Raw genomic sequence first — 55,018 nt, 5'->3', positions numbered from 1 at the left:
CGTACGCCCCGCTGTTCCGCAAGCTCCTCAAGGGCACCCGGCTACGGATCGACGTCGCCCAGCTCCGGTTTCTCACACCCGACGTGGCGCTGATTCACGCGAACGCGACGGTGGTGAGGCGGCGACGCAACCGGCGCAATGCCCGGGTGAACACGAGTGTCGCGGTGCGGACCGACGGGCGCTGGTTGCTCGCGTCTTCGCAAAACACCACGCATCGCCCGTTCACAGAAGCCCTTATGGCCAGGTTCTTTTCCTGAAGGCCGCGACCATCGGCCGTCGTGCGGCTAGCCTTCTGTGGTCGTGAGGCTAAGAATGGCCACACCCGAGGACGCGGGCGCCATCGTGGACATCTATCTGCCGTATGTGCGGGACACCCCAGTGTCCTTCGAGACGGTCGCCCCGAGCGTTCAGGAGATGCGGTCGAGGATGACCACCACGCTGGCAACGCTGCCCTGGCTGGTCGTCGCGGACAGTCGAGGCCCCAAGGGATACGCCTACGCAAGCCCACACCGGGCACGGGACGCCTACCGTTGGTGCGTCGATGTTTCAGTGTACCTCGACACATCCGTTCAGGGCCGGGGACATGGCCGCCGAATTTACACGGCGCTGCTGAATGTGCTTGTCGCACAGGGGTACATCAATGCCTATGCCGGCATCACGCTTCCCAACGCTGCCAGTGTCGGTCTGCACGAAGCCTTGGGCTTCACCCCGGTCGGCGTCTTTCGCGACGTGGGCTTCAAGCGACAAAGATGGTGGGATGTCGGCTGGTGGCATCGTCGCTTGGCCGACCCGCCCGCGTCCCCGCGCGAACCGAGGCCCTGGCCCGAACTCGCCGATCGGACCGTAGACTCCGCGCTCGAGGGTAACGGCTCGCCTCAGGAGAGTTCACCACCATGACCGCCCTGTTGTGGGACCAGCACACGTGCCTGCCGCTCGCCACCGACGCCGACATCGGGCCGCTGACTCGTTACCAATACCCCGGTGGCACGGTGCTTTCGGTCAACGCGGGATATTCACCACACAGCTTCAGCGACGCCGTGGCGCTGCTGGATCACTATCGTGCCGCGATCGACGACCACCCCGGCCTGGAATTGGCGGCCACCCTCGGTGAGGTAGACGCGGCGACCCAAGCCGGGCGCATCGCGGTCGTCTTCGACCTGGAAGATTCACGCCCGCTTGACGACGACCTGGAGAATCTGCGGAGGCTGGCGAACCTGGGAGTGCGCACCCTGTTGCCGACCTATAACAACGCCAACCGCGCGGGCAGCGGCTGCCTCGACCGCACCGACGGCGGCCTCACCGCCTGGGGCCGTGCGATCGTCGCGGAACTGAACACGGTCGGCATCGTTCCCGACGGGTCTCACTGCAGTGCGCGCACCGGTCTCGACATGTGCGAGGTATCGACCGGCCCGGTCATTTACAGCCACTCATGCATGCGCGCGTTGTGGGACCATCCCCGCAACATCACCGACGATCAGGCCCGGGCCTGCGCGCAGACGGGCGGTGTCATCGGCATCACCGGCGTCGGCATCTTCCTCGGACCCAACACGCCCACGCTGGAAGCGATGACACGGCACCTCGAATACGCCGTCGACCTCGTCGGCATCGAGCACGTCGGTATCAGCACCGACTTCTGTTTCGACGCCGCCGATTTCGCCAACGAGCTGCGCCGCAATCCCCACCTGTTCGACGCCAGCTACACCCGCTGGGGCCCGATCCAGTGGGTGCCGCCGGAAACCTTTGTGACACTCGGTGAGCACCTGCGGGGAAGGGGATGGAACGGTCGTGACATCCACGCGGTCCTCGGTGGCAACTTCTATCGGGTGGCCAAACAAGCCTGGCGCGCCTGAACAGGCCACCGGCGCATCACTTCACGGCAGTTCGACCTTGCTGGCCAGCCATCGGCCGTCCACCTTTTCCATCGTCATCTTTACCCTGCTGCGGTCCAGCTGAGGTGCCGGCGCCGCACCGTTGCTCACCGACTGATCCACGAACAGCACGACGTCCACCTTGTCCTCGGTCGCCGACTGGACCGCCGCGTCGACGACGTTGCCGTGCGCCGCCGCCTTGTTGTCGATGAGCGTTTGGCGCAGCTGGGCGCTGGATTTCGTGTACATGTCCTTGAACTCGCCGGTCGAGCCGTCGAGGACTTCGGCGAAGTTCTTGTCGATCGCGTTGGTGTCCACGCTGGTCAGCGCGAGGATGTATTTCTTTGCCGCAGTGAGTGCTTGGGCCGCCGCCACGTCCTTCTGGTGATGCTGGAACAGCAACCAGCCCTCGTATCCGGCGCCGGCGAGTACGACCGCCAGAATCAGAGCGGCCGCCCAACGAGCGACGTTGACCCGCCGGCCCTTTCGCTTGCTCGGACGCTGATCGTCTTCCCCGTCGGCAGAGCCCTCACCGGGGTCCGTGTCCGGGGAGGCGTCGGCCGGTGGACGGCTGACGTCGTCGTCCTCGGCCTCCGCCGCTTTCGTGTCTTCGGCAACTTCTGTGCCTTCTGCGGCGATTCGGAAGCGACTCACCAACCACGTCCGTGGGTTGCCGACTGTTCGTAGCGATGGGCGATGGTTCATCAGTTACATGCGCCGGAGTCACGCAGCGCGTTCGCCCAGCCGATGGCCGAGACGATATTCGCGTGGGTGACGCCCGACGGATCCTTTCTCTTGATGCTGTCGCTGATCCGGGACAACTGAAATGCCAAGTGGACCATGGATTCCCCGCCGTATAACGGCGAATAGGGGCCGAAGTTGTCGGGTTCGTTGGTGATGATCAGCGGCTTCACCCGCGGGCCCAGAAAGGCCGTCGACCGATCGATGTTGGCGACAACGGCATCGGCGTTCCGCTGCACGCCGCCGGCCGTGTAGTCGTCATGGTGGTCACCGAGGTGGCGATTGAAGTCGTTGATCTGGCCCATCAACGGATCGAATTGGGACTTGAACCATTGGCAGGAGTCGGACATTCCGCCGATCATCTCGGGGGTCACCCGAGAGGTGAACGTGTTGTAGGGCCAGACGTCGAAGTTTGGTGACCAATCGCTGGGCGCGGGCGTGAACGCCGGCTGCGGTGGGGGAGGTTCACCCGGATCGGCGTAGGCGGTGCCGGAAAGCACGACGGCGGTCGCGAGCAGCGCCTGGCCGGCACACACGATGCCTCCGCCCGCCTGTCGCAACATCGCCAGAATCATCCGCGCCTTCCCCGAGAACACGATAACTCGCGACCGCTCTAACCAACCATTTAGTCGACAAATGTCCAGTAACATCTGTGGCCTGGAACGGGATCTTCTCGCGAAGTCGGCGTCGCGTCAAGGACCCGCTGGCAGGCGAAGATGCAAAGTGACCACGGGTCATAGCGGCACCAGGCGGGGCCATTGAGCGCCAAATCTGCACAAAGTGCAAAGTGAGATCTTTCGCATAGCCTGAATAGCGGTTAACATAGCCGCCCGTGGGGGCACAGCAAAGGTTCACCGATGAACAGCCGTACCGGCGAGTGACCGCGCCGAGGCGCATCCGGCGATGACCGCCCAGGACGATCGCCCGCTCACCGAGGATCGGGCGCCCGACAGTGTGGCCACCATCCAGGAGTGGTCCGCGGGCTATGTGGTGCGGCACCCCCTCGCCTCGCTGAACACACTGGGCGAGCAGTACATCCTCGCGGTCCGCACGGTCGAGTACTGCATGGTCGACCTGTTCACCGGCCGCTTCCAGTGGGCGGAGTTCGTGCGGCAGGGGGCCTTCATGGCGGCGACCGCCGTGCTGCCCACGGTCCTGGTGGCGCTGCCCATCGGGGTGACGCTGTCCATCCAGTTCGCCCTGTTGGCCAACCAGGTCGGCGCGACCTCGCTGGCGGGCGCCGCCAGTGGGCTCGCCGTGATCCGTCAGGCCGCCTCGCTGGTGGCCGCGGTGCTGATGGCATCGGCCGTCGGGTCCGCCATCACCGCGGACCTCGGGTCTCGGACCATGCGCGAAGAAACCGACGCCATGGAGGTCATGGGGGTCTCGGTAATCCGCCGCCTGGTCGTCCCTCGCTTCGCCGCCGCCATCATGGTCGGCGTGGCGCTGACCGGAATCACCTGCTTCGTCGGCTTTTTGGCCAGTTATCTGTTCAACGTCTACTTCCAACGCGGCGCACCGGGAAGTTTCGTGGCGACGTTTTCGTCGTTCGCCACCACGGAGGACATGATCGTCGCGCTGCTCAAGGCCGTGATCTACGGAGCCATCGTGGCGGTAATCGCCTGCCAAAAAGGGCTTTTCACCAAGGGCGGGCCGGCGGGCGTGGCCAACTCGGTGAACGCGGCCGTGGTGGAGTCGATTTTGGTGCTGATGATCGTCAACGTCGGGATCAGCCAGTTGTACAACACGCTGTTCCCCAGGACGGGACTGTGAAATGACGGCCTCCGCATACGTTCCCGGACTCGCACGACCGTTCATCGGCGCGTACCGGGTCGCGGCCGCACCTACCATGCGGCTGGGACACATGCTGGTCTTCTTCGTCCGTGCCGTGCTCGCGGTGCCGATCGTGCTTCGGCAATACCGCACGGAATTCCTACGATTGCTGTCGAACATCGCATGGGGCAACGGCTCGATCGTGGTCGGCGGCGGCACCGCCGGCGTCGCGGTGGTCCTCGGCTTCACCGCCGGCGCACTGGTGGCCGTGGAGGGATACAACTTTCTCAACCTGCTCGGCCTCGGCCCCGCCACCGGGATCATCTCGTCACTGGTCAACACCCGCGAACTGGCGCCCATCATGGCCTCCCTGGCGTTCGCGATGCAGGCCGGCTGCCGGTTCACCGCCCAACTCGGCGCCATGCGCATCGCCGAAGAGATCGACGCCCTGGAATCCCTGGCGATACGCCCCATCCCGTTCCTGGTCACGACGAGGTTGATGGCCTCCGTCATCGCCGTCATCCCGCTCTACATCGCCTGCCTCGCCGTCACCTACCTCACGTGCCAGGTGGTCGCCAACATCATCAGCGGCGGATCGATCGGCCCGTACCTGCACTACTTCACCATGATGCTCAGCGCCAAGGACATCGCCTACTCGGTACTCAAATGCGTTGTCTTCGTGTGGCTTTCCTCCACTGTGCAGTGTTACTACGGGTTCTACGCCGCGGGCGGACCCGAGGGCGTGGGCGTCGCGGCCGGCCATGCCATGCGGGCGAGCATCACCGTCGTGATCATGGTCAACATGTTGCTCACGATGGCGCTGTGGAGCATCGACGCCGGCGCGAGATTCGGTGGCTGAATGGCCAATTCGCTAGATTTCGACGGGCGGGGCCCCACCGACCAACAGCTGGTGGCCCTGGGCGCGGCGGTGCTGCTGATCGCGGGGCTGATCACGGGAAGCCTGCTGCTGAAGTCCACCGGCCGGCTCAACGACTACATCCGCGTGGTCGCCGAGCTGACGAACGTGGGCGATGGGCTGCCGGCGCGGTCCGATGTCAAATACCACGGGCTGCTCGTCGGCGCCGTCGACAACGTCGTCCCGGCGGCCTACGGCAAGCCGAACTGCGTGCACATCAACCTCAAACCCGAATACGCCAAGGACATCCCGAGCGCGGTGACCGCGCGCGTGGTGCCCAGCAACGTGTTCGCGGTCTCGTCGGTGCAACTCGTCGACGGCGCCCCGAGCCCGAGCATCCGCAACGGGACGCGCATCCCCGAGGACCTGCAGCTGTCGACGGTGATCTTCCAGACCACGATCAGCAAGCTACGCGACATCCTGGCCGCGACCGGCCGGGGCCGCGAAGACCACAGTGTCGGCATCCTGGCCGCCGTCGCGGCCGCCACCAACAACCGGCGCGGCACCTTGCTCAACGCCGGCGCGCAGCTGACCCGGGTGCTCGACGAGCTCAATGCCATCGTGACCACCGACCCCGGCCCGTCCACGGTCTCCGCGCTGCTGGACGCCACCCGCGGCCTGCAGGCCACCGCGCCCGACCTCGTCGACGTCTTGCACGACGCGGTCAAACCGATGCAAACCCTGGCCGAAAAGCGCGAGCAATTCCGGTCTCTGGTCACCGGCTCGCGCCACACCTTCGGCGTGAACCGGCAAGCGTTCGACAACCACACCGACCAGCTGATCGAGATGAGCCAGAACCTCACGCCCGCCCTCGGCGTGTTCGCCCTGAACAGCGACAAATTCGTCCCCATCTTCACTCGGCTGAACCGGCTGTCCGACAAGTTCTTCGAAGAGGTGTGGGACCCGGAAATGGACACCGGGAACATGCGAGTCAATCTGGCGCTCACCCCGACCTACACCTACACCCGCGCCGATTGCCCGCGGTATGGTCAGTTGCTCGGGCCGAGCTGCTACACCGCCCCGACCATCGCGGTGCGCCCGGACCTGCCCGAGGTGTTGTTGCCGCAGAACTACCACGCGCCAGCGGATTTGGCGCCGCCCCCGGGCACGCAGATCGGACCCGATGGCAACCTCACCGCGGTGGGCCCGCCCCTGTTCAACCCGAATCCCAGCCTGGAAGACCCCAACCCGCCGTTGCCGTGGTGGCCGTGGCAGATCGGCCCGACACCCCGCGTCCCGGGGACCGCCGACCCCGACGACGCGCCGCCGGCACCGGCGCCGGGACCGCCTCCCCCGAGTCCGGGCCCGCCCGACGCGGCCGCGCCGGCGGCCTACGGCGGCAACGTCGGCCCGGTGGGCAGCCAACACGAACGTGACCAACTCGGCGCGATCACCGGCCAGGGTCGTCCGGCGTCGGTGGCGACGCAACTGCTGCTGGGCCCGGTGGCGCGCGGCGCCACGGTCTCCCTGAAACCACGGCAACCGCAGCCGGCGCCGGGTGGTGAGCCGAAATGAAGGTACGCGGACCGCTGATCGGGCTGTCGCTGTTCATGGCGATCGCCATCGCCGTGACGTGGATGGTGTACGCCACCCTGCGGCGCGACGTGGCTGGGCCGACCACGCGGTACGCGGCGATGTTCACCGACGTGTATGGACTACGCATCGGTGACGACGTCCGCATGGCCGGCGTGCGGGTGGGCCGCGTCGAAAACATCGAACTGGCCGGCAAATTGGCGAAGGTCTCGTTCATCGTCGAGAACGACCAGCACCTGTACGGCAACACGGTCGCATCGGTGACCTACCAGAACATCATCGGGCAGCGGTATCTGGGGTTGTCGCTCGGGGAAACCGGCAGCAGGGGAACGCTTTCGGCGGGCAGCGTGATACCGGTGCAGCAGACCGACCCCTCCTTTGACGTCGGCAAGCTGCTCAACGGTTTCGAGCCGCTGTTCACCCTGCTCAACCCCAAAGACGCCGACGACCTGACCAAGGGGGTCCTGCAGTCGCTGCAAGGCGACCAGGCGTCCATTCCGCTGCTGGTGCAGCAGACCTCGACGATCACGCGGACGCTGTCGGCGCGCGACCAGTCGTTGGGCGACCTCATCAGCAATCTCACCAAGGTCACCGACACCGTCGCGCGGCAAAACGACGACCTCGACCACGCCCTCGATCAAACCCGCTCCGCGGTAGCCAATTTCGATGCCCGCCGCCCGGCGCTGCAGGACTCGGTGGGTTCGATCGCCCGGGTTACCCGCCGCCTCGCGGCGATCGCCGATGACGTCGACCCGTCATTGAACCAGCTGATCACCCGGGAGCCGGGATTCAGCAAGCACCTGGCCGGAATCGAGCCCCAGCTGGCGTTCACCGGTGACAACCTCCCCCTATTGCTCAAGGGTTTCGCGCGGGCGCTCAGCGAGGGTTCCTACGGCAACGCCTACGCGTGTGACCTGAACGCGACGGGCTTCTTCCCCGGGCTCAACGACATCACCACGTTCATCGTCAACGCGGCCACGCCCGGAAACGCGTATCCGATCACCACGAAGAACATGGGGTGGCACACCCCGCGATGCAGGAACATGGCCAATGGCTGACGCACTGAGAACCCGATGGCTGCGCTGGCGACCGCTCGAGTCCTACAACAGGACCTGGCTCGGGCTGGGCGGGCTGGCGGTGGTCGCGGTCCTCGTCGCGGTGTCGCTGGGGATCAAGCTTCTCGGCGTCGGTTACACCCATTACACCGCCGAATTCCTGCAAGCCGCCACGCTGCGGCCCGGAAACCCCATCACAATCGCCGGGATCGAGGTCGGGCACGTCACCAGCATGAAACTCGACGGCGATCACGTCGAAGCGGGCTTAAGCGTGCGGGACAACGTCGCGCTGGGCAAGGACACCCGGGCGGTCATCAAGGTGATGACCATCCTCGGGTCGCGCTATCTGGAGCTGGTGCCCGACGGCCCGGGATCGATTCCGGGCAAGACGATCACCCTGTCCCACACGGCGGTGCCCTACGACCTGCAGTCTCTGCTCGAAGACGCCACCACCACATTCGAGCAGGTCGATTCCGACCAGTTCGCGCAGTCGCTCGCCGTGCTGGGCAAGCAACTGGGCGGGGTGCCCCCGCTGGTTCCGCAGGCGGTCGCGAACCTGCAGACGTTGTCGACGATCACCGCCGACCGCCGGGGACAGCTCGGCACGCTGCTGAAAAGCACTCAGCGAGTGGTCAATACGCTGCGGCGCCAGCAGACCAACATCGGGCATCTGATGGATCAAGGGCAGGACCTGCTCGGCCACCTGGTGGCCCGCCAGGCCACCTTCCACGCCATGTTCGCGGCGCTGACCGAGCTTGTCGATCAGCTCGACAAGGTCGTCGTCACCAACCGCCCCATGCTCGACGAACTGTTCGTCAACCTGCATGACCTGACGAACATGATCGGCCAGCACGACGACTTGGTGCGCAACACGCTGCAGGTCGCCCCGGTGGCGCTGCGGGGCTTGACGAACGCCACCGGCTACGGTCCGGTCGTCGAATTCAACCTGCCCAACGGGCTCGCCATCGATTCGTGGATGTGCGCCATCAGTGGCCGCGCGAAGGAATTCAAGATGATCCAGTACTTCAAGGACTGCAAATGATTCCCGGTCGGCGCAGGCTCATCGCCGTCGCGGCCGTGGCAGCCGCGGCGGCGGCCGTCGCCATCGGCGTGGTAGGGCACTATGTCAAATCCCGACTAGACACGATGACCGTGATCGCTCAATTCGACAGCGCCGCAGGCCTTTACGAGGGGAACGTGGTCGCGGTGCTCGGCATGCCGGTGGGGAAGGTCAGCAAGGTCACGTCCAAAGGCAGCTACGTCGAGGCCGAGCTGACGGTGGACAAGAAGGTCAAGATCCCCGCTGCGGTCCGTGCCGTCACGATCACCACCTCGATACTCACCGACCGCCAGGTTGAATTGACCCCGCCATACCGGAGCGGACCGGTGCTCAAGAACCACGACACCATCGGACTGACCAGGACGAAGACGCCCGTGGCGTTCGACCGCGTGCTCGACATGCTCGACAAAGTCTCCAAATCGCTCAAGGGCGACGGGAAAGGCGGCGGCCCGGTCGCCGACCTGAGCGACGCGGCGGTCGCCATCACCGATGGGAACGGCAAGAAGATCCTGGCCGCCCTCGACGAGCTTTCCAAAGCGCTGCGCCTCAGCTCCGAGCGTGGCGTCACCACCCGCGAGCAACTGACCACCATCGTCACCGACCTCAGCTCGATCACCGAGGCGGCCGCGCGCAACGACGCCAAGGTACGCGAGTTCGGTTCCACCACACGGCAGCTCAGCCAGATCCTGGCGGACGAGAAGTTCGGCACCGGCGCCACCGGGCGGACCATCAACCGGATACTCGAAGAAGTCACCACGCTGATCGAGAACAATCGCGACAACCTCAAGCAGGCCGTCCGCAACGGGGACACGGTCGCCAAGACGGTTGTCGCGGATCAGCGCGTCGTGGCCGAGATGCTGGACGTGCTCCCGCTGACACTGGAAAACCTGTACAACACCGTCGACCGCACCAATGGCGCGATCCGTGTGCACGGCCTGCTCGACAAGGCGCTCACCGACAGCCAGTCGGCCAAGGAGCTGTGCAATCTGATGCACTTGCGCCAATTGGGCTGCAGCACAGGGACGCTCCAGGATTACGGCCCGGACTTCGGGCTGACCTATATCCTGGACGGCCTCTCGGCGATGGGGCAGTAGCGATGACCTGGGGCAAGCACAAGGCAGCGGCGGCGGCGCTGAGCGCGGTGATGGTCAGTGCGGGCTGTGCCACCAACGGCCTGGCCAGTTTGCCGCTGCCGGCACCGGGAATCGGCGGCGGTGGATATTTGCTCAACGCCGTGTTCTCCAACGCCCTCAATCTGCCCGCCCATGCCAAGGTCAAACTCGCCGGAGCCGACGTCGGGCAACTCGAGAAGATGGTCGCGCGCAACTACACCGCGGTGACCACCCTGCGCATCATGGACGGCGTGCGCATCCCCGTCGGCAGCACCGCGGAGCTGCGATCCGCGACACCGCTCGGCGACGTGTTCGTCGCCATCAAGCCACCGACCCCGGTGGACCCGAATGCGCCGCTGCTCAAGGGCGGCGAAACCATCGGGCTGCCGGCCACCCGCGCCGCCGCCACCGTCGAGAGCGTGCTCAGCTCGGCCGCGCTGCTCGTCAACGGCGGTGCGGTTCGCAACTTCACCAACATCGTCAACGGCGCCGGGAAGGCGACAGGCGACCAGGGACGCGCGTTCGGCGACCTGATCAACCGGACCAATCTATTGCTGGGCAAGCTCAACGCCCGATCGGAGCAGATCGACGCGGCGGTGACCGAGACGGCGGGCCTGGCCGATCGCCTGGATGAGAAGAACCAGGCGATCACCGAGGTCTTGCAGGCCGTCGGCCCGGCCACGAACGTGTTGTCCAGCAACGCCGATGAAATCGCCGACGTGGTCGACGAACTCGGCGCCACGACCCGGCAGCTCTCCAAATTCCCCTCCATCGCCGGCACCGACAAGACAGGCCGCAGCGTCATCAAGGACGCCAACACCATCGCCGCCGCCTGGAACGACGTGGTGCTGAGCCCCGATACCAGCCTCGCCGCGCTGAACCGGCTGATCCCGCCGTTCGTGAAAACCACGTCCAGCGACGCCATTTCGGTACGCGGAAGCTTCGACCGGCTGGTCATGGGATCGCGACCCGGTACCGGGGCGGAGACCGGGGGGTTCAAGGGCGACCCGGCATTTCACGGACCCATGCGCCGCGACTGGAACTACATGATCGGCTCGATCAAGTACGTGCTGTGGCGCCTGCAGGAACGCGTCGTGGGTCGCGGGCCGCAAACGCCGATGGGCCAGACCCCGTGGACGCCGAGCGGTCCGCCCCTCCCCCCAGCGCCCGGGGGAGAAGCGCCGCCCGATCCCATCAACCCGGAGCCACCGCGATGATCGACACCCTCGCTCGAATCATCGTCGCCGCGGTCCGAGCCGGCCACCGCCAGCGCGCCTGGCTGTCCGGCCTCGCCCTGGTGCTCACCCTCGTGGTCGGCCTGGCCTACCTGGCGATCGGTGCCCTGCGCATCAATCCGCTGGACTCCACCTTCCAGGTCACGATCCGGCTGCCCGAATCCGGCGGGTTGCTGGCCAACCAAGACGTCTCCGTCCGCGGGATCCGGGTCGGGCGGATCCAGTCGCTGCGACCCACACCCACCGGTGTCGAGGTGATCGCAAACATCAACGCGAACACCAAGATTCCCGCCGCCAGCCCGGTGCGGGTGTCCGGACTCTCGCCCGCCGGCGAACAGTACATCGATTTCGAGCCCGCCTCCAACAGCGGACCGTTCCTGTCGAACGGCAGCGTGATCGGCCCACAGCGGACCACGACTCCCATCCCGCTGTCCCAGGTGCTGGCCGACGCCGATGGGATGCTCGCCCAAGCCGACCCGAAGAAGCTCGAAATCGTGAAGCGCGAACTGAGTTTGAGCAAGGAGGGCCCGCAAAAGCTCACCGACATCATCGACGGTTCGACGTTCCTGCTCTCGACGATGGACCCGGTGCTGCCGCAGACCGTCAGCATGCTCAAGACCAGTCGCGTCGTCCTGACCACCCTCTCCGACAAGAATGCCGGGCTCGCGGTCGCCGCACGCAATGTCGGCGACCTCATGACCGGTGTGAACAAAATGGACCGCGGCTATCGCAAATTCGTCGACCAGACACCGCACGCGATGTCGTCGGTGGACAACCTGTTCGACGACAACTCCGACACCATGGTCGGGCTGCTGGCCAACCTGGTGACCACCGCGCGGATCATCTATGTCCGGGTTCCTGCCTTGAACGCGGTCTTCCCGAACTACCGGGGGTCCACGCTCGAGGCCCTGATGACGACCATGCACGAGCACGGGCTGTGGGCGACCGCCGACATCTACCCGCGCTACACCTGTGACTACGGCACCCCGCGCCGGCCGTCGTCGTCGGCGGACTACCCCGAACCGTTCCTGTACACCTATTGCCGCGACGACGACCCCCAGGTGTTGATCCGCGGCGCCAAGAACGCCCCCCGGCCGGGCGGCGACGACACCGCGGGCCCCCCGGCCGGCGCCGACCTCGGCCAAACCGCGGATCCAACGCCCAAGGGCCGGTTCACCATTCCCACGCCGTACGGCGGACCGGTGCTGCCGATCGAACCACCCCACTGACCTACCGATGCCCAGACCTCGAGGAGACACCGTGACCGTGACCGCCGACCAAGAATGCGACACCACCGAGGACATCGAGAAGCCGCCCGACGATGGCGAAGACGCGTCGGATGCCGGGGAGAAGGACCCGAAAACCGCGGCGCGCCAGCGGAAAAGGTACGCCCGCGTCGCCGTGGTGGCCGCCGTCTACCTGGGCGCATTCGGCCTTGCGGGCGGGCTGGGCTGGAAGCTGTGGGATGAGCACACGGTGACTCAGGCCGGGCAGGCGGCCCAGCGAACCGCGATCGATTACGCCCAGGTGCTGACCAGCATCGACTCCAACCAGGTCGACCAGAACTTCTCCGCCGTACTCGACGGCGCCACTGGGGAATTCAAGGACACCTACACCAAGGCCAGCGTGCAGCTTCGGCAGCTGTTGGTTGACAACAAGGCCACCGCGCACGGCACGGTCGTCGACTCCGCGATCGAATCCCTGAGCAAAACCAGGGTGGTGGTGTTGTTGATGGTCGACCAGACGGTCAGCAATGCCGTGCGTCCCGACGGCCGCGTCGACCGGAGTCGGATGAAGATCACGATGGACAATGTCGGCGGCCATTGGCTGGCCAGCAAAGTCGAACTCCCCTAGGACGTTTCGGTCATGCGGATTATCCGGCTCTCGGCCAGTGTCGCGGCGGTGGCCGCGGCGGTGGCCACGGCGGTGTTGACCGCGCCGCCGGCGTCGGCGTCGGCGCAGTCGTTTTGCGGCGACCTCGGCGGCGACTGGGACGGACAGTACTGCCACGCCTCGGTGACATCCGAGCGAAAAGCCGTGCGCGACATCAAGATGGCCCTGCCGGGCGATCTGGTCGAAAACCCGACCAGCGGCCCCGCGATTCGCGAGTACCTGCACACCCTGATGAACAACTGGCGCGCGAAGGGCGCCTCGATGGTCCAAGACAGCTGGGGCGAGGAGAACTTCCAAGTCTTCTCGCATGGGCGCGCGCTCAGCGTCGCCTTCCACGAGGACTACCACGCCGACGGGCCGTCGTTCAACAACGCCTATCGCACGTTCACCTTCGACATGGCGTCCGGACGGCGGCTGCAGCTGGCTGACATCACCAAACCCGGTGTCGACCCGCTGACCGCTATCCCTCCGTTGGCCGAACCCTTCATTCAGGAGGCGCTCGACCGCGCCGCGTGGCAACACACCCCGGGGACATATCCGTTCACCGTCGACCGCTGGACACCGGAAAACGTGTTCTCCGGGGGCTACAAGGCGTGGGCGCTCACGCCCGACGAGCTGATTCTCTACATGCCGGACTACCCGGTCGGGCACGACTCCCCGATCCAGTACGGGCAGTCCCAGCAATGGTTTATGGACGGAGGCACCGTTGAGCCACACATCCCGCTCAGCGCGCTCAGCCCGGTGCTGCGGCCGGAATTCGGCGGGGCGTAACGGGGTTAGACGTCCAATGACCTCGCGTACGACGCTGCGCCCGGCCGGGCGGCCCCACCTTGCCGTCCCCACAAAACCGGCGGTCCACCGATCGCCCGATCAGCCGCCGCTGCGGCTACGGTGATCTGTATGCCATCGGCTAGCCGCTCGTCTGCGGATCACGTCAAGCGGCGCCCGAAGGACCGCAAGATCCAGATCGCCCGCGCCGCCACCGATGCCTTCAGCGAGCTGGGCTACCACGCCGTCAGCATGGAGAACATCGCGGCGAGGGTCGGGATTTCCGCGGCCGCGCTGTACCGGCATTCGCAAGGCAAATACGACCTGTTCCGCGATGTCGTCTTGGCGCTGGGCCAGCAACTGGTCGACGCGACGGCGTTCGCCGACGACGTGCCCGCCGACGCCGATCCCGAAAAGGTCCTCAGCGCGCTCACCCGTGCGCTGATCGACACCACCATCGTCAACCGCACCACCGGCGGGCTGTATCGGTGGGAAGGCCGCTATCTGCGCGGGGACGACCAACGCGCTTCGGCGGAGCAGATCAAGCTGATCAACCGGCGCCTGCAGCGGCCGTTGGTCAGGCTGCGCCCCAAACTCACATCGCGGCAACGCTGGTTGCTGTCGGCGGCCACGTTGAGCGTCATCGGCAGCATCACCGACCATCGGTCCCGCCTCGGCAACGCGGAGATCCGGGCGGCGCTCACCGATATCGCGACCGCGGTGTTGCACGCCGAGTTGCCGGCGCAGCACCCACGCGGCTCCGAACCGCTGCGGACGTCGACCCTGACCAGCGCCGCGGGTAGCTACGAGCTGCTGCTCCACGAGTCGATGCGCCTGTTCAACGAGCGCGGTTACCGCGAGACCGGGATGGAGGACATCGCCGCCGCGGTGGGCATACCGGTTGCCAGCATCTACCAATACTTTCCGGGGAAGGCCGCCATCTTGGCGGTCTACTACCGGCGCGCCGCCGACCAACTCTCCGGCGACCTGTCCAGCATCCTGGCCACCAGCGACGATCCGGAGCAGGCACTCGCCCGGCTCATCGACGCCTATGTGACCCGGTCCTTCGCCAACCCCGAGCTCGCGTGCGTCTATTACACCGAGCGTCACAACCTGCCCGAGTCAGATGCGGTGCTGCTCTACAACATTCAGCGCTCGACCGTCGAATCCTGGGCCCGGTTGGCCGTCGCGGCAAGACCGGAACTCACCCTGGGACGCGCGCGGTACGCCGTGCACGCCGCGTTCGCGCTCGCGGTGGACATCGGGCGACTCGTGTACCCCGACACCAGTCAGTCCGCCACACTCACGGTTCGTCGCCTGATGGAAGTGACGGTGCTGGGGCGGCCGGCCGCATCGCCCGACACGGTCGGCGAGATCCGACAACGTCGCTGAAAGACAATTCACTCCGAAGAACCGCGCTGCACTTGCTGTGATGCGTGCGCAGCGACCGACGAGTCGGTGGTACTGAACGTGCTGTTGCAGCAGCATATCTCCGCGTGAAGTCGTCATGCCGATCACCGCCGGCCGGTCCCCTGCACTACCAAAACGTGCGAATCGGGATTAACATATTCAGCGTCTAGTCCGCGCGCCGGAATGTGGTGGTCCTCATCGCTTGGTGTGGGCCGGCGGCAATTCCGGCGGCGCCCGCGCGAAAGGGACGCTCATGCTCGCCAGACTCCGCAAGCTCCTCGAGTATCAGTTGAGCATCGCCGAACTGCTGGGACTGGGCATCCTGCTGGGTACGCCGTACCTGATCGTCGGCGTGATCTGGTCGAGCACCCACACGGCGCATCTGCACGACATGCACGGCGTCGATTTGGTGGTGTCGTTCCTCGGCTCGATCGTGTCCTGGCCGGTGCTGCTTTTCGCCAACGTGTGCATGACCTAGGGGCTCAGGGGGATGGTCACCCGCGGACCGCTCATTGTCTTCGCGGCGGTGGTGTTCTTGGCCGGCGGACTTTTCGCGCTCCGGTTCCCGGTTTTCATCGAGGCCTACGACCAGTTCGGTTGGCAAGTCAAATGCGGCAGCGGTTTTACCACCGATCTGACCCAGGCCTCCAATGCGGAGAAGAAGCCGCCCGGCCAAAAGGCAAGCGCCGGTGCGCCGCACGCGGCGGGCAACAACTACGTGCGCCAGTGCAATAACGCGCTGATGGCCCGGCGCGCGTGGGCGATCCCCGCGGCCGCCCTCGGGGGCCTGACCCTGACCTGGGTGGCGGCCGCGGCGCTCGCCCACGATCGCCGAGCCCGCATCGAGCACAGCGAAGGCTGATCGACAATAATCGGGATCCGAAAACGCTTGGTAATCAACAGTTGTCGGTGAGCCTATCGCGTGCTCTCGTCGGGGGTGTCATGCCGCGACTGGTGCAAACCCGGCGCGTTGGGGTCTTCGTGCTGGTGCTCGAGCTGTTCCTGCAGTTTGCGTTGTTCCTCGGTTGTCTTCCGCGCGTCCTGGGGCGCAGCGGGCGAGTCGGCGTTGACTTCCTGATCCACCGGGATCTCCTCCGAACGTCTGCGATGGCTCCTGTCAGGGTCGCCCGAATCGCACGCGTCGAAACACTCAATACCGTTTGACCACGGCGCGCGGGGCGGTTCGCCAGGCTCTGCCGCCCCCGTCCCGACCGCGCGGCGGCTCGAGAAGCAGGACGGCCAGTCCGTCGAGCAGCACCGGGCGCACCCAGTCGCCCAGTTCGATCACCTCGCCGGGTGTCGGCTGGCGGTGCAGGTCGTCGCGGGCGAGATCGATCGGTGTCAGGGTGCGGACGGTGTCGAGCGTGGCGTGATGGGGCAGCTTGCGGATGCCGGGCAGGGTGATGAACAGGCCGTCGTTGCCGGACAGGTGCAGTCCGATCGCCGCCAGCGCGCCGGTCATGCCCTCATGGGTGCCGCCGTGTCCCGACAGATGCACCCCGAGCGCCGCCCCGAGTTCGCGGGCTTCGCTGGGATGCAACACCTCTCGTTTGGCGCGGCGACCGAACTCGATGAGTGGCGCTGCGTCGTCGAGATCCCCCGGAATGACGACGGCGAGGCCGGGGTCGGCGTCGGGTGGGCAGACCCGTTCCAGGAATCGCCCGGCGAGTTCGATGATTTCGCCTCGTGCCCCGTGGGGGTCGCCGTCGGCGCTGCGCCAGGCCAGGCAGGCGCTCGAGTTGTGGGACGTATAGGGGATCCGGTCGTCGACGAGCAGCTGGTGACGGGTGGCGCCGGCGGGGGCGCCGAGGCCCGCCGCCGCCAACTCGCGAAGCAGCGCGCGGGCGCGCCGACCGGTGCCGGGTGTGTAGGCGTTGTCGGTGTCGTCGATGCCGACGAGCAGGTCCACACCGGCGAGCGCGACAGCTTCGGTCATGGGTTGACCACCAGGGCGGTGACATCGCGAACCCATTGATCGCGGCTGAGCCGCGCGCCCGTCAGCTTGAGCGTGTTGCGTTTGGTGAAGCTGAGGATGGTCTGATCGTCGAGCGCGGCGGCGATCAGCGTCTGGGCCGGGTCACGCCCCTCGACCCGGACCCGGGTGGCGTCGGCCGCGCCCGCCGCGTTGAGAATCGAGCGCACGCTGGGCCCCTTCTGGGCCTGTGCTCCGTGCGATTGCGGCGTGGTGATCTCCACCTGGGGGAGCTGCTGCAGCTGCGCGATGGTGAACTGGTCGAGGACGCGGTGGTTGTCCTGGACGACGAGCCGGTTGTCGGTCCCGGAGGGGCCGCACGCCGCGATCCCAGCGCTGACGGCCAGGACCGCGACTGCCCGAAGCGACGGCGTATAGCTGCGCATTTTCGGATCCTATCCTGTGAATACGCCGCAAATGAGGGTCAGGGTAGCTGCTCGCAATTTATGCTTTCCGGATGACCGTGATGCAACGCCCCGCGGCCGGCTTCATGGCCGCCCGCGAGGCGGTGTTCCCCCTGCTTGCCGCCGCCACGATCGTCGCCTCCACCGATGTCCGGATCCCGCTGGGCCTGCCCGGGCACCGTGGATTGGTCTGGCTGACCCTCTTGGTGGCGGTGGCGCTGGTAACCGTCCGGCGCGAGACGGTACTCGTGGTCGGGGCGGCCTCCACGGTGGCGACGTTGCCGATGCACGGGTGGGGCGACCCGTTGTGGAGTAGTCGCTATGTGGCCGCGGCGGCGTTGCTGTACACCGCCGCCGCGCTGCCGGCGGTGCGGGTGCGGCGATGGTTGTTGGCGCCAGCCGCCGCCCCGATTCATCTTGTCGCACTGGCCAGTTCGGTGTTCGGCCTGCGCGCCGGCGGTCATGTGTCGACCTGGGTGTCGAGCGGGCTGCTCGAAAAGGCCGGCTGGCATCTGGTTTTCGGATTGTCAGCCGGTCTGCTCGCCTGGGTGGCGGCGATGTTCATGGGCAGAAACCGATGTGAGGAGTGGCCGCTATGACGCTACGAGTCCTTCCCGAGGGCCTGGCCGCGACGAGCGCGGCGGTGGAGGCCATCACCGCCCAGCTCGCGGCCGCACACGCGGCCGCCGCCCCGGTGGTCTCGGCGGTGGTTCCACCGGCGGCCGATCCGGTATCGCTCGGAGCCGCCGCGGTTTTCAGCGGCAGGGGCAGCCAGCATACGGCCGCGGCGGCCAAGGGCGTCGAGGTGTTGGGCCGGGCCGGGCTGGGTGTGAGCCTCGCGGGCGTCGGTTACGCCGCCCAGGACGCGGCGGACGCGGCGACGTACCTGGGGGCAGGCGGCTGACGATGACCGCTCCGGTATGGATGGCGCTGCCCCCCGAGGTGCATTCGACGTTGCTGAGCAGTGGTCCCGGGCCGGGCCCGCTGCTCGCCGCGGCGGGCACCTGGGCCGCCCTGAGCTCCCAATACCAGTCGGCGGCAACGGAATTGACGGCGGTACTGACCGGATCGGCCGGGGTGTGGGATGGCCCGACCGCGGAAACGTATGTCGCCGCGCACATGCCGTACCTGGCCTGGCTGGAGCTGGCCGGCACGCTGAGCGCCGAGGCGGCCGCCCAACATCAGGGGGTGGCCACCGCTTACACGGCCGCCCTGGCCGCGATGCCGACGCTGCCCGAGTTGGCCGCCAACCATGCCATGCACGCCGCCTTGGTGGCAACGAATTTCTTTGGGGTCAATACGATTCCGATTGCGCTCAACGAGGCCGACTACGCGCGGATGTGGACCCAGGCGGCCACCACGATGAGCACCTATCAGGTCACGACCGAAGCCGTGCAATTGACCAGCGGCGCCGGGTCGGGCGGTGGCAAGGGGACCGGCACTGGAACCGGGGCCGGCGCGGGGACCGGCACCGGGACCGGAACTGGGGCGGGCGGCGGGACCGGAACTGGGTCAGGCGGCGGCGGCGGGCAGGGGTCGTTCCAATTGCCCACACCCGAAGAGATCTGGGAGATGCTCTTCGGGCCCGACGGCGAAAAGATCCCCGGCCAGGGACAGCCGAACTGGAGCCCGTCGGAGTATCTGCAGAATCTGGGGAACTTCTTCAACGGAAACGCCCAGGCGCTGGCGTGGCTTCAGCAGAACGCGTCAGGTCTGCTCAACCCGTCCACATTCCCGGCGCTGATGAATTATTTCATCGCCTGGCAGACCTTCCGGATCATCAACTGGACGATCAGGACGCTGCGGTTCATCCTCCAGGAGCTGCCGCTGCTGTTGCAGGTCGGCTTGAGCCTGTCCATCACCAGCCTGGGAGGACTCGCCGGACTGGCGGGTCTGGCGGGGCTGGCCGGGGTGGCTGCGCCGGCCCCGGCGCCCGTCGCCGCCCCGCAACCCGCCGTGGTGGGGATGCAGCCGCCGCTGGTGTCGGTTGCGCCGGCGATGGCTCCGATGGCCCCGGCCTCACCGGCGGCGCCGGTCACGTCGGTGGCGTCGGCCCCGGCGACCACGGTCTCCACCGTCGCGCCGCCCGCGGCGCCCCCCACGCCCCCCGCTCCGGTGACCGGCGCCGAGGGCTTCGGCTACATGGTGGGCGGCCTCGGCCTCGGCATGGGTTCGAAAGCGCAGAGCCGCACCAGAACCGAGCTACCGGCCGCGCAGGGCGCCGCGGCGCCGGCGCGCGTGAGCGCACCGGAACGGGAGCAGGCACGGTCGCGGCGCCGCCCGCGTTCGGTCATCGACCCCGGCTACCGGTACGAATTCATCGAGGCCGACGACGATTCCGGCGCGGTGAGCCCGTCCCAGCCCGTCCGCGCCCTGGCGTCGGACTCCCCTGGTGCGATCGAGGGTTTCACCGGGACGCTGCCCAAGCCCGGCGTGCGGGCGGGAGGCCTGATCACGTTGGCCGGCGATCAGCCCGGCGACGGCGCCCGTCTGCCGATGCTGCCGGAGAGCTGGGACGGCCCGTAGGTCACGCCGCTAACCGAGATGCGCGGACAGTAACCAGGCCCCTACGGACTTGCGGCCGTTGCCCTCGTCACGGATGTCGGCACCGGCGAAGGCCTGGAAGCCTTCCAGAAAGCTCTCCGGCACGTTGGCGTGGATACGTGCCGGGCGGATCTCGTCGATCACCCAGTACTTGGAGACCGCGTCGCGCAGTTCGTCTTCGGTGACCGCGTTGACCGGGCCATCGGCCGGCATGGCGGCGCGGTCAAAGACCAGCACGAAGTACGACGCTCCGGGCGCGGCGGCCCGCACGATCGACTGCTGATAGCCGTCGCGCAGCTCGACGGGCATCGAGTGGAACAGGGTGCTGTCGACGATGGTTCCGAAGCGGCCGTCGTACCCGGTGAAGGCACTGATGTCCGCGACGTCGAAGCTGGCGCTGGTCAGGCCGCGCCGGGCGGCCTTCTCGCGCGCCAACTCGATGGCGGTGGGCGACTGGTCCAGGCCCACCGTGGTGAAACCGCGTTCGGCGAGGTACAGCGACACCGCCGCCTCACCGCAACCGGCGTCGAGCACGTCGCCGTGGAACTTGCCGGCCTCGATGAGGGCCGCGATCTCGGGCTGCGGCTCACCGATGCTCCATGGCGGCCGGTTGCCCTCGCCCATCTCGGGGGCCTCGCCCCGGTAAGCAGCTTCGAACATCTCTTGCGTTGGCTGAGTCATACCACCATTGATATCAACCAACCTGATATGTGTCAACAAGGTTGATATAGCGGGGGATCGGCCCGGCGATGCCCGTGGTGGCTGCTACCGAAGTGTCGCGGTCAGGTAGCCCGACGCGTCGCCGAACGAGGCCAGCTCATCGTTGGGCACGCCGAACCCCTGGGCGGCGAAGGCCTGCTCGGTGGTCCGGATGTCGGTCTGCCACCCGCGCGCGGCGAGGTATTCGGCCGCGGTGTTGCGCTCGCCGGTGTAGAAAAGCTCGGCCAGATTGATGCTGGACCCGATGCGCCGTGACCGCTCGGTCAGCTTCTGTGCCCAATCCGACGGAATCTTGCGCAGGTCCAAGTGTTCTGTGGCGATCCGGCTGCCGGTCGCCGACGCGGCGGCGATGTTGTCGAACAGGCGGTCTTGCGCCTCGGGCGGCAAGTAGACGAGCAGGCCCTCGGCGCTCCAGGCGGTCGGTTGTGCGGCGTCGAATCCGGCATCCGCGAGCGCCGCCGGCCAATCGTCTCGCAGGTCGATCGGAACCGTCCGCCGCTCCGCGCCCGGCGCGGCACCCAGGCCGGCCAGCGTCCGCGTCTTGAACTCGATGACCTCGGGTTGGTCGATCTCGTAGACGATCGTGCCCGCGGGCCAGGCCAGCCGGTAGGCCCTGGTGTCCAGTCCGGACGCCAGGATGACGGCTTGCCGGATGCCCGAGCCCGTCGCTTGCAGGAAGAAGTCGTCGAAGAACCGGGTGCGCACCGTGATCTGTTCCTTGACGGCCTGGCGGTTCAGCAGCGGATCGTCGCTGCGGTCGAGCGGGCTGTCGAGGAGCTTGATGAAGGTCTCGGTGCCGACGGCGCGCACGAGCGGGTCGGCCCAGGGGTCGTTCAGCAGGGCGTCCGGGCCTTGGGAGGCGATCGCGCGCTGTGCGGCGACCGCTGTCGCGGTGGCTCCGACGCTGGACGCCAGATCCCACGTGTCGTTCTCGGTGCGGGCCACGCCAATCTCCTCTCGGCCACGAACGCCTGATTAGTTAGCTTATGTAAGTGTCGACTCGACTGTACCCGCTCCGCCGGAGCAGGCGGTGGTGTTCACTGTCGTTATGGGCGACCACATCGAGCTGAGCCCCAGGGGCTGGGTCCGCGAGCAGACCGAACAAATCCTGGGCCGCGGCACCACCGACGGGGTCGAGGTCTTCGACCGGCCCATCGTCCTGCTGACCGTCACGGGGGCGAAGTCCGGCAAACGGCGTTATGTACCGCTGATGCGGGTCGAGAAGGACGGCCGCTACGTCATCGTCGCGTCCCACGGTGGCGCCCCCGAGCATCCCGCGTGGTACGCCAACGTCAAGGCGAACCCGACGGTGACGCTGCAAGACGGCGACAAGGTCGCCACGCTCACGGCTCGCGAACTCGAGGGGCCCGAGCGCGACGAGTGGTGGCAGCGGGCCGTTGAGGCCTTTCCTCCCTACGCGGAATACCAAACCAAGACGGCACGACAGATCCCGGTCTTCGTTCTGGAATGAGAGATTTGCGGCACCGCTGACGGGCCCGCGCAAACATTTGCATTCGATATGCGCCCGGCCCGTCCGGTTGACCGGTCTTGGTTGCCCACCTACTTTCGTACGCAGAGGCCAGGCACGCCCCGCTGAACAATGATGTTCAGTGAATTTGAATCGCCTGGGCCGCACGGCTTTACGAAGTGTTCCGGTTGCCGTTGTCGGATGGATACCCCAAAAGTCCACCGTCATTGACGAATTCAGGAGAAGCTCTTGCAACACGCTGAATCGTCGGGTCGGCAAGGCGTGGAGCAGGGCGTATCGTCCCGCATTGACCGGTTCCGCGAGATCGCCCAATACGACCTGCCCGCATCGCTGGTGGTTTTCCTGGTGGCGCTCCCGTTGTCCCTCGGGATCGCAATCGCTTCGGATGCGCCCGTTCTCGCCGGCTTGATCGCGGCGATCGTCGGGGGCATCGTCGGAGGATGGATCGGCGGATCGCCGCTGCAGGTCAGTGGGCCCGCCGCCGGACTGACCGTCATCGTCGCCGATGTCGTCCATCAGTTCGGCTGGGGCATCACATGTTTCATCACGGTCGTCGCCGGAATCCTGCAAGTTGTGTTGGGATTCAGCCGAATTGCACGCGCCGCACTGGCGATCTCGCCGGTCGTCGTGCACGCCATGCTGGCCGGCATCGGGATCACGATTGCGCTACAGCAAGTGCACGTGCTGCTGGGCGGCGCCTCGGAAAGCTCGGCATGGAGCAATGTCACCGGGCTGCCCGCGCAGATCGTCGGCGCCCACCGGCCGGGGCTGGTGCTGGGGCTGCTGGTGATCGCCATCCTCGTCGCCTGGCGCTGGGCTCCGGCGCGGGTGGCCGGCATCCCCGGGCCACTGGTCGCCATCGTGGTGGTCACGGCGATCTCGGTGGTGTTCCCCTTCCACGTATCCCGGATCGTGCTGAACGGCTCGGTGCTCGACGCGCTGCAATTACCGACGCTGCCGCACGGGAATTGGGGCGCCGTCGTGATCGCCGTCATCACGGTCACCCTGATCACCAGCGTTCAGAGCCTGCTGACTGCGGTATCGATCGATCGCATGCACAACGGACCGCGAACCGACTTCAACCGCGAGCTGATCGGGCAGGGCGCCGCGAACATCGCATCGGGGGCGATCGGTGGGCTGCCCATCGCCGGTGTCATCGTGCGCAGTGCGGCCAACGTGAACGCCGGTGCGAGAACGCGTGCCTCGACGATCATGCACGGGTTCTGGATCCTGCTCTTCGCCGTGCCCTTCGCCGGGCTGGTCGAAAAGATCCCGACCGCTGCGCTTGCCGGCCTACTCATCGTCATCGGGATCGAACTGCTCAAACCGGCGCACATCGAAACCGCCTTGCGCAACGGTGATCTCGCCGTCTACCTGGTGACCATCACCAGCGTCGTCTTTCTCAACCTGCTGCACGGCGTCATGATCGGACTCGCCTTGGCCGTCATCGTGACCGGTTGGCGGGTGGTGCGCGCCCGGATCGAGGCCAAGCCCGTGGGGGATGGATGGCACGTCGTCGTCGAGGGGGCGTGCACGTTCCTGTCGTTGCCGAGGCTGACCGGTGTCCTGGCGTCCATCCCGGAACGCACGTCGGTGACGCTGCACCTGCTCACGACCTATCTCGACCATGCGGCCCATCAGGCGATCAGCGACTGGGAGCGGCGGCATACCGCCATGGGCGGGGAGGTTCATCTCCGCGAAACGTTCGAGACGGAATCCGTTGGGGACGAGGGCAAGCCGTCAAAACCCCACCGCCGCAACGCGCACCTGAGCCTGGTCGCTCAGCTCTCCGCGGACGCGCGCGCCTGACGCGGGACGCTAGCTCAGGTCGGCGGCCACTCGTTCCAATGCGGCGAGGTGGTCGTCGACGTGCGCGAAGCCGGCCTTCATGGTGTTCACCGACAGATGGCTGGCCCCGGCGGCTTTACACGCGGCGATGTCGGCGGCGAGCTTGTCGGGGTCACCGGTCCAGCTGACCCGGCCTTCCATGCCGATGCTCCGCGGGTCCCGGCCCGCCGCCTCGGCCGCCCGGTTCACCTGCGCGAGCGCGTGGTCCAGGTCGGGGCCCGGCGCGGTCATCGGAAACCACCCGTCGCCGAGGCGACCGGCGCGTTCGTAGGCCCGATCGGAGGCCGCCCCGAACCACACCGGGATCGGCCGCTGGGTGGGCAGGGGGGCCAGGCCCGCGCCGGTCACGGTGTGGTACTTGCCCTTGAAGGTGACCGATCGCTGCGTCCACAGCATGCGCATGAGCTCGACCTGTTCTTCGGAACGTTTTCCGCGGTTGGTGAACGTCTCCCCGAGCGCTTCGTACTCCACGGCGTTCCAGCCCAATCCGACACCGAGCCGCAAGCGCCCGCCGGTGAGCAGGTCGACCTCGGCGGCCTCCTTGGCCACCAGCACCGACTGCCGCTGCGGCAAAATGATGACGCCCGTGACGAGTTCCAGGCTGGTGACCGCGGCCAGGTAGCCCATCATGACGAACGGCTCGTGAAACGTCGAGTCGATGTCGTAGGGGCCCTCGAAGCCCCGGTGCACGGTCGTGTCGGCGCCGACGACATGGTCGTAGGCCAGGATGTGGGCGAACCCGAGTTCTTCGACGCGCTCGGCGTAGGCGCGTAGGACGGCGGGGTCCGGTCCGAGCTCGGTCTGCGGAAAGACGACTCCGATGCGCATTCGCGGTTCAACCGTCCCGCATCGCGATTGCTTCCCACGCGGCCCGTCGCTGGATACCGCGCGGGCTTCACGCATGATGGGGACGTGACGGCCAAGGATCTGAGCGGCGTGCTGAGGGTCGGCGAGCTGGAGCCGACGCTGGCAGCAGAACTGGCGGCGCGCTACGACATTGCGAAGCTTCCCGACGGCCCGGCGCGAGCCCGATTCCTGGCCGAGCACGGAGCCGACGTGCGCGTGCTGCTGACGTGGGGACCGCCGGGCGTCGACGCCGACACCATCGCCGCGCTGCCCAACCTCGAGGCCATCGTCAACGACGGGGCCGGGGTGGACCTGATCGACCTGGCGGCGGCGAAGCGCCGGGGCATCGGCGTGAGCAACACCCCGGACGTGCTGTCGGACACGGTCGCCGACACGGCGCTGGGCCTGATGCTGATGACCCTGCGCCGCTTCGGCGCCGCCGACCGCTACGTGCGGGCGGGCCGCTGGGCGCGCGAGGGCCGGTTCCCGTACGCCAGGGACGTCAGCGGCCTCCAGGTGGGCATCCTCGGCCTGGGCCGCATCGGTTCGGCGATCGCCACCCGGCTGCTCGGATTCGATTGCGCCATCGCGTATCACAACCGGCGTCGCATCGACGGGTCGCCCTACCGCTACGCCGCGTCGGCTGTGGAGCTCGCCGAGTCGGTCGACGTGCTGGTCGTCGCCACCACGGGCGACCACGAGTCCCACAAGCTGGTCGACCGCTCCGTGCTGGCGGCCTTGGGTCCCGAGGGGTATCTGATCAACATCGCCCGGGGCAGCGTCGTCGATCAGGACGCGCTGGTGGAGCTGCTCGTCGGCGGCGGGCTGGCGGGGGCCGGCCTGGACGTCTACGCCGACGAGCCGCATGTGCCGGCCGAACTGTGCGACCTGGACAACGTGGTCCTTCTCCCGCACATCGGCAGCGCCACGGCCCGGACCCGCCGGGCGATGGCGCTGCTGGCGATCCGCAACCTCGACAGCTACCTCGACACCGGCGACCTCGTGACGCCGGTGCTGACGCCGCGCCGTCGGCGCTGACCGCCTCCCGGCGCCGTGACCAGGCGATCCTGGATGGAAACCGGTCTGTGGCCGAAGCGATACCGCGAGAAGGTTATCGCCGCAACCGCATCTGGGTATCCGGCTCTCATGAGTCCGCTACTGCCGGAGACAGCCGCGCCGGTGCGCTTGACGCTCGCCGGCACAGCGCGCCCCGACACGGCGGCGAAGTGGCGCCATGTTTTGCAACACTGGCTGCGGCACGAGGTGCGCGCGCCGGAGGACATTCGTGAGGACGTCGTTCTGGGGGTGAACGAGGCGTTGGCCAATTGCGTCGAGCACGCCTACCGCTCCCGTCGCGAGGCCGGCGCAATGAAATTGCAGGCCAGCTACGATCCCGGCGCCGAGTCAATCCGGGTATGCGTCAGCGATCGCGGAAGTTGGCGCAAGCCCTCGTCGAGGCAGACCACCGATCCCCGCGCCTCGCGTGGCATCACGCTGATGCACCGCCTCGCCGATCACTGCACGATCCACGCCCGCCCCAACGGCACCAGCGTCTACTTGGACTACACCACCGACGCGGATAACGCTGTCCAACAATAACTTTCACGCTGGGTTCCAGCTCAGCGGCCCGACGGCGCCGAGGGCGTGAACGTGACCGGCATGCGCTCGAGGCCGCTGACGAAGTTGGCCGGCCGCAGCGGCAGCGGGTCCTGAGACGCCAGCTCCATGTCGGGCAGGCGTTTGAGTAGTCGCTCGAGCATCATCGAGAGCTCCAGACGCGCCAGCTGGTTGCCCAGGCAGAAATGGGTTCCGAAGCCGAACGCCAGATGGTTGTTGGGGTAGCGGTCGATCCGGAAGCTCTCGGGATCCCCGAACACGGCTTCGTCGAAGTTCGCCGATTCGAAGAGCAGGATGATCTTCTCGCCCCGCGCGAGCTGGGTGCCGTGGAACTCGAGATCGGCGGTCATGGTGCGGGCCATGTTCTTGACCGGCGCGGTCCACCTGAGCATCTCTTCGATCGCGTTGGGCAGCAGCGCCACGTCGTCGACCAGTTGCCGGTGCTGTCGCGGGTGGCGCAGGATCTGCGCGGTGCCGCCGGACAGCGTGTGCCGGGTGGTCTCGTCGCCGCCGATGAGCAACAACAACACCTCGGTCACGATCTCGTGGTCGGCGAGCTTCTCGCCGTCGACCTCCGCGTGCACCAGCACGCTGACCAAGTCATCGGTCGGCTCGGCCTTGCGCGCCGCGATCATGCTCGTCATGTATTCGGTGTAGGCGGCGAAGGCGTCGATGGACACCTGGAAGTCCTCTTGCGCGGTCGTGCTGCTGAGCATGGTGACCATGTCGTCGGACCAGCGCAGAAACATCTGCCGCTCCTCGGGCAGCACCCCGAGCATGTCGCCGATGACCGCCATGGGCAGCGGGGCCGCAAGGTCCCAGACGAAGTCGCACTCGCCGCGTTCGCAGACGTTGTCGATCAGGGCGTCGCACAGCGCGCCGATCGAGGCCTCCCGGTCCTTGACGCGTTTCCGGGTGAAGCCCGCGTTGACGAGTTTGCGCCGCAACAGGTGGGCGGGGTCATCCATCGCGATCATCATGGGCGGCGCGTCCTGGTCCGGCCGGATACCGCCGGCGTTGGAGAACAGCTCGGGCGCCCGCTCGGCGTCGATCACGGCCTGATACGTCGCCGCGGCGGCCAACCCGTTGCGGTCCCGAAAGACCGGCTCGTTCTCGCGCATCCACCGATAGACCGGGCGCGAGTCGCCCGCGTAGAAGGCGCCGTCGGTCAGATCGACGTCGGGCCGTGGCCGATTTCGCGTGTCAACAATGCTTGGCATGGCTCACCCTTCCCCGAAGCGGGCATGCGCGGTCTTACCGTGGACCTTACAGTAGGTGCCGTGGTAGCAATCCCACCCTCACGCCGGCCCCGGTGCGGCGCGCTCGCGTAGCGCCGTCAGGAACATCTCGTCCATCCGCGGACTCACCTCGGCCAGGGTCGCGGCGCTGACGTAGCGCGCGGAGCCGAAGACGCGCTCGAGCTCTTCGGCGGCGGTGGCGCTCCCGATGGACAGGCACAGGCAGGCCACGCCGTCGCCACGGAGTTCCTCGAGCGCCTTGTTCGCGTCGGCCTCCGCGTAGCGACCGTCGTAGCCGTCGTCGTAGGGGCACCCGTCGGACAGGACAAGAAGCAGCCGGTTGGGTGTGCCGGACTCGGTGTTGAGTATCTCGCCCGCGCCGCGGATCGCCGCACCCAGGCGCGTATACCCCGACGGCTCAAGCTGATTGAGCCGCGCGCGTTGCGGGGCGCCGAAGCGCTGTCCGAACGTTTTGATCGCCGGCAGGTGCACGGCGTGCCGCCCGTGGGACCGAAACGCGTAGATGGCCACGCGGTCGCCGAGTTCCTCCAGGGTCATCGCCACGGTTGCCGCCGCGCGCCGCTGGTGGTCGTGGACCCTGTTCCCCCGCTGGTCGGCGTCGGTGGCCGATCCGGACGCGTCGAGCAGGATGAGGACGCCGAGGTTCCGAACGACGTTGCGGCGCTGGGTGTAGACGGCGTCCGTGGGTGAACAACCGGAGCGCAGGTCGACGAAGAGATCGACGAGCGCCTCGATGTCGATCTCGTCACCGTCGGGGCGCGCACGTAGGAGCTTGGGGCCGAGACCGACGCGTGCCAATCGTCGCCGCAGCTCGTCGTCGTGCGCGACCTGCGCGGCCGAGATGTGGGTGGGCTCGGTGAGCGGAAAATCGATGACGCGGCACCAGTCCGCCCGATAGCGGTTGTTGAAGACGTCCCATTCCGGATGCAGTGCACCGCCGATTCCCAGCGCCGCGCCGGGCCGGTCGCCGACGAAATTGATGCGCGTCGGAAGTGGACGGGCTGACGCGCCGACCGCTCGTGCCGGCCGAATCGAGCGCGCCTCAAACTCCCCGCCCGACGGGTCGTCGCCGCGCGACGGCGCCTCGCCCAACAGTTTTCGCAGAAAGTCCATCAGTGCCCGCGAACTGAACAGCGGGTTCTCGAACAGCTTGAGGACCTTGCTTTCCTCGGAGGCGGCGTCGTCCTCGTCGTCGGGCTCCCGCTCGGCGACGAGCTCGATCGCCGTCCGCAGGTTCGTATCCGTGGCCGGCGCGGCCCCGCTGTCGGACGACGCCAGGAGTTGGGCCGGCCGGATGACACCGAACCACGCCGGAGGGTCCGCGATTCGGCTTGTGCCCCTGGCCATTTCGAGGGACCCGTCCGCGGTCGTGGTGCGGGGCTCACCGTCGGGGCGAAGTGCCGCTGCCAGCGCAACGGTGGGGGCGAGTTCGGCGAGCACCCGGTGGCCTTCCAGCGCGAGGTAGCGGCGCGCGATCGCCGGCCGGCCCCGCAGCCGCTTCACCAGCCGCCGATCCAGGCTGCCCGCGCCGAGCAGCGCGGCCTGGACCAGCACCTGCCGGCGCTGCTGCCCGGAGTCGGCGGCCGGGACGAAGATGACGTCGCCGTTCGTGTAGGCGTCCTGGCCGGGCGCCGCCTGGGCGACGTCGACGGCCCGGCCGGCCAGGTGGGTGGCGAGGAACCGATACCGTTGCGTGCCAACGGTTTTCATCACCTTGGCGGCAGCAGGGAATCGACGAGCTCGCCGAGCGCCGTGACGACCTCCCGGTCATCGGAGAGGATCCGCACGATCGCCGCCTGGACGGCGCTGCGCAGGCTGAGTCCTTCGGCGACCAGGCTGCCGGCCAGGATCAGCGTGCGGGTGGACGACACTTCGCGCAGCGGTGAGCCATCGAGCTTTCGGATCGCGTTGCCCACGGTGACCAGGGCGCGCGCCGTCGCGTCGTCGATTCCCGCTTCGTGGGCAACGACTTCCGTCTCGGCCTCGACGGGCGGGAAGTCGAGTTCGATGGCCACGAATCGCTGCCGGGTCGACTCTTTGATGTTCTTCAGCACGCTCTGGTAGCCGGGATTGTAGGAAATGACCAGTTGAAATCCCGGTGCCGCGGGCACCGTCGTTCCCAGGCGATCGACCAGAAGCTCGCGGCGATGATCGGCGAGCGGATGGATGACCACCGTGGTGTCCTGGCGCGCCTCGACGATCTCGTCCAGGTAGCAGATCGCGCCCTCGCGAACGGCCCGCGTCAACGGCCCGTCCACCCAGACCGTTTCTCCCCCTTTGAGAAGGAAACGCCCGACCAAGTCGGCCGACGTCATGTCTTCGTGCGCCGCGACGGTGATCAGGTTGCGGCCGAGCGCGTGGGCCATCGCCTCCACGAACCGGGTCTTGCCACATCCCGTCGGGCCCTTCAGCAGCACCGGCAGGCCGCGGCGGGCGGCGGCGCGGAACACCTCCACCTCATCGCCGGCGGGCCGATAGAACGGCGCCTCCGACGCCGGGCGCACGGTGGTCTGGGAATTCGTCAGCACCTAGCGCCCTCGCGCGCGCTCGAAGGGGACGACCTCCGGCAGCTGGCCGCCCGGCGGGAGGACGAGATGGCCGTGCACGTCGACGTACCCGGAACGCTTGGTGGGTATGGGCAGAGCGGGATTCGGGCATGGCGTGTCCGTGCCGTCGCCGCAGATGCCGCCGTTGAAGTACGAACGCTTCTGGTGGTCTTGGGGCCACGGGTCGGAGTGCATTCCGATCCATTGCGCGGGCACGTTGTAGAAGAAAAAGAAGCACGAGCTGACGCCGGCGAAGATCGCCAGGAAGCGCGTGAACTGCTGTCTGGCGAATCCGCCTCGCACGTGGTCCAATCCGCGTTCGACGACGGTGCGGCCGCGATCGTCGGTGAAGAAGCGCAGACAGCACAGCGCGGCCTGCACACCACCCCACATCAGGCCTTCGTAGACCGGCCATTGGTAGTAGGTGTCGGCATTGATCGACACGGACCTGATGGCGCCGGGGTAGGTGTAGAAGCCGATCGGTAGCAGGACCAGACCCTCCATGACGAAATCGAAGACAAACGCGAGCGCGTAGGTGACGAGGACCAACCGAAGATTGCTGATGTTCGGCCAGCGCGTCTTGATTTTGCGCATGATCCAACACCCGACGATCGTGATCAGCAGGACGCCGTAGGCGTAACCCGGAGCGTTGGTCAACAACGGCTCGGACACCTGACGGCCCGGCTCCTCCGGGGAGACCCAACCGGGAATGTTCGACGACCAGGAGCCGCGGTTGAACAGCCAGGTGTTGTAGGTGCACCACGTGTTGAAGTAGTTCAGCAGCGGATCCTGGAAGAACATCAGGCCCATCGACAGCACGAGCATGCCGTCCAGCGTGATCCGCCGCTCGCGCCGCCACGGCCTGATGAAGAACCACCACACGACGACCGGCAGCGCGATCCACAGCACCACCGCGTTCGCCATGAGCGGCACCTTCATGTACATCGGCGGCTCGCTCGGCCCCGACGGCACCCGTTCGAAATACGGGCCGGTGATCCACCGGATCCACACGTAGAGCTGGAGCACCAGCAGCGCGCCACCGGCGGCGGCCCAGATCTTGATCGGTCGCACCGGCGACGCGGCCTGCGCGCCGAGTTCGCCCGCGCCGGGCAGTGGCTCGGTGACGGACGACGGCTGGTTCCTGTTCGCGAGATCGCTCATGACGCTGGTGTCCTCCGGGGTCGGCATTCCACGCTCCGAGCAATATACTCACGAGTATCTGAGAAACGGAATAGCTTCTCGCAAGCTCTGGCAGAATCTGGCGCATGGTTGAGCGTTGGACGCGAGAGCGCCGCCTCGAGCACACTCGCTCGCTATTGGTCGATGCCGCCGAGGAGGTCTTCGGCGAAAAGGGGTTCGTCGCCGCGACGCTCGACGATATCGCCCACGCCGCCGGATACACGAAAGGCGCGATCTACAAACACTTCTCGACGAAGGAAGACCTGTTTCTGGCGGTCAGCGACCGCTACTGGCGCCGGTACTTCGTCAACTTCACCGAGGTGATGGCGCCGGCGACGCAGGTCGGTGCGCGCGAGCTCGACGAGATCGCCAAGCGCTGGAGCCAGCTCAGCCGCGATCGCGGGGCGGAGCACGCCGCGCTGGGTCACGAGTTCATGCTGTACCTGCTGCGCAACCCCGAGGCGCGGGAACGCGTGGCCGCCAAGCGATCAGAGGCCGTCGAGGCGCTGGCCAAGTTCATCGTGGCGGGCATCGACCGGCTCGGCGGGACGTTGCTGATCCCCGCGTCGACGTTCGCCCAGGTCCTCGTCGCCACCAGCGACTCGGTGGTGTTGGGCAGTCAACTCGATGACGTGGACCTCTTCCGCCCGATCGTCGAGATGTACGTGTCGGTGATCAAGCTGCCCTGACCGCCGATCCGAAAAGGACTGTGGCGCACGGCATCTCAGGCACCCGTGGCGATCTCCAGGTCCTTCAACGACTCCTCTAGATGACCGAGCATCCGCTGCAGGTGCGGGACGCTGCGCCGGCAGCCGACCAGGCCGAAGTCGAGGTTGTCAGCGTTGTTGGTCACCGTGATGTTGACCGCCTGGCCGTCGAGGGGAATGGACAGCGGATAGTTTCCGTCCAGGCGGGCCCCGCGCCAGTACAGCTGCTCCGAGCGACCCGTCGACACGTTCGAGATGACGATGTTGAACGGCGGCGAGGCCGCGGAAAGGTAGCCGGGGACCAACCCGAGGAACAGGCCCCCGATGTTGAAGGCGGATAGGGCCAACTGCTGAACCGGCGGCAGCTGCCAGAACACCTCTTTGGTGTCGCGAATGGATGCGCTGATGACCTCGAGCCGTCTCGCCGAATCGTCGAGATCGGTGGCGAGGTTGCACAGGAAGGTACCGACCATGTTCCCGCCGCGGTCGTCGTCGTCCTTGCGCAGATTCACCGGGACCATCGCGGTCAGTGGGGCGTCCGGCAGCGCGTTCTGATCCAGCAGGTAAGCGCGCAGGGCCCCGGCCGACATGGCGAGAATGACGTCGTTGACCGTGACGCCGGCGGCCGCCTTGACCGCGTTGATGCGCTCCAACGCCCAGGACTGGGCCGCCACCCGCCGCGCACCGCCGATCCGGACGTTGAACATCGACCGCGGCGCCTGGAACGGGAGCGTGAGTTGTTGTTCGAGCAGCGCGGCCCGCGCGAGCTTCAGCGTGGACGGCGCCAGCGCCAGCGCCGACCCCGCGGTGCGGCCCACCCGCCCGAACAGGGACGGACTTCTGCGTCCGCCGCGCTTGCGCGGCGCCATGCTCCACGGGACCCGCACCTCGTCGTCGTCGGGATCGGAGGTGAAGGCCCGCTGCATCAGGCGAAGCGCCGAGACGCCGTCCATCAGGGAGTGGTGGTACTTCGTGTACACGGCGTACCGCCCGTCCTGCAGGCCCTCGACCAGGTGCGCCTCCCACATCGGGCGGTGCCGGTCGAGCAGGCTGCCGTGCAGCCGGGAAACCAGCTCCAGGAGGTCTCGCACCCGTCCCGGTTCCGGAAGCGCGGAACGGCGAAGGTGGTAGTCGAGCTCGACCTCCTTGTCGAAGGACCACGCGACGTTGGTGACGCCGCCGAAGAAGGCCGGACGCTTGCTGAAGGCCGGTTGCACGTCGGTGCATTCGAGCATCGCCTGATAGGACTCGCGGACGAAATGCGGGCCGGCATCCTCGGGCGGCTCGAAGAGCTGTAGCGCGCCCACGTGCATCGGATGTTCGCGTGATTCGCCGATGAGGAACAGCGCATCCGTCGGTGATATCGGTTCCATGCGTGTCGCCCCCAACTGTTGCCGTCGCGCCGCCCACCGGAGGGACGGCCTACCTCCTAATAGCCACAGCGGGTGGCGGCCCAAACGGCCATCCGCCGCGGGACGGTCGCTAGCGGACGTCGTCGGCGAGCGCGCGAGCCTCCCGCTCGGTTTCGACCGCGGGCCCGGAGCCCGGCAACGGCTTGCCGGCGACCTCGGGGGTGAACAGCAGCGTGATCGCGCCCACCACGCCCCCGAAGATCAGCATGTAGGCCGGCACCATCACGTTGCCGGTGCCCGAAACCAGAGCCTGGGCGATCAGCGGCGTGATGCCGCCGACGAGTGAAATCGAGATGTTGTAGGAGATGGCCAGCGCGCCGTAGCGCACGTTGGTGGGGAACAGCGCCGGCAGCATGGCCGGCCCGGTGCTGTCGAAGCACAGCTCCATCAGGCCGATCAGCAGCACGCCGATGAAGATCACCGGGTAGATGCCGCCGAAGCGGATGAGCAGGAACGCCGGGATGGAGGCGACGATCAGCAGGCCGCACCCCGTCCACATGATGGGTTTGACGCCGATGCGATCGGACAAGGCCGCGACTAGCACCACCGTGCCCATCAGGATCGCCAACGTGGTCACGATCATGACGAGTCCGGCGGTGTGGCCCACGCGCACGAACAGCCGCAGGTACGTCGGCAGGTATCCGGTGAGCATGAAGTCGGCGACCTGGGAGGTCAGCACCAGCGCCGCGCAGATCAGCATGGGTCGCCACTGCTCGACGATGGTGCGGTGAATCTGTTGACGGCCCTGGTCGCCCGCGTGCGCGTCGTCGTGGGCGCTCTGGTAGGCCGAGGACTCCTCGAGCCGCAGCCGCAGGAACAGCGCGACCAGCCCGAAAGGCAAGCCCAACAGCAGCGGAATCCGCCAGCCGTAGGTCAGCATGGCGTCCTCGGGCAGCCAGGTCTGCAGCCCGGTCACCAGCAACCCCGCCAGGACGAACCCCACTAGATTGCCCATCGGCAGGAACCCGACCATCATGCCGCGTTTGTGATCGGGGGCCTGCTCGACGAGATAGGTCATGGCGCCGACGTATTCACCACCGGTCGACAGGCCCTGGAATATTCGCGCGAGGACGAGCAGGATCGGCGCCCAGATGCCGATGGTGCTGTAGGTGGGCAGCAGGCCGGTCACGGTCGTGCTCACCGTCATCATCAGGATGGTGACCACCAGGACGCGGTGGCGCCCGATCCGGTCGCCCAGCGGACCGAAGATGAACCCGCCGAGCGGACGCACGACGAACGCCGCCGCGAGCGTTCCGAAGGTCGCGATGAGGTGGACTCCGCTGACGTTCTTGCCGGGATAGAACACCTGGGCGATCGTGGTCGCGATGTACCCGTAGACCCCGAAGTCGTACCACTCCATGAAGTTCCCGATCGCGGTGCCCATAATGGTTCGGCGCATCGCGGGGTCGGCGACCCTGATTTCTCTACGTGCCCATTTCCTCCGGCGGCGTCGAATAACCATCGAATCAAGACTTACCCACAACTTTCTCAGGGACAACCGGCGGGGTGTGCTTCACGGGCCTGACGTGGGACGACCGGCGGCGATCGCCGCGATCCCGCTCGGCCACGATCGCGTGCGACAAACGCCAGCTAGAACGGGTCGCCGGCATTGACGTCGGCGGCATCGCTGCGCCACCGGAGCCGACGCGCGGTTATCCCTGTCACGTTCGCCCAGTCACGGGCGCGCGTCACTGGCCTTTCAGGCTGCCGATGCGCAACGAGAAGTCCGCGGGCTCGGGGCGGGGGGCCTCCACCTGCTCGACATAGCGACGCGGGTCCCGGTCCGTGATGGGCAGCCCCTCGGTGGTGGGGTGCTCGGCCATGAACTCGCTGTATTGGCGCCCGAGCGCTTCGCGAAGGCCGATCGGGGCGTTGCGGCGGAAGTCCGAGAGCCCTTCGCGTTCCTCCTCGCCCATGTGATCGTCGTTGGCCTCGCGGGTGCGCCCGACCGCCGCCCACCACTGCTCGCTGCCGAGTTCGGCCGCGTCGGCGTCGCGGACCCCGTCGCGGATGTCGTTGTGGTCACCGATGGCGTCGAGGGTTTCGCCCTCGGCGTCCTCGCCACCCCGTTTGAGCAGTTGGGGGTAGAAGATCTTTTCCTCGATGTAGGCGTGCACGTCGAGCTTGTCGGCGAGCGGCCGCCACACCCGTCCGAGCCCGGTGTGGTCGGCCGGCTGCTGTGCCTGGAGGTAATCCAGCTGGGCGAACTGTTCGCGGAACCAATCGTGGTCGGCGAGGATCAACATGGTGATGTCGGCCATCGGTGCGCCTCCGCCCCTGTGACGCCGGTCAGCCGGCTGGGTTATCGCGTTCGACATCATTGAAGAACGCCAGCCTCGTCTTACCCGCTTGCGGGGTCGATGTAACGACCCCGCCGGCACCGCCTGGATGTGCGTGCCCGAGTTGCTCTGCGCCGCAGGGGATTAGCAAATTTGCGCCGACGTAAGTGTTCTGGCAGGCTGAGAGCCATTTCGGCGGCACTAGGCTGGTCGGGAACTCGGCGGAGGGGCACGGTGTGCCGGCCGGATACACTGGGGCGTCCGTGCGGCGATCGATTCGATCGCGCCGTTGAACCCGATATGAATAAGTCAGAGGTTGTGCCTTGTCCGAAAATCCCGGCGATGCCGTCAGCTTGGAACCGCATTTCGAGGACGTACAAGCGCACTACGACCTGTCCGACGAGTTCTTCGCGCTTTTCCTGGATCCGACGCGGACCTACAGCTGCGCGTATTTCGAGCGCGAGGACATGACGCTGGAAGAGGCGCAGATCGCCAAGGTCGACCTCTCGCTGGGCAAGCTGGGATTGCAGCCGGGCATGACGTTGCTCGACGTCGGGTGCGGCTGGGGCACCACGATCGTCCGCGCGCTCGAGCGCTATGACGTCAACGTCGTCGGGCTCACGCTGAGCCGCAATCAGCAGGCGCACGTGCAGCGCCGCCTCGACGCGCATCCGTCCGCGCGGTCCAAGCGGGTGCTGCTGCAGGGCTGGGAGCAGTTCGACGACAAGGTCGACCGCATCGTGTCGATCGGCGCCTTCGAGCACTTCGGGCGTGACCGCTACGACGATTTCTTCAAGACCGCCTATGAGGCTCTTCCGGCGGACGGCGTGATGATGCTGCACACGATCATCAAGCCCAGCGACGAGGAGTTCGCCGAGCGCGGGCTGCCCATCACCATGACCAAGCTGCGCTTCATGAAATTCATCATGGACGAGATCTTCCCGGGCGGGGATCTACCCCAGGCCAAGGGCGTCGTGGAGCACGCCCAGCGTGCCGGCTTCGGGGTGAAGCTGGTGCAGCCGCTGCGCCTGCACTACGCGCGCACCCTCGACACCTGGGCGGCCGCACTCGAGGCGCGCCGCGACGAGGCCATCGAGATTCAGTCCGAAGAGGTCTACGACCGGTACATGAAGTACCTGACCGGCTGCGCGGACCTGTTCCGTGAGGGCTACACCGACGTCGCGCAGTTCACCCTGACCAAAGGCTGACGCCCGTCCTGTGCCCCCATCCCGGGGGGCGCCCGGTTTACCGGCATAACACGGCGGGTAATTCCACGGCAACAACCTGATTCGGTGGGTGTCGATGTCCTTCGGCGCAAGCCGCAGGAAGGACGGATCGTGGCCGCCAAACACCGCATGCCGCAGTCGCTGGAGCAAACCCAGACGCCGACCGATCGAGGTCAGCGTCTGTCCGGTGCGGCGAAGGTGTGCGAGATCGTCTGTGCTGCCCTGATATGCGCGGCGTGCCTGACGGCGTTGGTGCTCAACGGGGTTCGCGCCGACAAACGAACCGTGACCGCCGAGGTCAGTCCGCCTTCCGTTTCGCAGCCGGTGAAGCAGGAGGGCACCGTGATCGCCGTGACGGTGGACTCGGTCACCATGCGCAGCCCCGACGGGTACACCCAGACCTATCGCTTCACCCCGGACACCACCGTCATCACCCATCGCGGCAGCCAACCCGCCGTCGCGGCACCGCAATTCACCGTCAACGACCGGGTGGTTGTGGTGGGCACCATCGAAGGTGGCACGGCGCTGGCAACCGCGGTGGCCTACCGCGGCGCGGGACATGGGGAGGCGCCGCCGATGGATTACCTTGACGGGCAACCGGTTCCGACCGACGCCGCCTGAGCCGCTCCCCGGGATGCCCGTCCGCCTAGGCTGATAGCGATCCAGCCACACGGAGGCGCCATGACCGAGCACGAAGCAAAGATGATCATCCTGTCCACCGACGACCTGGACGAGTCGATCCGGTTCTACAGCGAGACCCTGGGCATGCCGTTGAAGTTTCGCGACGGGGCGCACTTCGCGGCCCTGGATGCGGGCCCGGTCACGTTGGCGCTGGCAACCGCCGTGGACCATCCCATCCCCGGCCAGGTCGTCGTCGGCATCAAGACCGCGGACGTCGACGCCGCGGCGAAGGCTGTCGAGGCCAGCGGTGGTGGCATCGTCAAGGGCCCCTACGACGACGCCCACGAACGACGCGCCGTGGTCTATGACAACAAGGGCAACGGCCTGGTCTTCTACAAACCGCTGGGACGCTAGGGCGCCTACCTTCCGGTGCGTTCGCGGTGTTTGCAGCCCGGGCGCGCAGCACGGCCTGCGTTTGCCTTCCTCCAGCTCCTCCTCGGTGCGGCGGATGCGGCGCGCCCGGGTGGCCTCCTGCTTGGCATCCTCCACCCAGCAGATGAACTCGTTTCGGGCCAACGGCGTGATGTCGTTCCAGGCGGCCAGGGCCGTGGGGTTGGCGAGCAACGACTCGCGCAGGTCGGCGGGCAGCTTGTGCACCACCCCGCCGGGCACTCGCCGGGCGCTCATCGGTCCACCAAATGTGCGTTGTCATCCTGCAATTCGTCGCGGCGTAACGCCATCGGGGTCGCGGCGGGGATATCGCCGGCGGCGACCACGGCGCGCGTGATGGGGGACAGCGCCCGAAACAGCGTTTCGACCTCGTCGTCGCTGAGCGCGTCGAGCGCCGACAGGGAAAGGGCGTCGGTGCTCGACTCGATGTGGTCCTTCAGTTCGCGCCCCGCGGCGGTCAGCGTCCCGTCATCGCGTAGCAACCCGCGCTCGGCGAGGCGCTGTTCGTGATGGCGCCATGCCGCCTCGTCGTAATCGCGGGTGCGGGCGATGTAGTCGCGCGCGACGTTGCCCGCCGCGGCGTGTAAGACGTTGGATTCACGTCCGGAGATGCCCGCCGCTGCCAGCACCGCCACGTGCCCGTCACCGCGCTGTTCGCGCAGCAGCGTCGTGGCGTGCCACAGCGCGGCCAGGGGATCGTCGGGCCAGGGCAGGGCCCGATTAGCGGCGAACAGCGGGCGGGCATCGAGCGGCGCGTGGCGCGCCGCCTTCCCGGCGAGTTCGGCTGCCACGCGGACGTTTTCGTCCGACCCGAGGCCGTAGCGGCGCAGCGCCGCCACCGCGGACTCCTGGCGCGCCCGCAATGCGGCCTCCGGACCCGCGATCTCCCATGCCGCCGGCAACGCCTTGGCAACCCGTTCGGGCGCGAAGTTGTAGAAGACCGAGGTCACGACCTCCCGCGGCACCATGCCCAGCGGCGCGGAACGGGCCGCGAAATAGCCCATCCAGAAACCCCGGTAACCCAACGCGTCCAACGCCGCCCGGGCCTCGGGCGCGAAATACGTCACCGCGTGCACCGGCTCGTAGCGATCGAAGAAGCGTCGGGCCAACTCGGGTTGTCGTCGCATGCTGGCAGTTAACCACCGGTGACGGGTGGGGACCAAGCACGCGGCCCGGACGACCCCGCCTAGGCTCGAGCGGTGACCATCCCCTATGACCAGGTACTACACGAGCGGATCCGGAGCAATCTCGCCGGCCACGAGCGTCGAAGCGTGGCCGATCCGGCCAAGCGGCACGCCGCCGTGGCGGTGGTGCTCGTCGACTCCGATGTCGGGGAGGACCGGGTGGATCCGGCGCCGGTGGACGACTGGAACGCCGATCGAGGGCTGCCCGCGGCCGGCCTCGACGGGCGCATGGTCGACGTGTCGGGCGGGGCGGCTTTCCTGCTGTGCCGCAGGGCTTCTCGACTCACCTCGCACGCCGCGCAGTGGGCGTTACCCGGTGGCCGCCTCGACCCGGGCGAGACCGCCGTTGAGGCCGCGCTGCGGGAATTGCGCGAGGAGGTCGGCATCGAACTCCCCGAGGCGACCGTGCTCGGACTGCTCGACGATTACCCGACCCGGTCCGGATATGTCATTACGCCGGTGGTGATTTGGGGAGGCGGCCGCCTGGATCCGCGCCCATCGCCCGACGAGGTCGTCGCGGTGTACCGGGTGGGCCTGCACCAACTGCAACGTGACGATTCGCCGCGATTCATCGCCATCCCGGAGAGCCCGCGACCGGTTGTCCAGATTCCGTTGGGGGGCGACCTGATCCACGCGCCCACCGGGGCGGTGCTCCTGCAGCTGCGGTGGCTGGGACTGGAAGGCCGCCACGACCCGGTCGACGGGCTGGAACAACCCGTTTTCGCCTGGAAGTAGCTTTCGCGCAACCTCTTCGAAAGTCGGGGCACTCAAGGTTGGCCCTGCGCACCGAACAGCGACCCCGCCAGTTCGACCAGTGACGCGCCCGAGACGTCCCAGGGGCCCGGGGGCGCGGGCGCGGGCACCGAGTCCGGCCCGTACTCCTGCGGGCGCGCGACGAAACCGGTCGCCAGGCCGCTATCGCGGGCCGCCTCGAGGTCGGCGGTGTGCGCCGCCACCAGCATCACCTCAGCGGGCTCCAGGCCCAGCAATCGCGCGGGAGTCTGGTAGGCCCGCGGGTCGGGCTTGTAGGCCTGACTGACGTCGGAACCCAGGACCACATCCCAGGGCAGGCCCGCGTACTTCGCCATCTCGACCAGCAGCCCGGTGTTGCCGTTGGACAACGGCCCGACGATGACGTGCCGCTTCATGGCGGCGATGCCGTCGACGCTGTCCGGCCACGGTGGCAGCCAGCGCCACGACCGGGCGAGTGCCTGCACCTCGTCGCCGGGCAGCGCGTCGGCACTGATGCCGAACTTGGCGAGCGATGCGACGAGGTTCTCTCGATGCAGAACGTCCAGCGACACGAATTCCCGCTGGCTGGACCGGATTTCGGCCATCGAGGGCAGGTATCGACTCCGCCACTCCAGCGCGAACTCGTCCGGGTCGACGTCGATGTGGTGGCGCTGCGCGAAACGCCGGACCGAGGCGGCGATCCCGGAGCGCCAGTCGACGACCGTTCCGAACGTATCGAACAGAACTGCACGCACTACCCGACCGGTCGACGGTGAGCGGTAGTCGGTCATGCCTCAGGCTAACGCTGCGCTCGTCACCTGCGATGCGCCCGGACGGTGGGCGGCGTACGCTATCGTTAGCTGTGCGAACGAATCTTTGACTTCCCGATTGATGACCGAAGGGAGGCCGTTGTGGCCCGCAGCGCCGGCGATACCTGGGATATCGTGACGAGTGTCGGCTTCACCGCCTTGGCGGTGTGTGCGGCGCGGGCCCTCGACGCGGGCCTGCAGCCGCCGCTGGCGAACGACGACTTCGCCGCCGGCTTCGTCGCCGCCGCCGGTGAACCGAATCTGATTGCGGCCGTGGACAACGCCGACATGAGCAGTGCCGCGGCCTTCAACGCGCAGTGGGTAGGGGTGCGGACGCGATTCTTCGACGAGTTTTTCGCTGATGCCACCCGATCGGGGACGCGCCAGGCGGTCATCTTGGCGGCCGGATTGGATTCGCGGGCGTACCGGCTGGACTGGCCCGCGGGCCACACGGTTTACGAAGTGGATCAGCCTCGGGTGCTCGAGTTCAAGCAACAGGTCCTCGACCGGCAGGGCGCCGTGCCCTCGACGAGGCGCGTCACCGTCGCCACGGATTTACGGGATGACTGGGCCGGCGCGCTGATCGCGGCCGGCTTCGACCCCGACCGGCCGACGGCGTGGGCGCTCGAGGGACTGCTGCCGTATTTGCCTGGGGCGGCCCAGGATGCGCTGTTCGAAAGGCTGCACGAGTTGTCGGCGACCGGTAGCCATATCGCCGCCGAACTCGGTCCCGCCCCGGGCGAAGTGCGCGAATTCGCCGACAATGTCCCCACGATCAGCCAAGACACCGGTCAGCCTCCGGTGGCCGAGCTGTGGTACGACGATGCGCGCATCGACACCAAAGAGTTTCTGGCCCAGCGACATTGGCGTGTCACGGCCGTGAACCTGGTCGACAAGGCGGCCACCGAGTATGGTCGGCCCTTCCACGAATTGCCGGCGGTCTTCGACCGGTTGATGCGCACCAAGTTCTTCACCGCGATCCGCGAATCGCCGACAGGCGTCGTTCGATGACGGCCAGGGCTTGCTCGGCCCATCGAATGTTCTCCTCCTCGAACGAGATTCCGCGGACCAACGTCAGGTAGGGGCCGACCCGGTCGGTGTGGGCCAAGTACTCCTTCTCGGTGCGACCGTCCATCATGCGCGCCCGCAACCGTTCGTAGCGTTGCAGTTTGGCCCGCGCCCATTGCATCCGCTCGAGGATGGACTCGCGCACAGCCGGCATGTCGCCGGCGTCGGCGGCCTGGACCTTGACCAACAGCTCGTCGCGGATCACCGAGGGTTTCGGCGCCTTCGCGGTGAACTGCCGGATCGCCTCGCGCCCGGCCTCGGTCAACGAGAACATCCGCTTGTTGGGCCGCCGTTCTTGACGCACGACCCGTGCCCGGATGAGGCCCTGCTCGGCCAGTCGATCCAGTTCGCGATACAGCTGCTGCGGGGTGGCCGGCCAGAAGTTCGCGACCGAGGCGTCGAAACCCTTGGCCAGGTCGTATCCCGACGACTCGCCCTCGAGGAGGGCCGCCAACACCGCGTCACGCAGCGACACCGGCCGATCGTACAGCGATGCGACTAGTCAACAAAGTGACCAACGGCACCCTGGACAATTCCCGACGGCGGCCTTAGCGTCGACCTCATTACTCAACAAGTTGACTATGCGAGGTCGCTGATGCACCCGTTCCGCACGGCCGTCGAAGAGCGCGATGAACAGGCCATCCAGGCGATGCTGGCCGACACGGTGGTGTTCACCAGCCCGGTGGCGTTCAAGCCGTATGTCGGCAAGCCGATCACCGCGGCCATCCTGCGCGGTGTGTTGCGCGTCTTCGAGGACTTCCGCTACATCCGGGAGATTCACGACCCAGGCGGCCGCGACCACGCATTCGTTTTCGAGACCGGGATCGTCGGGGCGCCCGGCTTGAAGATCACCGGCTGCGACTTCTTGCATTTCAACGACGACGGGCTGATCGACGACTTCGTGGTGATGGTGCGGCCGCTGTCGGGCGCGACGGCATTGTCGGAGGCGATGGGCGCCCAGTTCGACCGCATCCAGCGGGAGGCGCTGGAGTTGGCCAATCAATCCGGCACCGCGTAGAAGTAGGGACCATGCGGATTGGTTTGAGCGTCAATTATGCGGGCGGTTTCAAGGACGTGGCCGCCGAAGTGGCCGACCTGGAACGCGCCGGGTTGGATATTGTTTTTGTCCCCGAGGCGTATTCGTTCGACGCGGTGAGCGCGCTCGGCTACCTGGCGGCAAGCACACAGCGGGTCGGGCTGGCGTCGGGCATCCTGCAGCTCTACACCCGCACGCCCACCCTGACCGCGATGACCGCGGCGGGCCTGGATTACGTCTCCGACGGCCGGTTCACCCTCGGCCTGGGCGCGTCCGGCCCGCAGGTCATCGAGGGCTTCCACGGTGTGCCCTACGACGCCCCGATCGGCCGGACGCGTGAAGTCATCGACATCTGCCGCCAGGTGTGGCGGCGCGAGACCGTGCGCCACCAGGGCAAGCACTACACGATCCCGCTGCCGCCCGACCGGGGGACCGGGCTGGGTAAGCCCCTCAAGCTCATCAATTCCCCAGTGCGTGAACGCATCCCGATACTGGTAGCCGCGCTGGGGCCGAAGAACGTCGAACTGGCGGCCGAGATCGCCGAGGGTTGGCAACCGATCTTCTACCTCCCCGAAAAGGCGCAGGACGTCTGGGGGGAGGCGCTGGCCGCCGGGCGGGCCAAGCGGGACCCCGCGCTGGGCGAGCTCGACGTCTACGCCGGACCCGTCCTGGCTATCGGCGAAAACGTCGAGCCGCTAAGGGAATTCGTCAAACCGCACCTGGCGCTCTACATCGGCGGGATGGGCGCCAAGGGCAAGAACTTCTACCACACCCTGGCCACCAAGTACGGGTACGGCCCGCAGGCCGACCGGATCCAGGAGCTCTACCTTGCCGGCGACAAGGACGGCGCCGCCAAGGTGGTGCCCGACGATCTGGTGCGCGACGTCAACCTGATCGGCTCCCGAGCGTTCGTCAAGGAACGTCTGGCGGCCTACCGCGAGGCGGGGGTAACCACGCTGAACGTGGCGCCCATCGCGTCGACGACGGCCGAGCGGATCAAGCTCATCGAAACGCTGCGCGAACTGGTGTGACGGCCGCTGTGGAGCCAAATCAGTTCTGGCGGTGACTATCTCGTCGTAGCCGCATCGCCCTGCCGACCGCGCTCACCGACGCCAGCGCCGCCATGGCCGACAGGATCGCCGCCGAGACGCCAGGCTCGGCGGTCGCCAACAACAGTGGCAGCGCGAAGCCGATGTACGTGACGACGTAGAACACCCCGGTCAGAGCGCCCCGCAGGTGTTGCGGCGCCGCGGCCTCCAGATCGATCAAGCCCTCCCGCAGGCACAGGCCCGAAGCGCAGCCCAGGATCAACAACAGCGGTATCCCGACCGCGGGCGTCAGGGCCGGTGGCGTCGTCGCGGCCACCACGTAGCCGACCGCGGCCAAAGCCGCGCCGGCGGTCCCGGTCTGTGGCCCCCACCGGCGCGTGCGGGCCAGGACCTGAACGACACCGCTGACCCCGTTGACGATCAGGGTGGCCGTGCCCGCCGCGATCGGGGCCGCCAGCGCGGTGTGCAACCGCGTGGGGATGGTGACGAAACCCAGTGTCGCCGAGGCGTATACCCACGGTGCGAGCGGCATGGCCCAACTCAGGGCCCGCGACACTCCCTGTGCCGTCGGTCCCGTCGGGCCCGCGTCGGGGGGCGGCGCCGGCCGGGCCACGTGTGCGCCGGGTGTGGCCGCGACGGCGACGGCAAGCGATGCCAGCACGACGATCGCGGCGGCGACGGCGAACGACACCTGGATGCCGGACTGCCCGGCCCACGCGAATCCCCCGCCGGCGAACGGCCCGATGGCGAAGCCGGCGGTGAGTACCGCGCCGGCGGTCGCGGCGCCGGCCGGGCCCCTCAGGTCGGACGCCCACGCGGTGCCGGAGCTGATGGCAAGGCCCACACCGACCCCGACGACGAGGCGGCCCACCAGCAGCGCGCCGGTGTGCTGCGACAGCAGCATCGCCACCGTCCCCGCCACGGTGGCGGCCGCGCCCGCCAGCGCCATTGGCCGCCGGCCCAACGCGTCCGACGCACGGCCGCCGATCAGCAACCCGGGGAGCAGCCCGAGCGCGTAGATGCCGAAGATGCCATCGAGGGTCGCGGTGCTGAGGTGTTCGCGGCCGCTAATCACCGGCATCAACGCGACGAAGTGGTTGGCGACCCATCCCGTCGCCAGGAGCAACGCCAGCACGCTGACGAACAGGGCCCGGGTGGCGGCCCGGCCGTTACGCGCTCGGTGGTTGCGGCCGCTGCGCACGCTCGACGAGATCACTGGTCTTCTCCCCCTCCAACGCGCGGCCGACGATCGTAGAACGCGACGCCACCCGGGTGGTTATTCCCGTGGACGTGATCGCGCCGCCGCTGCGGGCGCGGACTTCGCGGTGTGAAGGGGTTTGAAATCAGCGGATTTGGTGTACTGATACCACTACTCGCACCCAGGAAGGCACACGATGAAGTACATTGCGGCAGCCACGATCGCGATCTCCGTCTTGTTGTCCAGCGCGTGTTCGGCCTCACAGGTCATCAACACCGGCGGCGACACAAAGTGCAAAGACTTCACCACGCAGGACGAGAAGAAGCAGAACGACGAAGTCAGCAAGATGCTCAAGGACAAGAGCGGCGCAGACCCGAGCAACGTCGAGATCTCGGCGACGCGGCTCTCGGTGACGACGTACTGCCAGACGCTCGGAAAGCCGGACACGAAGATCTCCGAGGCGCCGCACGGCTGACGCGCCCGGTCGGTGACGTGGGTTACGTTGCCGCCCTTGCGGTTTAGCGCCTAGTCCAGGAGCAACTGCGCGGGCACCTCGTCGTCCAGCACGGCCCGCGCCAGCAGTTCACCGAGCAGCGGCCCGAATTTCATGAGATTGCTACCGACGAACGCCAGCACGCGCCCACGCTGCGCCACCGTCCAGCCGTCGCCGCCCGGATCGAGCCACGGGGCGCGGACACTGACGCAGTCCACCTGGTCCACCGGCGAAAGTGCTGGGAACAGCGTGCGCACGGTCGCGGGGTCCGCCACCTCCTGGCCGAACGCCCACCGGCCGGTACTGCCGAGCGGCAATCCGTAGCCCTCGGGCGCGGACAGGCACGGCGCGCCGACCGCGTCCGCGCCGCGGTAGGTGAAGCGGGTGTGCGGAACGAAGTCAACCCCGAGCGGACCGAACAGGTCTGGGGTGTGCGCACCCGCACAGATCAGCACGCGGTCGCCGCGCAGCACGGTGCCGTCGGCGAGCGTCGTCGCGCCGTCGTCTGCCACCGACAGCACGTGTGCGTTGCGGATGGCGACGCGGCGCGCCAACGCGCTCAGGGCGCGGCGGATGCGCAGGCTGCCGCCGAGGGGATCGAAAACTCCTGTCTCCCAAGGCACGACCGCGAACGGAATCCGTGCCGCGATTTCGGAACGCCCGAGCCGGGAGAACTGCGCGCCGGCGGAGCTCATGGCCGCCGCGACGTCGTCGCAGACGCCGGCGGCGATGAAGCCCTCGGAGCCCAGCAGTCGCCCCGCGCCGAACTCGGATTCCCACCGTTGCCAGCCCGTTCGCGCCGTCAGCGCCAACCGGCACAGCGCCGGGCGCCGATGCGCGACCCGGAATATCCGCGCCAGCCCGGCGGATTGCTCCCCGAATGGCCGCCCGCGCTCCAGCACGACGACGTCGTGGCCGCGCCGCGAAAGCTCGTAGGCCGCCGCGAGGCCACATATTCCCGCGCCGATGACGACGATCATCCGCATCACCCCCGCCCTCAGAAGTAAAACCCGGCGTGGGGCGCCTCGGGCACGGCGAACAATCGATCGGCCGCCGTTAGCGCTTCGGGATCGTCGGCACGGGCCAGCCCGGCCACGGCGAGATCGCGCCACGTGGTGCCGCCCAACAGGACGGCGCCCAGCCCCTCGACGTCGACGGTGACGTCGGGTTGCCGGTCGGTGACCGTGACGCCGTCGGCCGCGATGGCGAACCGTGCCGAATTGGCCGGCAGCGCAGGGTCATTGACCGCGATGGTGACGGCACCGTCGCCACCGTAGCCGCGGGCGGACAGCGCCGCCGCCACATCGATGATGCGCAGCCAGGTTTCGTCGTGCACGGCGGTGACCCGCACGGCGCGCCGGTCGGCAACCAGCCAGGGCAGCGGATCGTCGAGCGGCAGCATCCAAAACAGCACGCGGTCAACAAGATCCAGTCCGAGCAGAAAGCGCAGCAACCCCAGATAGGCCTCGGCGGTGGGCCCGAAGAAATCCTCCACCACGATGGTGCGCTGGTCGCTGACGAACCACCGCTCGGTGTCGATCGGGCGGTATCGGACGAAGCCGGATTCGGATCCCGGCTCGCCGTGCACGGCGACATACGCGGCCCCCGGGTCGGATTCGGCGCGCAGCCGCACGCCCTGCCACCACGACTGTGGGCGGTCGATGGTGCCCGGGCGGGCGGGACGGTTCTCGGCATAGATGCGCGGCAGCAACTCCCACGCCTGCGCGGTGTCGAGCAGGCGCACCCGACCGCCGGTCCCGACGTCGCGCCGCAGCCCCGCCCGCGCGGTGTGGACCTCGACGGATTGCGACGAGCTCGCGACGCCGTAGCCGTAGCGCCCATAGATCGTCGCCTCCGAGGCCCGCAGCGTCGCCACCACCTCACCGCGTGCGGCGAAGTCGCGCAGCTGGTGACGGATCAGCTCGGTGGCGATGCCTCGCCGGGTGAACGACGGCAGCACCCCGATATGGGTGACGGCGGCGTGACCCACGATCACGGGGCCGGGCAGCGTCAACCGGCTCGTCACGGCATCGGCGGTGCCGACGAGTTGACCGTCGGCGAATGCCCCCACGGTCCGGCCCGGCTCGAGCAGCGTCGTGATCTGGCCGGGGGCGAGCCCCGTAAGCGGCGGAAACCCGACCATGGCCGTGCGAAACACGTTCGCGGCGGCGATCAGATCGTCCTCGCTGTCGAGCACCCGGATCTCGGTAGCCATCCCGCCATCATGTCGCGTTCCCCGGCCGGCGCGGGCCGCGGGCCGCGCGACGCGTCAAGCGGCGATCGTCACCGGATAGGCAAACCCGTCAGCGCCCGGGAGACCACCAGGCGCTGGATCTCGCTGGTGCCCTCGAAGATCGTGAAGATCTTCGCGTCGCGGTGCATCCGCTCGACGGGGTAGTCGCGGGTGTACCCGTTGCCGCCCAGGATCTGGATCGCCTCGTCGGTGACATAGACCGCGGTTTCGCTGGCCACCAGCTTGGCCATCGACCCCTCCGCGGAGTCGAAGGATTGGTTGTTGCGGGCCATCCATCCCGCGCGCCACACCAGCAGGCGGGCGGCGTCGATGCGGCACTTCATGTCCGCCAGTTTGAAGGCCACCGCCTGAAATTCGCCGATCTTGCGGCCGAATTGCTCACGCTGGCAGGCATAGTCGAGCGCGTACTCGTAGGCGGCCCGGGCCACGCCGACGGCCATCGCGCCGACGGTGGGCCGGGTGCGCTCGAAGGTCTTCATCGCGGCCTGCCCGCGCGCGGAGGCCCCGGACTTGACGCGGGCGATGCGCGCCTCGAACTTCTCCCGGCCCCCGAGGATGTGGTCCTCGGGCAGCCGGACGTCGTCGAGCACCACCTCGGCGGTGTGGGAGGCGCGGATCCCGTGCTTTTTGAATTTCTGGCCCTGCGCCAGGCCCTTGACGCCCGCCGGGATGACGAACGTCGCCTGGCCGCGCGTGCCGAGCTCTGGGTAGACCGACGCCACCACGATGTGCACGTTGGCGATGCCGCCGTTGGTCGCCCACGTCTTGGTGCCGTTGAGGACCCACTCGGAGGTCGCCTCGTCGTAGCGCGCGCGGGTGCGGATGGCGCCGACGTCGGAACCCGCGTCGGGCTCCGACGAGCAGAACGCGCCCAGCTTGGGTTCGTCGGCGGTGCCGAACATCTCGGGCAGCCAGCGGCCCAGCTGTTCGGGGGTTCCGTTGCCCGCCAGCGCCGCCGCGGCGAGTCCCGTCCCCATGATGGACAGCGCGATACCCGCGTCGCCCCAGAACAATTCCTCGAACACCGTCAGCATGCCCAGGCCCGTCGGCTCGGCCGCCTGCTGGGCGAACAGGTCGGGGGAGTACAGCCCCACCTTCGCGGCCTCCTGGATCACCGGCCACGGTGTTTCCTCGCGCTCGTCCCATTCCGCGGCGGCGGGCCGCACGACGTCGGCCGCGAATTTGTGCACCCAGTCGCGGACTTCGATCACGTCATCGGACAGTTGTAGTGAAAACGTCACTGCTGGTCTCCTGAATTGTTGGTGTTCAAAGGGTTTCGGGGATTCGCGTGCTGGGCCAGGACGCTGACGGTCTGGTTGACCCACGCCTCGAAATACCGTTCTTCGTCGGTGTTGCCGGGCAGGCGGCCGGTGAGCGCTTGCAGGGTCGCGGCGTAGGACAGCGAGCCGATCGCGACCGCCGCGGCCGCTTCGGGGTCGGGAATGCTGGTGCGCCCGGAGCGATTCGACGCGGCCAGTTCGTCGGCGAAGCGTTGGTAGGCGTTGTCGGTGATGACCTGCCACGTCTTCTCGTCGAGATCGCCGAGCTCGTCGGGCTCGCGCAGCATGACCTTGAGCAGATCCTCGCTGTGTTTGAGGTTGCTCCAGATCAGCTGCCCGGCGGTGCGCACCGCGTGCTCGACGCTGCCCGGTTGTCCCGCGTCGTACTGCTCGCGGGCCGCCACGATGCTGTCGATCCGGTGCGCGACCGCGGCCTCGAGCAACTCGCGTTTGGAACCGAAGTGCTTGTAGAGCGCGCCCGAGCCGGGCGCCAGGCCCGATTCGCGCTGGATGTCGGCCACCGACGTGGCCGCGTACCCCTTCGCGGCGAACAGGCGTAACGCCGCGGAAAGCAGGCGGTCACGTCCGCGGCCGGGCCCGGTGAGCATGGTGAGAGAGTACTCACTCACCATGCGGGCGAACAAACGGCGTCCGGGTCCCCGGCCGGCGGCGGGCACGGGTGCGGCGCGGTTGACGGTAAATTCTTGCGAAACGCCATCGCGCTTGAACGTGCCGAACCCCCGCGGCTGTGAGGGTTGTACTCAGGCTGGTCGTCACGAACCCACAAAGGAGCCCGACATCCGCGTCTTCCCGCGTGTACAGCTGCCGATGCGGGTGCTGTCGCTGCGCACCATCCTCATCGTCGCCGCCATCTCGGTGATGACGCTGGTCGTCCTGCTGGGCACCTGGGTGTGGGTGGGCGTCACCAACGACCAGTACAGCCAGCTCGATCGCCGGCTCGATTCGGTCAGCAGCCTGGGCGACATCAGCAGCCTGCTCAACACCGCGCCGCCCGCCACCCCCGATCGGCACATGCCGGACGGCAACCTGGTGCGCACCGCGCGCATCGGCGGGGTGACCGTGTCGGCGCCCAGCAGCATCGTGTTGCCCCAACTCCCGGACGGCTACGCCAACACGACCATCAACGGGGTGCAGTACCGCGTTCGCACCTTCACCGCGGGTCCCGCCTCGATAGCGTTGGCCGCGCCGCTGGCCGAGGCCCAGCATCGGATCAACGAACTGCACCTGCGGGTGTTGCTGATCTGCGCCAGCGTCATCGGTGGCACGGTCGTGGTGGGCTGGGTGATCTCGTTGATCATGGTCAATCCCTTCCTGCTGCTGGCCCAGCAGGCCCGTGCGATCAACGCCCAGTCCAGCCCGGACGAGGTCCAGGTGCGCGGCGTGCGCGAGGCGGTGGAGATCGCCGAGGCGGTGGAGGGGATGCTGGCCCGCATCGGCAAGGAACAGCAGCGCACCAAGGCGGCGCTCGAGTCGGCGCGCGACTTCGCGGCGGTCGCCTCCCACGAGCTGCGCACGCCGTTGACGGCCATGCGCACCAATCTCGAGGTGTTGTCCACCCTGGACCTGCCGCCCGAGCAGCGGCACGAGGTCATCGGCGACGTCATCCGCACCCAGAGCCGCATCGAAGGGACGCTCACGGCGCTGGAGCGGCTGGCGCAGGGCGAACTGACCACCGTCGACGATTTCGTCCCCTTCGACATCACCGAGCTGCTGGACCGCGCCGCGCACGACGCGCTGCGCAGCTACCCCGCCGTCGAGGTCTCCCTGGTGCCCTCGCCGACGGTGCTGATGGTCGGGCTGCCCACCGGCCTGCGGCTGGTGATCGACAACGCGATCGCCAACGCCGTCAAGCACGGCAACGCCGGCAAGATCCAGCTGACCGTCAGCAGTTCCGGCGAGGGCGTGGAGATCGCGATCGACGACGACGGCACCGGCGTCCCGGAATCCGAACGTGCCACGGTGTTCGAGCGCTTCGCCCGCGGATCGACGGCCTCACGTTCGGGATCGGGGCTGGGCCTGGCGCTGGTCGCCCAGCAGGCCGAATTGCACGGCGGCACAGCGGCATTGCAGACCAGCCCACTCGGTGGCACCCGACTTCTGTTGCGGCTCGCCGGCGACGGGCGTGGCCCGGCCTAGCCGCCTGCCTGGACCGACGGAGCCGTTCTTAACGCGCCGCGAAATGTTTACTCCGATAACCTCGACAGCCGGCGCGCACTCACCCGCCCGCCATTTCCCGCAAATATCCCCGACACCATTACGCCGCCGTTCGGAACCTGCCATTCGGCATCAAACTCGACGCCCCGGCGAGAAAAGACGGGGATTTTGTGACTGCCGAGTCTCGAGTGGCGATTGAGGTTTATTAACGACTCTTTGTGGGAAATCACCAGTTTCGCGCTTGGGACCAGCCTGAATTACCGAAATCAGGGGCCACGCATCCGGCCGATTGGCAGTGAATACAAGATCAACCAATCCGCACTACACTAAGGCCCCAAGAAGGCCCCGAGCACGTGGCTTTGGCGTTGAGGGTTCGGAGGGAATCATGGTTGTTTCGGTGCAGTCGGAGGCGGTGCTGGCGTCTGCAGCCGCCGAGTCGGCGATCAGCGCGGAGACCGAGGCCGCGGCCTCGGCGGCGTCGCCGGTCCTGCTGGGAGTGCTGCCGATGGGCGGCGACCCCGACTCGGCGATGTTCGCGGCGGCGCTGAACGCGTGCGGCGCGAGCTACCTGGGCGTGGTTTCCGAGCACGCCGCCCAACGCGGCTTGTTCTCCGGCACGCAGACCCTCGCCTCGGGGACCTATGTGGTCACCGAGCTCATGCGCAGCCTGACGCTGGCTATTGGCGCTTAGTCGCTAGCAACGTTTAAAGGGGGAGGTGCGCATGGCCGATCCTGGGTGGGCTGCGCGTACACCTGAGGAAAACGACCTGCTGCTCAAGGCCGGCGCGGGCGTCGTCACTCATCTGGCCAACCAGGCAGCCTGGACCGCGCTGGCGGCCACCCATCACGGCTCCAGCATCGCCTCGACGATCAACACCGTCGCGACGTCGGCCAGCTGGACCGGCGCCGGTTCGTTGGCCTCGGCGGCCAACGCCACCGCGCTCAACGCGTCGCTGCACGGGCTCGCCGGCTGGGTCGACGTGAAGCCGGCGGTGGTTTCGACGGCGGTCTCGGCGTATCAGATGGCGTACGGCTCGATGCGGCCCGCGCCCGAATGCATCGAAAACCGCACCGAGACCGCCACCGACTACGGCATCAACCCGCTGGTGCTCGGCGCCCTCACCCCACGGATCACGTCGCTGGAGCTCGAGTACTTCGGGTCGATGTGGCCGAACAACTCCGCGGTCGGGGCCAGCTACGGATCGATCCTCACGGCCTTGTCCTCGAGCCTGACCATTCCGCCGCCGATCGCGACCATGGGCGCCTCGCCGGCGGCGCCGGCGCAGGCCGCGGCGGCGGTGGGGGAGTCCGCGGCGCAAATGGGCGCGGGCGACGGCATGCGCGCCGCCATGCAGGGCGCCCAGACCGGCACGCAGGGCGCGGGGCAGGCGACCTCGGGCGCCCAGGACTTCATGGGTCAGGCCGGCACGTTCATGCAGCCCGTGCAGCAGATGATGGGGGCGGCCCCGCAGATGATGCAGGCTCCCATGCAGGCGATGCAGGCCCCGATGCAGATGATGCAGCCGCTGATGGGCATGTTCGCCAATCCCGGCGCCATGGGCATGGGCGGGGCGACGCCCGCGGTTTCCGCGGTCTCGGCCACCGGGCTTTCGGCGGCGGAGGCCGGCGGGGGCGCGTCCCTGGGCAGTGCGGGCGTCCCCGCGAGCACTTTCACCCGTCCGGTCAGCGCATTCGAGCCCGCCACCAGTGGCCGGCCGGTGGGGTTGCGCCCGGCCGGTGCGTTGGGCGCCGAGGCCATGCGACCGCAGACCACGACGACGGGCGGCGCCCCGATGGGCGGCATGCCCGTGGGGCATGCGGCGGGAGGCGACCGCGGATCCCGTGACAAAGCCGAACAGCCGGCGACCGTGCGGGTTGTCGACGCCAGAGTCTGAAGCACACCCCCTGGTGAAAGGTGAATCGACAGGTCCGAATAGCCGCCATACACTTCGCTTCATGCCCTTACGGGGGGCGGCCAACCGCAGAAGGAGAATTCCGTGACAATCAAGGTGACCCCGCAAATGCTTCGCGATACTTCAAACGCGATTCAGGCAAACATGGAACATGCGATCGGGATCGGTCAGGGATACGTCGCAAATCAGGAAAATGTGATGAACCCGGCCACCTGGTCCGGTGACGCGGTCGCCGCGTCGCACGCGACGGCCATCGAGGTTCAAAACGACTTGAACAAAGTGTTGACCGGCGGCACCCGCCTGGCCGAGGGCCTCACGAAGGCGGCGGCACTGATGGAAGGCCACGAGGCGGATTCCTCGCACGCCTTTACCGCCCTATTCGGCGGCCACGGCTCCTGACCCGCCCACCCATTCGTCAATTCATAAAGGTCTTTTGAAAGGAAATTCACCATGTCCGACCCGATCACTTACAACCCGGGTGCCGTAGCCGACTTCGCCACCGACGTCGCCTCCCGCGCCGGCCAGTTGCAGTCCATTTTCGACGACACCTCCAACCGGACGCACGCGCTGCAGGAATTCTTCGCCGGCCACGGCGCGTCGGGCTTCTTCGAGGCGCAGGCGCAGATGCTGTCGGGGTTGCAGGGCCTCATCGACACCATCCGCCAGCACGGCCAGACGACCTCGCACGTGCTCGACAGCGCGCTCAGCACCGACCAGCACATCGCCGGCCTGTTCTGAGCCCGCTCGACCACCGGGACCAGCGAAGGTGGGGCAGAGCGCCGAGCGTATGTGCCCCACCTTCGGTCTCTGCTACGCCGATTCGAGGGAGTCGCTGATTAGGGGCGGGGCGACATGCTGACGACGACGGTCGATGGCCTATGGGTGTTGCAGGCGATCACCGGTGTCGAGCAAACATGCCCTGAGCTGGGGTTGCGGCCGATGCTGCCGCGGCTGGACACCCCCGAACGCGCGCTGGGCCACCCCGCGGCCGCCGACCTGATCGCCGCCGGCGCACTCGATGAGGCCGGCAACGTCGACCCGATGATCCGCGAATGGCTCACCGTCCTGCTGCGGCGCGACCTGGGTCTGGTCGTGATGATGGGCGTGCCGGGTCGCGAGCCCACGCGCGCGTCGATCAACCGCTTCGCGACCTGGTGGGTGGTCTTGGAGCGGCACGGTGAGATGGTGCGTCTGTACCCGGCCGGCACGGCCAGCAACGAATCCTCGGCCAGCGAGCTCGTGGTGGGTCAGATCGAGCGGCTGTGCGGCGTGGCCGAGGCGGCGCCGCTGCGGCCGATCACCCTGGACACCGAGCAATTGCTGAACTCGGTGCGCGACACCGCC

Annotated in this window: 60 protein-coding genes and 2 pseudogenes (2 of these 62 running past the window's edge); 38 read left to right on the top strand and 24 right to left on the bottom strand. The window is 67.7% G+C overall.

Annotated features, from left to right (window positions below):
* The 3 genes in view from QGN30_RS02005 to QGN30_RS01995 are tightly spaced (at most 55 nt apart) and all read left to right on the top strand, a layout consistent with a single transcriptional unit that may run on beyond the window.
* On the top strand, nt 1–257 hold the 3' portion of the coding sequence (locus tag QGN30_RS02005; RefSeq protein WP_248923317.1) for an SgcJ/EcaC family oxidoreductase. The gene continues 175 nt to the left of window position 1, outside the view; only the last 257 of its 432 coding nucleotides appear in the window; its start codon lies beyond the left edge, outside the window; it ends in the stop codon at nt 255–257.
* Nucleotides 258–312: 55 nt separating this feature from the next.
* Nucleotides 313–897, top strand: coding sequence for an arsinothricin resistance N-acetyltransferase ArsN1 family B (locus QGN30_RS02000; RefSeq protein ID WP_248923318.1), 585 nt, complete (start codon nt 313–315; stop codon nt 895–897).
* The gene (locus QGN30_RS01995; RefSeq protein WP_248923319.1) at nt 894–1,850 is read left to right on the top strand and encodes a dipeptidase; all 957 of its coding nucleotides are present in this window, start codon (nt 894–896) and stop codon (nt 1,848–1,850) included. The genes QGN30_RS02000 and QGN30_RS01995 overlap by 4 nt, the downstream gene beginning before the upstream one ends.
* A 21-nt stretch (nt 1,851–1,871) precedes the next feature.
* Here QGN30_RS01995 and QGN30_RS01990 read toward each other — a convergent pair whose 3' ends face one another.
* Together QGN30_RS01990 and QGN30_RS01985 are read right to left on the bottom strand one after the other, a co-directional pair.
* The gene (locus QGN30_RS01990; protein WP_326566216.1) at nt 1,872–2,573 is read right to left on the bottom strand and encodes an Mce protein; all 702 of its coding nucleotides are present in this window, start codon (nt 2,571–2,573) and stop codon (nt 1,872–1,874) included.
* A complete protein-coding gene (locus QGN30_RS01985) occupies nt 2,573–3,184 on the bottom strand; it encodes a hypothetical protein (RefSeq protein ID WP_416366842.1) in 612 nt (203 codons plus the stop codon). The genes QGN30_RS01990 and QGN30_RS01985 overlap by 1 nt, the downstream gene beginning before the upstream one ends.
* A 328-nt stretch (nt 3,185–3,512) precedes the next feature.
* Between QGN30_RS01985 and QGN30_RS01980 the strand changes: the two genes are divergently transcribed.
* The 13 genes from QGN30_RS01980 to QGN30_RS01920 all read left to right on the top strand — a co-directional run bounded on the left by QGN30_RS01980 (nt 3,513) and on the right by QGN30_RS01920 (nt 16,226).
* A complete protein-coding gene (locus QGN30_RS01980; RefSeq protein WP_008262772.1) occupies nt 3,513–4,382 on the top strand; it encodes an MlaE family ABC transporter permease in 870 nt (289 codons plus the stop codon).
* Nucleotide 4,383: 1 nt separating this feature from the next.
* The gene (locus QGN30_RS01975) at nt 4,384–5,241 is read left to right on the top strand and encodes an ABC transporter permease (protein WP_008262773.1); all 858 of its coding nucleotides are present in this window, start codon (nt 4,384–4,386) and stop codon (nt 5,239–5,241) included.
* The gene (locus QGN30_RS01970) at nt 5,242–6,813 is read left to right on the top strand and encodes an MlaD family protein (RefSeq protein WP_248923322.1); all 1,572 of its coding nucleotides are present in this window, start codon (nt 5,242–5,244) and stop codon (nt 6,811–6,813) included.
* Complete coding sequence (locus QGN30_RS01965; RefSeq protein WP_095562384.1) at nt 6,810–7,889, top strand: MlaD family protein; 1,080 nt, start codon at nt 6,810–6,812, stop codon at nt 7,887–7,889. Before QGN30_RS01970 ends, QGN30_RS01965 begins: the two co-directional genes overlap by 4 nt.
* Complete coding sequence (locus QGN30_RS01960; protein ID WP_009955638.1) at nt 7,882–8,928, top strand: MCE family protein; 1,047 nt, start codon at nt 7,882–7,884, stop codon at nt 8,926–8,928. Before QGN30_RS01965 ends, QGN30_RS01960 begins: the two co-directional genes overlap by 8 nt.
* Nucleotides 8,925–10,040 (top strand): MCE family protein, encoded by a 1,116-nt coding sequence (locus tag QGN30_RS01955; RefSeq protein WP_201358573.1) that lies wholly within the window; start codon nt 8,925–8,927, stop codon nt 10,038–10,040. Before QGN30_RS01960 ends, QGN30_RS01955 begins: the two co-directional genes overlap by 4 nt.
* A gap of 2 nt (nt 10,041–10,042) precedes the next feature.
* A complete protein-coding gene (locus tag QGN30_RS01950) occupies nt 10,043–11,275 on the top strand; it encodes an MlaD family protein (protein WP_014378796.1) in 1,233 nt (410 codons plus the stop codon).
* The gene (locus tag QGN30_RS01945) at nt 11,272–12,522 is read left to right on the top strand and encodes an MlaD family protein (RefSeq protein WP_009955634.1); all 1,251 of its coding nucleotides are present in this window, start codon (nt 11,272–11,274) and stop codon (nt 12,520–12,522) included. Before QGN30_RS01950 ends, QGN30_RS01945 begins: the two co-directional genes overlap by 4 nt.
* A gap of 31 nt (nt 12,523–12,553) precedes the next feature.
* Nucleotides 12,554–13,147 carry a hypothetical protein gene (locus QGN30_RS01940; protein WP_009955632.1) on the top strand — a complete coding sequence of 198 codons (594 nt, stop codon included), beginning with the start codon at nt 12,554–12,556 and terminating at the stop codon, nt 13,145–13,147.
* A gap of 12 nt (nt 13,148–13,159) precedes the next feature.
* A complete protein-coding gene (locus tag QGN30_RS01935) occupies nt 13,160–13,957 on the top strand; it encodes a mannan-binding family protein (protein WP_248923323.1) in 798 nt (265 codons plus the stop codon).
* A gap of 129 nt (nt 13,958–14,086) precedes the next feature.
* Nucleotides 14,087–15,346 (top strand): TetR/AcrR family transcriptional regulator, encoded by a 1,260-nt coding sequence (locus tag QGN30_RS01930; RefSeq protein ID WP_095579729.1) that lies wholly within the window; start codon nt 14,087–14,089, stop codon nt 15,344–15,346.
* A 271-nt stretch (nt 15,347–15,617) separates the two neighbouring features.
* The gene (locus QGN30_RS01925; RefSeq protein ID WP_014710781.1) at nt 15,618–15,842 is read left to right on the top strand and encodes a hypothetical protein; all 225 of its coding nucleotides are present in this window, start codon (nt 15,618–15,620) and stop codon (nt 15,840–15,842) included.
* 12 nt (nt 15,843–15,854) lie between these two features.
* On the top strand, nt 15,855–16,226 hold the full coding sequence (locus QGN30_RS01920; RefSeq protein ID WP_009955627.1) for a hypothetical protein: 372 nt from the start codon (nt 15,855–15,857) through the stop codon (nt 16,224–16,226).
* A 53-nt stretch (nt 16,227–16,279) separates the two neighbouring features.
* Here QGN30_RS01920 and QGN30_RS01915 read toward each other — a convergent pair whose 3' ends face one another.
* The 3 genes from QGN30_RS01915 to QGN30_RS01905 form a co-directional block, all read right to left on the bottom strand.
* Nucleotides 16,280–16,447: a hypothetical protein gene (locus tag QGN30_RS01915; protein ID WP_009955626.1), complete on the bottom strand. Its 168-nt coding sequence runs from the start codon at nt 16,445–16,447 to the stop codon at nt 16,280–16,282.
* Between the two features lie 67 nt (nt 16,448–16,514).
* Nucleotides 16,515–17,300, bottom strand: a complete 786-nt coding sequence (locus QGN30_RS01910) for a hypothetical protein (RefSeq protein ID WP_095579731.1) — start codon at nt 17,298–17,300, stop codon at nt 16,515–16,517.
* Nucleotides 17,297–17,722, bottom strand: coding sequence for a hypothetical protein (locus tag QGN30_RS01905; RefSeq protein ID WP_009955624.1), 426 nt, complete (start codon nt 17,720–17,722; stop codon nt 17,297–17,299). The genes QGN30_RS01910 and QGN30_RS01905 overlap by 4 nt, the downstream gene beginning before the upstream one ends.
* A gap of 71 nt (nt 17,723–17,793) precedes the next feature.
* Between QGN30_RS01905 and QGN30_RS01900 the strand changes: the two genes are divergently transcribed.
* Genes QGN30_RS01900 through QGN30_RS01890 form a run of 3 tightly spaced genes read left to right on the top strand, consistent with a single transcriptional unit; the run spans nt 17,794 to nt 20,266 of the window.
* The gene (locus tag QGN30_RS01900; protein WP_009955622.1) at nt 17,794–18,339 is read left to right on the top strand and encodes a hypothetical protein; all 546 of its coding nucleotides are present in this window, start codon (nt 17,794–17,796) and stop codon (nt 18,337–18,339) included.
* Nucleotides 18,336–18,644 (top strand): PE family protein, encoded by a 309-nt coding sequence (locus QGN30_RS01895; protein ID WP_009955621.1) that lies wholly within the window; start codon nt 18,336–18,338, stop codon nt 18,642–18,644. The genes QGN30_RS01900 and QGN30_RS01895 overlap by 4 nt, the downstream gene beginning before the upstream one ends.
* Before the next feature lie 2 nt (nt 18,645–18,646).
* Nucleotides 18,647–20,266 carry a PPE family protein gene (locus QGN30_RS01890; RefSeq protein ID WP_225331989.1) on the top strand — a complete coding sequence of 540 codons (1,620 nt, stop codon included), beginning with the start codon at nt 18,647–18,649 and terminating at the stop codon, nt 20,264–20,266.
* A 9-nt stretch (nt 20,267–20,275) separates the two neighbouring features.
* On the opposite strand, the gene QGN30_RS01885 is transcribed toward QGN30_RS01890, so the two are convergent.
* Nucleotides 20,276–20,965, bottom strand: a complete 690-nt coding sequence (locus tag QGN30_RS01885; RefSeq protein ID WP_014378803.1) for a class I SAM-dependent methyltransferase — start codon at nt 20,963–20,965, stop codon at nt 20,276–20,278.
* 84 nt (nt 20,966–21,049) lie between these two features.
* Nucleotides 21,050–21,949, bottom strand: coding sequence for a class I SAM-dependent methyltransferase (locus QGN30_RS01880; protein ID WP_233042328.1), 900 nt, complete (start codon nt 21,947–21,949; stop codon nt 21,050–21,052).
* Nucleotides 21,950–22,052: 103 nt separating this feature from the next.
* Between QGN30_RS01880 and QGN30_RS01875 the strand changes: the two genes are divergently transcribed.
* Both QGN30_RS01875 and QGN30_RS01870 read left to right on the top strand, forming a co-directional pair.
* Nucleotides 22,053–22,475, top strand: a complete 423-nt coding sequence (locus QGN30_RS01875; protein ID WP_014378805.1) for a nitroreductase family deazaflavin-dependent oxidoreductase — start codon at nt 22,053–22,055, stop codon at nt 22,473–22,475.
* Nucleotides 22,476–22,754: 279 nt separating this feature from the next.
* On the top strand, nt 22,755–24,302 hold the full coding sequence (locus QGN30_RS01870) for a SulP family inorganic anion transporter (RefSeq protein WP_009956885.1): 1,548 nt from the start codon (nt 22,755–22,757) through the stop codon (nt 24,300–24,302).
* Nucleotides 24,303–24,311: 9 nt separating this feature from the next.
* On the opposite strand, the gene QGN30_RS01865 is transcribed toward QGN30_RS01870, so the two are convergent.
* Complete coding sequence (locus QGN30_RS01865) at nt 24,312–25,169, bottom strand: LLM class F420-dependent oxidoreductase (RefSeq protein WP_095762729.1); 858 nt, start codon at nt 25,167–25,169, stop codon at nt 24,312–24,314.
* A gap of 84 nt (nt 25,170–25,253) precedes the next feature.
* On the opposite strand from QGN30_RS01865, the gene QGN30_RS01860 reads away from it, so the two are divergent.
* Both QGN30_RS01860 and QGN30_RS01855 read left to right on the top strand, forming a co-directional pair.
* A complete protein-coding gene (locus tag QGN30_RS01860; RefSeq protein ID WP_248923324.1) occupies nt 25,254–26,225 on the top strand; it encodes a 2-hydroxyacid dehydrogenase in 972 nt (323 codons plus the stop codon).
* A 141-nt stretch (nt 26,226–26,366) separates the two neighbouring features.
* The gene (locus QGN30_RS01855) at nt 26,367–26,786 is read left to right on the top strand and encodes an ATP-binding protein (RefSeq protein WP_026071080.1); all 420 of its coding nucleotides are present in this window, start codon (nt 26,367–26,369) and stop codon (nt 26,784–26,786) included.
* Between the two features lie 20 nt (nt 26,787–26,806).
* On the opposite strand, the gene QGN30_RS01850 is transcribed toward QGN30_RS01855, so the two are convergent.
* The 4 genes from QGN30_RS01850 to QGN30_RS01835 form a co-directional block, all read right to left on the bottom strand.
* A complete protein-coding gene (locus QGN30_RS01850; RefSeq protein WP_095762731.1) occupies nt 26,807–28,024 on the bottom strand; it encodes a cytochrome P450 in 1,218 nt (405 codons plus the stop codon).
* Between the two features lie 78 nt (nt 28,025–28,102).
* Nucleotides 28,103–29,773: a nitric oxide reductase activation protein NorD gene (locus QGN30_RS01845; RefSeq protein WP_248923325.1), complete on the bottom strand. Its 1,671-nt coding sequence runs from the start codon at nt 29,771–29,773 to the stop codon at nt 28,103–28,105.
* Complete coding sequence (locus QGN30_RS01840) at nt 29,773–30,591, bottom strand: CbbQ/NirQ/NorQ/GpvN family protein (RefSeq protein WP_014378812.1); 819 nt, start codon at nt 30,589–30,591, stop codon at nt 29,773–29,775. Before QGN30_RS01840 ends, QGN30_RS01845 begins: the two co-directional genes overlap by 1 nt.
* Entirely contained in the window at nt 30,592–31,770 is a 1,179-nt protein-coding gene (locus tag QGN30_RS01835) for a spirocyclase AveC family protein (protein ID WP_179293397.1), read from the bottom strand.
* Nucleotides 31,771–31,874: 104 nt separating this feature from the next.
* Between QGN30_RS01835 and QGN30_RS01830 the strand changes: the two genes are divergently transcribed.
* Entirely contained in the window at nt 31,875–32,477 is a 603-nt protein-coding gene (locus tag QGN30_RS01830) for a TetR/AcrR family transcriptional regulator (protein WP_008262849.1), read from the top strand.
* A gap of 35 nt (nt 32,478–32,512) precedes the next feature.
* Here QGN30_RS01830 and QGN30_RS01825 read toward each other — a convergent pair whose 3' ends face one another.
* The 3 genes from QGN30_RS01825 to QGN30_RS01815 form a co-directional block, all read right to left on the bottom strand.
* Nucleotides 32,513–33,868 carry a WS/DGAT/MGAT family O-acyltransferase gene (locus QGN30_RS01825; RefSeq protein WP_009956875.1) on the bottom strand — a complete coding sequence of 452 codons (1,356 nt, stop codon included), beginning with the start codon at nt 33,866–33,868 and terminating at the stop codon, nt 32,513–32,515.
* 109 nt (nt 33,869–33,977) lie between these two features.
* Nucleotides 33,978–35,306, bottom strand: coding sequence for an MFS transporter (locus tag QGN30_RS01820; protein WP_009956874.1), 1,329 nt, complete (start codon nt 35,304–35,306; stop codon nt 33,978–33,980).
* A 289-nt stretch (nt 35,307–35,595) separates the two neighbouring features.
* A complete protein-coding gene (locus QGN30_RS01815) occupies nt 35,596–36,168 on the bottom strand; it encodes a hemerythrin domain-containing protein (protein WP_136245364.1) in 573 nt (190 codons plus the stop codon).
* A gap of 341 nt (nt 36,169–36,509) precedes the next feature.
* On the opposite strand from QGN30_RS01815, the gene QGN30_RS01810 reads away from it, so the two are divergent.
* The 3 genes from QGN30_RS01810 (at nt 36,510) to QGN30_RS01800 (ending at nt 38,447) form a co-directional block, all read left to right on the top strand.
* Nucleotides 36,510–37,394: a cyclopropane mycolic acid synthase family methyltransferase gene (locus tag QGN30_RS01810; protein WP_009956872.1), complete on the top strand. Its 885-nt coding sequence runs from the start codon at nt 36,510–36,512 to the stop codon at nt 37,392–37,394.
* Between the two features lie 84 nt (nt 37,395–37,478).
* Nucleotides 37,479–38,033, top strand: coding sequence for a hypothetical protein (locus QGN30_RS01805; RefSeq protein ID WP_248923326.1), 555 nt, complete (start codon nt 37,479–37,481; stop codon nt 38,031–38,033).
* 60 nt (nt 38,034–38,093) lie between these two features.
* Nucleotides 38,094–38,447 carry a VOC family protein gene (locus QGN30_RS01800; RefSeq protein WP_009956869.1) on the top strand — a complete coding sequence of 118 codons (354 nt, stop codon included), beginning with the start codon at nt 38,094–38,096 and terminating at the stop codon, nt 38,445–38,447.
* 5 nt (nt 38,448–38,452) lie between these two features.
* Here QGN30_RS01800 and QGN30_RS01795 read toward each other — a convergent pair.
* Both QGN30_RS01795 and QGN30_RS01790 read right to left on the bottom strand, forming a co-directional pair.
* Nucleotides 38,453–38,720, bottom strand: a pseudogene (locus QGN30_RS01795) (YdeI/OmpD-associated family protein).
* Entirely contained in the window at nt 38,717–39,610 is an 894-nt protein-coding gene (locus QGN30_RS01790) for an SCO6745 family protein (protein WP_248923327.1), read from the bottom strand. The pseudogene QGN30_RS01795 and the gene QGN30_RS01790 overlap by 4 nt, the downstream one beginning before the upstream one ends.
* A 72-nt stretch (nt 39,611–39,682) precedes the next feature.
* Here QGN30_RS01790 and QGN30_RS01785 point away from each other — a divergent pair, with 72 nt between their 5' ends.
* Nucleotides 39,683–40,402: an NUDIX hydrolase gene (locus QGN30_RS01785; protein WP_038534746.1), complete on the top strand. Its 720-nt coding sequence runs from the start codon at nt 39,683–39,685 to the stop codon at nt 40,400–40,402.
* 32 nt (nt 40,403–40,434) lie between these two features.
* Here QGN30_RS01785 and QGN30_RS01780 read toward each other — a convergent pair whose 3' ends face one another.
* On the bottom strand, nt 40,435–41,190 hold the full coding sequence (locus tag QGN30_RS01780; protein WP_095562398.1) for a haloacid dehalogenase type II: 756 nt from the start codon (nt 41,188–41,190) through the stop codon (nt 40,435–40,437).
* 120 nt (nt 41,191–41,310) lie between these two features.
* Between QGN30_RS01780 and QGN30_RS01775 the strand changes: the two genes are divergently transcribed.
* Nucleotides 41,311–42,219, top strand: coding sequence for an SAM-dependent methyltransferase (locus QGN30_RS01775; protein WP_248923328.1), 909 nt, complete (start codon nt 41,311–41,313; stop codon nt 42,217–42,219).
* On the opposite strand, the gene QGN30_RS01770 is transcribed toward QGN30_RS01775, so the two are convergent.
* Nucleotides 42,179–42,751, bottom strand: a complete 573-nt coding sequence (locus QGN30_RS01770) for a PadR family transcriptional regulator (protein WP_038534753.1) — start codon at nt 42,749–42,751, stop codon at nt 42,179–42,181. The genes QGN30_RS01775 and QGN30_RS01770 overlap by 41 nt on opposite strands.
* 120 nt (nt 42,752–42,871) lie before the next feature.
* Between QGN30_RS01770 and QGN30_RS01765 the strand changes: the two genes are divergently transcribed.
* Both QGN30_RS01765 and QGN30_RS01760 read left to right on the top strand, forming a co-directional pair.
* Nucleotides 42,872–43,294 (top strand): nuclear transport factor 2 family protein, encoded by a 423-nt coding sequence (locus QGN30_RS01765; RefSeq protein ID WP_095562400.1) that lies wholly within the window; start codon nt 42,872–42,874, stop codon nt 43,292–43,294.
* Nucleotides 43,295–43,305: 11 nt separating this feature from the next.
* Nucleotides 43,306–44,343: an LLM class F420-dependent oxidoreductase gene (locus QGN30_RS01760; protein ID WP_038534755.1), complete on the top strand. Its 1,038-nt coding sequence runs from the start codon at nt 43,306–43,308 to the stop codon at nt 44,341–44,343.
* A 19-nt stretch (nt 44,344–44,362) separates the two neighbouring features.
* Here QGN30_RS01760 and QGN30_RS01755 read toward each other — a convergent pair whose 3' ends face one another.
* On the bottom strand, nt 44,363–45,577 hold the full coding sequence (locus QGN30_RS01755) for an MFS transporter (protein ID WP_248923329.1): 1,215 nt from the start codon (nt 45,575–45,577) through the stop codon (nt 44,363–44,365).
* A gap of 178 nt (nt 45,578–45,755) precedes the next feature.
* On the opposite strand from QGN30_RS01755, the gene QGN30_RS01750 reads away from it, so the two are divergent.
* A complete protein-coding gene (locus tag QGN30_RS01750; RefSeq protein WP_008262877.1) occupies nt 45,756–46,034 on the top strand; it encodes a hypothetical protein in 279 nt (92 codons plus the stop codon).
* A gap of 50 nt (nt 46,035–46,084) precedes the next feature.
* On the opposite strand, the gene QGN30_RS01745 is transcribed toward QGN30_RS01750, so the two are convergent.
* The 4 genes from QGN30_RS01745 to QGN30_RS01730 form a co-directional block, all read right to left on the bottom strand.
* Complete coding sequence (locus QGN30_RS01745) at nt 46,085–47,032, bottom strand: NAD(P)/FAD-dependent oxidoreductase (protein WP_026071079.1); 948 nt, start codon at nt 47,030–47,032, stop codon at nt 46,085–46,087.
* Between the two features lie 17 nt (nt 47,033–47,049).
* Nucleotides 47,050–48,267, bottom strand: coding sequence for a GNAT family N-acetyltransferase (locus QGN30_RS01740; protein WP_014383619.1), 1,218 nt, complete (start codon nt 48,265–48,267; stop codon nt 47,050–47,052).
* Between the two features lie 68 nt (nt 48,268–48,335).
* A complete protein-coding gene (locus QGN30_RS01735) occupies nt 48,336–49,547 on the bottom strand; it encodes an acyl-CoA dehydrogenase family protein (RefSeq protein WP_008262881.1) in 1,212 nt (403 codons plus the stop codon).
* Entirely contained in the window at nt 49,544–50,194 is a 651-nt protein-coding gene (locus QGN30_RS01730; RefSeq protein WP_014383620.1) for a TetR/AcrR family transcriptional regulator, read from the bottom strand. Before QGN30_RS01730 ends, QGN30_RS01735 begins: the two co-directional genes overlap by 4 nt.
* A 220-nt stretch (nt 50,195–50,414) precedes the next feature.
* Here QGN30_RS01730 and QGN30_RS01725 point away from each other — a divergent pair, with 220 nt between their 5' ends.
* The 6 genes and pseudogenes from QGN30_RS01725 to QGN30_RS01700 form a co-directional block, all read left to right on the top strand.
* A complete protein-coding gene (locus QGN30_RS01725; protein ID WP_009956853.1) occupies nt 50,415–51,743 on the top strand; it encodes a sensor histidine kinase in 1,329 nt (442 codons plus the stop codon).
* Nucleotides 51,744–52,146: 403 nt separating this feature from the next.
* Nucleotides 52,147–52,377: pseudogene (locus QGN30_RS01720) on the top strand (PE domain-containing protein); the annotation flags it as partial.
* A 106-nt stretch (nt 52,378–52,483) separates the two neighbouring features.
* Nucleotides 52,484–53,656: a PPE family protein gene (locus tag QGN30_RS01715; protein ID WP_014381602.1), complete on the top strand. Its 1,173-nt coding sequence runs from the start codon at nt 52,484–52,486 to the stop codon at nt 53,654–53,656.
* A 126-nt stretch (nt 53,657–53,782) separates the two neighbouring features.
* Nucleotides 53,783–54,073 carry a WXG100 family type VII secretion target gene (locus QGN30_RS01710; RefSeq protein ID WP_136244239.1) on the top strand — a complete coding sequence of 97 codons (291 nt, stop codon included), beginning with the start codon at nt 53,783–53,785 and terminating at the stop codon, nt 54,071–54,073.
* 51 nt (nt 54,074–54,124) lie between these two features.
* Entirely contained in the window at nt 54,125–54,412 is a 288-nt protein-coding gene (locus tag QGN30_RS01705) for a WXG100 family type VII secretion target (RefSeq protein WP_008262888.1), read from the top strand.
* 114 nt (nt 54,413–54,526) lie between these two features.
* Nucleotides 54,527–55,018, top strand: the 5' portion of a protein-coding gene (locus QGN30_RS01700) for an ESX secretion-associated protein EspG (protein WP_009955255.1). The gene runs 339 nt beyond the window's last position; only the first 492 of its 831 coding nucleotides appear in the window; its start codon is at nt 54,527–54,529; the stop codon falls past the right edge of the window.

This window comes from Mycobacterium sp. 3-98 (genome assembly GCF_035918355.1).
GTDB classification, from domain to species: Bacteria; Actinomycetota; Actinomycetes; order Mycobacteriales; family Mycobacteriaceae; genus Mycobacterium; species Mycobacterium intracellulare.
This window is presented reverse-complemented; position numbering and strand designations above follow the sequence as displayed.

Bases quoted from the DNA above. Each gene is read 5' to 3' on its own strand.
- QGN30_RS01780 (WP_095562398.1), bottom strand. From the start codon at position 41,190: ATGACCGACTACCGCTCACCGTCGACCGGTCGGGTAGTGCGTGCAGTT.
- QGN30_RS01890 (WP_225331989.1), top strand. From the start codon at position 18,647: ATGACCGCTCCGGTATGGATGGCGCTGCCCCCCGAGGTGCATTCGACG.
- QGN30_RS01845 (WP_248923325.1), bottom strand. From the start codon at position 29,773: ATGAAAACCGTTGGCACGCAACGGTATCGGTTCCTCGCCACCCACCTG.
- QGN30_RS01895 (WP_009955621.1), top strand. From the start codon at position 18,336: ATGACGCTACGAGTCCTTCCCGAGGGCCTGGCCGCGACGAGCGCGGCG.
- QGN30_RS01995 (WP_248923319.1), top strand. From the start codon at position 894: ATGACCGCCCTGTTGTGGGACCAGCACACGTGCCTGCCGCTCGCCACC.
- QGN30_RS01900 (WP_009955622.1), top strand. From the start codon at position 17,794: ATGACCGTGATGCAACGCCCCGCGGCCGGCTTCATGGCCGCCCGCGAG.
- QGN30_RS01765 (WP_095562400.1), top strand. From the start codon at position 42,872: ATGCACCCGTTCCGCACGGCCGTCGAAGAGCGCGATGAACAGGCCATC.
- QGN30_RS01905 (WP_009955624.1), bottom strand. From the start codon at position 17,722: ATGCGCAGCTATACGCCGTCGCTTCGGGCAGTCGCGGTCCTGGCCGTC.
- QGN30_RS01815 (WP_136245364.1), bottom strand. From the start codon at position 36,168: ATGGCCGACATCACCATGTTGATCCTCGCCGACCACGATTGGTTCCGC.
- QGN30_RS01790 (WP_248923327.1), bottom strand. From the start codon at position 39,610: ATGCGACGACAACCCGAGTTGGCCCGACGCTTCTTCGATCGCTACGAG.
- QGN30_RS01710 (WP_136244239.1), top strand. From the start codon at position 53,783: ATGCTTCGCGATACTTCAAACGCGATTCAGGCAAACATGGAACATGCG.
- QGN30_RS01830 (WP_008262849.1), top strand. From the start codon at position 31,875: ATGGTTGAGCGTTGGACGCGAGAGCGCCGCCTCGAGCACACTCGCTCG.
- QGN30_RS01990 (WP_326566216.1), bottom strand. From the start codon at position 2,573: ATGAACCATCGCCCATCGCTACGAACAGTCGGCAACCCACGGACGTGG.
- QGN30_RS01705 (WP_008262888.1), top strand. From the start codon at position 54,125: ATGTCCGACCCGATCACTTACAACCCGGGTGCCGTAGCCGACTTCGCC.
- QGN30_RS02000 (WP_248923318.1), top strand. From the start codon at position 313: ATGGCCACACCCGAGGACGCGGGCGCCATCGTGGACATCTATCTGCCG.
- QGN30_RS01850 (WP_095762731.1), bottom strand. From the start codon at position 28,024: ATGCCAAGCATTGTTGACACGCGAAATCGGCCACGGCCCGACGTCGAT.
- QGN30_RS01945 (WP_009955634.1), top strand. From the start codon at position 11,272: ATGATCGACACCCTCGCTCGAATCATCGTCGCCGCGGTCCGAGCCGGC.
- QGN30_RS01750 (WP_008262877.1), top strand. From the start codon at position 45,756: ATGAAGTACATTGCGGCAGCCACGATCGCGATCTCCGTCTTGTTGTCC.
- QGN30_RS01885 (WP_014378803.1), bottom strand. From the start codon at position 20,965: ATGACTCAGCCAACGCAAGAGATGTTCGAAGCTGCTTACCGGGGCGAG.
- QGN30_RS01760 (WP_038534755.1), top strand. From the start codon at position 43,306: ATGCGGATTGGTTTGAGCGTCAATTATGCGGGCGGTTTCAAGGACGTG.
- QGN30_RS01740 (WP_014383619.1), bottom strand. From the start codon at position 48,267: ATGGCTACCGAGATCCGGGTGCTCGACAGCGAGGACGATCTGATCGCC.
- QGN30_RS01935 (WP_248923323.1), top strand. From the start codon at position 13,160: ATGCGGATTATCCGGCTCTCGGCCAGTGTCGCGGCGGTGGCCGCGGCG.
- QGN30_RS01970 (WP_248923322.1), top strand. From the start codon at position 5,242: ATGGCCAATTCGCTAGATTTCGACGGGCGGGGCCCCACCGACCAACAG.
- QGN30_RS01800 (WP_009956869.1), top strand. From the start codon at position 38,094: ATGACCGAGCACGAAGCAAAGATGATCATCCTGTCCACCGACGACCTG.
- QGN30_RS01745 (WP_026071079.1), bottom strand. From the start codon at position 47,032: ATGATCGTCGTCATCGGCGCGGGAATATGTGGCCTCGCGGCGGCCTAC.
- QGN30_RS01725 (WP_009956853.1), top strand. From the start codon at position 50,415: ATGCGGGTGCTGTCGCTGCGCACCATCCTCATCGTCGCCGCCATCTCG.
- QGN30_RS01865 (WP_095762729.1), bottom strand. From the start codon at position 25,169: ATGCGCATCGGAGTCGTCTTTCCGCAGACCGAGCTCGGACCGGACCCC.
- QGN30_RS01835 (WP_179293397.1), bottom strand. From the start codon at position 31,770: ATGAGCGATCTCGCGAACAGGAACCAGCCGTCGTCCGTCACCGAGCCA.
- QGN30_RS01920 (WP_009955627.1), top strand. From the start codon at position 15,855: ATGGTCACCCGCGGACCGCTCATTGTCTTCGCGGCGGTGGTGTTCTTG.
- QGN30_RS01825 (WP_009956875.1), bottom strand. From the start codon at position 33,868: ATGGAACCGATATCACCGACGGATGCGCTGTTCCTCATCGGCGAATCA.
- QGN30_RS01975 (WP_008262773.1), top strand. From the start codon at position 4,384: ATGACGGCCTCCGCATACGTTCCCGGACTCGCACGACCGTTCATCGGC.
- QGN30_RS01875 (WP_014378805.1), top strand. From the start codon at position 22,053: ATGGGCGACCACATCGAGCTGAGCCCCAGGGGCTGGGTCCGCGAGCAG.
- QGN30_RS01980 (WP_008262772.1), top strand. From the start codon at position 3,513: ATGACCGCCCAGGACGATCGCCCGCTCACCGAGGATCGGGCGCCCGAC.
- QGN30_RS01965 (WP_095562384.1), top strand. From the start codon at position 6,810: ATGAAGGTACGCGGACCGCTGATCGGGCTGTCGCTGTTCATGGCGATC.
- QGN30_RS01985 (WP_416366842.1), bottom strand. From the start codon at position 3,184: ATGATTCTGGCGATGTTGCGACAGGCGGGCGGAGGCATCGTGTGTGCC.
- QGN30_RS01715 (WP_014381602.1), top strand. From the start codon at position 52,484: ATGGCCGATCCTGGGTGGGCTGCGCGTACACCTGAGGAAAACGACCTG.
- QGN30_RS01955 (WP_201358573.1), top strand. From the start codon at position 8,925: ATGATTCCCGGTCGGCGCAGGCTCATCGCCGTCGCGGCCGTGGCAGCC.
- QGN30_RS01820 (WP_009956874.1), bottom strand. From the start codon at position 35,306: ATGCGCCGAACCATTATGGGCACCGCGATCGGGAACTTCATGGAGTGG.
- QGN30_RS01960 (WP_009955638.1), top strand. From the start codon at position 7,882: ATGGCTGACGCACTGAGAACCCGATGGCTGCGCTGGCGACCGCTCGAG.
- QGN30_RS01910 (WP_095579731.1), bottom strand. From the start codon at position 17,300: ATGACCGAAGCTGTCGCGCTCGCCGGTGTGGACCTGCTCGTCGGCATC.
- QGN30_RS01930 (WP_095579729.1), top strand. From the start codon at position 14,087: ATGCCATCGGCTAGCCGCTCGTCTGCGGATCACGTCAAGCGGCGCCCG.
- QGN30_RS01730 (WP_014383620.1), bottom strand. From the start codon at position 50,194: ATGCTCACCGGGCCCGGCCGCGGACGTGACCGCCTGCTTTCCGCGGCG.
- QGN30_RS01925 (WP_014710781.1), top strand. From the start codon at position 15,618: ATGCTCGCCAGACTCCGCAAGCTCCTCGAGTATCAGTTGAGCATCGCC.
- QGN30_RS01950 (WP_014378796.1), top strand. From the start codon at position 10,043: ATGACCTGGGGCAAGCACAAGGCAGCGGCGGCGGCGCTGAGCGCGGTG.